This window comes from Mesorhizobium sp. B1-1-5, from assembly GCF_006443065.1.
GTDB lineage: Bacteria > Pseudomonadota > Alphaproteobacteria > Rhizobiales > Rhizobiaceae > Mesorhizobium.
Map to the genome: position 1 here is coordinate 1 of NZ_VFWS01000029.1, position 46,622 is coordinate 46,622.

The window sequence follows — 46,622 nt, forward strand, 5'->3', positions numbered from 1 at the left end:
TCCTCTACCCCGTCGATCGGGGGAGAGGTGGCTCGGCGAAGCCGAGACGGAGTGGGGGTCGACCAGCGCTACATTAGAGCAATTCCAGGAAAAGTGTGAGCGGTTTTCCGCCCGGAATTGCGTAAAAACAAAGAGATAGTGCAATACACGCGCCAAGCTGCCACGCACGATATCGCCCAACCTGCGCTTACTGGTCGCCGTTGTTGCCCTTGGTCAGGATATCGTCGGCGAGCGAGATCGCGGTCCGGCGATCGGCCTCGCCGGCCGCGGCGAAAGCCTCTTCCTGCATGTTGCGAATCCAGGGCTGGTCGGCCGCCGGAGCCCGCGCCAGCGCGGCGGTCATCATCGCCAGGCCGCGCACGACCTTGCCGCTCTGGAACAGTAGATTGCCGAGCGTCGCCTGCGCGCCGGCATGGCCCTTCTCGGCGGCCAGTTGCAGCCAGCGGCCTGCCTGCTTGACGCTGGCCTTCACGCCACCCTCGCCCTTGAGGAACATCTGGCCGATTTCGAACTGGGCGTTCGGATTGCGATAGTTGGCGGCGGCGCGCATGTAATATTCCTGCGCCGCGACGTCGTTTTCCTCGACCGGGGTGCCGGGAATGCCCTTGCGAAGATAGTCGCCGAGCGCCACCAGCGCGTCCGACACATAGCTTTCTTCCGGCGAGCCGGGCTCGACATCCTGATCGACGATTTCCGAGAAGAACTTGAAGGCGGCGTAATCGTCGCGCGTCACGCCGTCGCCTTCGGCATACATGCGCGCAAGCTTCCAGGTGGCGCCGATCTGGCCGTTCTCGGCGGCGTATTTATAGGCCTCGACCGCCTGATCCTTATGGCCGCTCTTATAGGCGGAGAAGCCGAACTGGAACACCGCCCAGGGGCTCGACTGCGGCTTCACGCCGGTCTTGTCGTCGAACACCTTGTCGTCGAAGGCCATGGCCTGCCCGACGGCGCCCAAGGTCGCCAGAGCGACCAGTGCCGAAAAGACAGACGACCTCAACATCTCAGATGTCCGCATAGCAGTGCGTTTCTTTGGCCGCGCCCGGATGGGTCACCGCGCCGTCGCGGGCCGACCCTACGGCCTGCGCATATTTCCAGATCGCGCCGGACTGATAGTCGGTCTCGCGCGCCTTCCAATTCTTTGCCCGGGTCGCCAGTTCGGCGTCCGACAAGGCCACCTCGATCGTGCCTTTCACGGCGTCGATCGAGATCACGTCGCCGTCCTGGATCAGCCCGATCGGCCCGCCGACCGCCGCTTCCGGCCCGACATGGCCGATGCAGAAGCCGCGCGTGGCGCCGGAGAAGCGCCCGTCGGTGATCAGCGCCACCTTGCCGCCCATGCCCTGGCCGTAGAGCGCCGCCGTCGTCGACAGCATCTCGCGCATGCCCGGACCGCCGCGCGGCCCCTCATAGCGAATGACGAGAACCTCGCCTTCCCGGTAGTTGCGCTGCGTGACCGCCTCGAAGCATTCCTCTTCCGAATCGAAGCAGCGCGCCGGACCGGAGAATTTCAGTTCCGACATGCCCGCGACCTTCACGATCGCGCCTTCGGGGGCAAGGTTGCCCTTCAAGCCCACAACGCCGCCTGTCTTGGTGATTGGCCGATTGGCGGGACGCACAACATCCTGGCTTTCATTCCAGGAAACGTGCTCCATATTTTCGACCAAAGTGCGGCCAGTGACGGTCATGCAGTCGCCATGCAGATAGCCGTGGTCGAGCAGCGTCTTCATCAGGAGCGGAATGCCGCCGGCCTCGAACATATCCTTGGCGACATATCTGCCGCCCGGCTTGAGGTCGGCGATATAGGGCGTCTTCTCGAAGATCGCCGCCACGTCGAACAGGTCGAACTTGATGCCGGCCTCATGCGCGATCGCCGGCAGGTGCAGCGCCGCATTGGTCGAGCCGCCGGTGGCCGAAACCACGGTCGCCGCGTTCTCCAGCGCCTTGCGCGTGACGATGTCGCGCGGCCGGATGTTCCTGGCGATCAGCTCCATGACCTTTTCGCCGGAGGCGAAATTGAAGCGGTCGCGCATCTCGTATGGCGCCGGCGCGCCGCAGGAATAGGGCAGCGCCAGGCCAATGGCTTCAGCAACGGTCGCCATGGTGTTGGCGGTGAACTGGGCGCCGCAGGAACCGGCGGAAGGACAGGCCGCCTGCTCGATCTCGAGCAATTCGGCGTCGCTGATCGACCCGACCGAATGCTGGCCGACCGCCTCGAATACATCCTGCACGGTGATCTGCCGGCCGCGATAGCTGCCAGGCAGGATCGAGCCGCCATAGATGAAGATCGACGGCACGTTGAGGCGCACCATCGCCATCATCATGCCGGGCAGCGACTTGTCGCAGCCGGCGAGCCCGACCAGCGCATCGTAGCAATGACCACGCATGGTGAGCTCGACCGAATCGGCGATGACCTCGCGCGACACCAGCGACGACTTCATGCCCTGGTGGCCCATCGCGATGCCGTCGGTGACGGTGATGGTGCAGAACTCGCGCGGCGTGCCGTTGGCGGCCGCGACGCCCTTCTTGACCACCTGCGCCTGGCGCATCAGCGAGATGTTGCAGGGGGCAGCCTCGTTCCAGCAACTGGCGACGCCGACCAAAGGCTGCGCGATCTCGGCCGCCGACAGGCCCATGGCATAGAGATACGAACGATGCGGCGCCCGCGCCGGACCTTCGGTCACGTAGCGGCTGGGCAGCTTGGCCTTGGAAATTGCCTTGGCGTCCATCATCGTCCTTGCCGCACACCCCGCGGCCGGTCCCATCGCCGAGCCAACCTGGCACGCATCCCGGGACCTATCTCGGGTGCTCCGGGTTTATGGCGGGAAATGGGCAGTTTCCTCGGCAAGTCTTTTAGCGCGGGGGTTGTTCATAAACTGTTGCCAAAACGTCACAATCGTATTGGGCGCCGGTTCTGACGCGAATTTGCGACGGCGGGTCAAAGGACCAGGTGGATCGCCTGCCTGACAACGAAAAAGGCCGAGCACTGCCCGGCCTTTTTTCGTTGAACTCTCAGAACCTTAGAACTTGATCTTAAGTCCGCCTGAAACCGCCGTGACCAGATCGTTGCCGAAGTCGTAGCTGGCATCGTTACCGGCCACATAGCCATTCTTGTCAGTCAGGGTGCCGGAATGGCCACTCGTCAACACGCCGATCGCGCCGGCCAGGCGAAATTCGACGTTCGGGCGCGGTGTATAGGCAACGCCGCCGCCGAGCGTCCATGTGTCGCTCTGCGAACCGTAACCGTGCGAGGTGCCACGATCCCAGGTGAGCTGACCGGCGGCACTCCACTGATCGTTGAACTTGTGGCCAACACCGCCGCTGACCGTCCAGCCGTCTTGATACATCAGATCCAGGGAGGTCCATCTGATCGGCCTCGGAGAGGTCGTTGTACAAGCAGCAAGGCCTTTCGTGGCCTGCGAGCAGATTGGAATGCTCTGCAGAATGCTCCAGTTGACCCATTTTACCGAGCCGAACGCAAGCCAGCCGGGAGCTATACCGGACTGGACCTTCAATTCGACAGAATCCGGCATCGAAGCTTCGCCATAAATCGGAATAACCGGACCGCCGACATGGGTTAAATCAAGGGTACCTGAAATGTTGTCCAGCTTCACTTGGGAATTGTAGACGAGGCTGGCGCGTAAAGCGATTTCAGGAATTTCATAGGCCAGCCCAGCGCGCCAGCCCCAGCCACTGCTCGACAAATCTACGCGGCCAGTGCCGGAGAAATTCGGGAGGAGCGGTGACACAAGGTCTTCCTTGAAGCCATAGACTTCCTGATAAAACACGCCGCCAATGAAGCGAACCTGGCCTTTGCCAGCATCCATCTTATAGGAACAAGTGGTTGCGTAGTTGTCGCTGTTGATTTTAGTTTCCATGTTGGATTGCGCGCCGACCCACTGGCCGGGGGCCGTATGCGCCCCCCAAGGCTGAGAGTAGTCGAACACACAGTCGATCCCAGGCACGACTTGGGCCTTAACGCCGATGCGCGGCACCCAGTAATTCTCACTGTCTTTGGCACTAGTCGAGCCTAAGACGGTGCCGTCGAGCGGATCCGTATCCTTCGCGTTCTTGAGTTTGCGATCTGGCATCACATAGGTTGCTTCCGCTTCCGTAGCGAATGGAGCCGGATCGAACAGCAGATCAATATCGTAGCCACCGCGCTCGATACCGCCCGCATGCGCGGGTTGCATCGCGGCGCCGATCAAAGCGATCGAAAAGCAGCCTGCCCCCAGCAGCGCTTTGACTCGCGAGATGTTCATGGAAATCCCTCCCCGAAATACAAGTGGCTCAAGCTAGAGCCAATTCGGGTTAACGACGCAACAACGATTTCAAGAGTTGTACGTGTACATCTTGACAGCACCTATTTTTGCCATGGTCATCGACGCTGCAATCGGCGCCTAAATCACGCGAGCCGGCGTAAAACGATCGAAAAAACCCGGGGAAACTACCAAAAACAGGGCGAAAACAGCCGATTTTGGGGCTGGCGCCCCCCATTGTTACATTACGGCAACAATGCGGCGCAAACTTTCCGTTTACGTCAAAATTAACGTAGCGGCAGCCGCATTTTCGAGGCAGCTAACGCACCGGAAAGCGCCTTTGGAGTGAGGGCGAATCTTGCCGTTCAGCCCGCGTCGCGAACCCTGGTCAAAGCCACAGAAAGCTTCTCCTGCGCCTCGCGATATTCGGCGAGCTTGTCGCGCTCGGCCTCGACCACTTCCTCCGGCGCGTTGGCGACGAATTTTTCGTTCGAGAGCTTCTTGTGCAGGCGCGCGATCTCCTCGGTGACCTTGGCCAGTTCCTTTTGCAGCCGCGCGGCCTCGGCCTGGAGATCGATCAGGCTGCCGAGTGGCAGGCTTACTGTCGCTTCGTTGAGCACGATCTGCGCCGAACCTTTCGGCGGAGCATCGGCGAGCGCGATATCGCCGACGCGCGCCAGCCGCTTGATCGCCTGCGCGTGGCGCTCCAGCCGCTCTTGCGTCAGCGTGTTGGCGCCGATCACCGTCAGCGGCGCGATCGCCGCCGGCGGCACGTTCATTTCCGAACGCACCGAGCGGATGCCCGAGACAAGATCGACCAGCCAGTTGACGTCGGCAGCGGCCTCCTCGTCCTCGAAGTCGGGCGACGGCCATGCGGCATGGCAAAGCAGCGACGAGCGCTCCTTGCCCTCGCCGGCGGTCTGCGCCCAAAGCTCCTCGGTCATGAACGGCATCATCGGATGCAGGAGCTTGTAGATTTCGTCCAGCACGAAGGCGACGCAGGCCCGGCTCTCGGCCTTGGCGGCCTCGTCCGTGCCCATGAACACCGGCTTCAACAGTTCCAGGTACCAGTCGCAGAACAGGTTCCAGACGAAGCGGTAGGCAGCAGTCGCCGCTTCGTTGAAACGATAGCTGGTGATGCCTTCGGTGACGGCGCGCGCCGCCCGCGTCAGCTCGGTCAGGATCCAGCGATTGACCGGCAGCTTGGCGTCGTTCAGCCAGAACTCGTCGTTGCGCGCGACCTCGTTCATCTCGGCGAAGCGCGTCGCGTTCCACAGCTTGGTGCCGAAATTGCGGTAGCCGGCGATGCGCGCCGGATCGAGCTTCACGTCGCGGCCTTGCGCCGCCATGACGGTCAGCGTGAAGCGCAGCGCATCGGCGCCGTATTCGTCGATCAGCTCGAGCGGGTCGATGACGTTGCCTTTCGACTTCGACATCTTCTGCCCGTTCTTGTCGCGCACCAGCGCGTGCACATAGACGGTGTGGAACGGCTCCTCGTCCATGAAGTGCAGGCCCATCATCATCATGCGGGCGACCCAGAAGAAGATGATGTCGAAGCCGGTCACCAGCACGTCGGTCTGGTAATAGGTCTTGAGCTCCGGCGTCTGGTCGGGCCAGCCGAGCGTCGAGAACGGCCACAGCGCCGACGAGAACCAGGTGTCGAGCACATCCTCGTCGCGGGTCAGAATCTCGCCCGGCTGGAAGTTCTCGAGCTTATCCTCGACCCAGGCCTTCCACGGCCCTTCCAGCGCCAGGTAATATTCAATGGCGGCAGCGAGCGCCTCTTCCTCGGTCTTCTCGACGAAGACATGCCCGTCCGGTCCGTACCAGGCCGGGATCTGGTGACCCCACCAGAGCTGGCGCGAGATGCACCAGGGCTGGATGTTCTCCATCCAGTCGAAATAGGTCTTTTCCCAGTTCTTCGGCACGAAGTTGGTACGGCCCTCGCGCACTGAGGCGATCGCCGGCTTGGCGAGCTCGGCGGCGTTCACGTACCACTGGTCGGTCAGGAACGGCTCGATCGGCACGCCGCCGCGGTCGCCATGCGGCACGGCATGCCGGTGCGGCTCGACCTTGTCGAGGAAGCCGCCGGCCTCCATCAGCTCGACGATCTTCTTGCGCGCGGTGAAGCGGTCGAGCCCATCCAGCTCGTCCCACACCGCCTGGCGCTCCGGCGTGACATCGAGACCGGCGAGGAAGTCCTCATTGTCCTTCAGCTTGACGGCCGCTTCGACCGTCAGGATGTTGATCGCCGGCAGTTTGTGACGCTTGCCGACTTCGAAGTCGTTAAAGTCATGCGCCGGCGTGATCTTGACCGCGCCGGAGCCTTTTTCCGGATCGGAATACTCGTCGGCGACAATCGGTATCTTGCGGCCGACGATCGGCAGCACGACGTTGCGGCCGACCAGACCGGAGAAGCGCTCGTCATCGGGATGCACGGCCACGGCCGTGTCGCCGAGCATCGTCTCGGGACGCGTCGTGGCGACCGTGATGAAGGTCTTCGGGTTCTCGGGGTCGAACGTCTCGCCGTCGATCGGATAGCGGAAGTGCCAGAGATTGCCGTTCACCTCGTGCTGCTCGACCTCAAGGTCGGAAATGGCGGTGAGCAGCTTCGGGTCCCAGTTCACAAGGCGCTTGTCCTTGTAGATAAGGCCTTCCTTGTAGAGGGTGACGAAGACCTCCAGCACGGCCTTGGACAGGCCTTCATCCATGGTGAAGCGTTCGCGCGACCAGTCGGCCGAGGCGCCGAGCCGCTTCAGCTGGTTGAAAATCGCGCCGCCGGATTCGGCCTTCCACTCCCAGACTTTCTCGATGAACTCTTCGCGCGTCAGATCGCGGCGGTGGATCTGCTTTTCCATGAGCTGGCGCTCGACCACCATCTGCGTGGCGATGCCGGCGTGATCCATGCCGGGCTGCCAGAGCACGTTCTTGCCGCGCATGCGCTCGAAGCGCACGAGAATGTCCTGCAGCGTGTTGTTGAGCGCATGACCCATATGCAGCGAGCCGGTGACGTTCGGCGGCGGGATGACGATGGTGAAGGCTTCGGCCCCTTCCTCCGCGCCGGCGCCGGCCCGGAAGGCGTCTGCCTCTTCCCAGACTTTGGCGATCTTCGGCTCGACGGCTTTGGCGTCGTAGGTCTTATCAAGCATGGAGGAGGTCCGAACTGTCGGGAACAAGCGTCCGGTGTAAATCGGAAGGTCTTGGCCGAGTCAACCGCGAGCGCTGCGATCGCTTCCACAGATAGGCCCGCCGCGAGCAGCGACAATGCCGGCCGGGCGAGCAGCAGCGCTTCCCTGGAGCAATTCCAGAAAAGTGCGTAGCGGTTTTCCGTCCGGAATTGCGCCGAAACAAAGATTTTGAGCAGTTCGGCGATTCCGAGAAACGCTGAACCGCTCAAAGCAGCCTTAGACAAAAGCGCCGCCCCAGGACGGCGCTTGCCAACCTGCCTGTTGCGCCAGCTTACTGCGCCCCGCGCGCCACGCGCTCGATCTCCTCGCGCACCAGCCTTTCGACAAGCGTCGGCAGGTTGTTGTCGAGCCAATCCTGAAGCATCGGCCGCAGCATCTCCTCGGCCATCTCGTCGAAGCTTTTCTTGCCGCGGCTGGCAAAAGCATCGGAAAGCTCGCCAAAGGCCGCGGCGACCTGCCGGCCCGTATGCTCGGAAAGGATCGCGGGCCGAGCCGGCTGCACCTCCGGTTCGGAGGCCCGGGACGCGCCTGCAGGCACGGAAGCTTCAAACGTCGGCTCTTCCTTCTCGATCTCGGCCTTCGGCGCGGCCTCCGGGGCCCGGATGGCCGGTCTCGCGGTGACCGTGCTGCCGCCGACCGCCGCGATTTCGCGCCGCCAGTCGGCGACAATGGTCTCGGCCGTCTGCGGCGCATTCGCCGCGGCCGGCTTGCTCGCGGCCGCTTGCGCGCTCGGCGCAGCGCTCTCGAGCTCAACTGTCGGCGCAGTCTTCACCGGCTCGGGGCGGGCGGCACGCGGCGGCACCGGGTCGGTCGCCGCAAGCTGCGCCTGGACCTCCGCCAGCGTCGGCGGCTTGCGGACGTCGGCATGCAATTCGGAACGAAAGGCATCAACCTCGACAGCGGGCGCGCCAGCCGCGGCCGGCTCCAGATCCTGGCGCAGCTCGCCGGCCTCGGCCGGTTGCTTGCGCCCGGTGTCGCTGTCTTCGATGATCCTTCGGATGGAAGCCAGTATCTCTTCCATGGAAGGTTCGCGCTGCGCGCTGCTTGCCGTCGCCATCGTCACATCCGCCGCCCTAGTGACCTGCCCAAGAACTTGACCTGCTCAAGAACTTGACCCGTTCAAGAATTCCGTCCTGCCCGGGCCGGAATTCGAATCAATGGAGACAGCGTAACCGACCGATCGTCATCCGAGAATCCCCAATCTGGAGACACGTTCGATTTCAACAGATTAGGCGACGCGCAGCCTGACGAGCCTCCCGGAAAGACAAACGCCGCGCGTCCATCGGACACGCGGCGTTTGCAGGAAGCATGCTGTCGGCAATCAGCGCCCGTCTGGCGTGCGCAGTCCGATCCACTTGTCCTTGACGGCGTTGTAATGCTCTTCCGGCCTGTATTTGGTGACCGCCAGGCCCAGCCGATCCACCGACAACCGGCCCATCGCCTGGAGAATGGCATAGCTCGCCACCACCACGTCGCGCTCGGAACTGGCCTGGTTGATCTTGGCGGTGATGACCGCGTTCTGCGCGTTCAACACATCCAGCGTCGTGCGCTGGCCGACATTGCGCTCTTCGATGACGCCGTTGAGCGCCAGTTGCGCGGCATCGATCACCTGCCTGTTGGCAGCTACCGTTTCGCGCGCCGCGGTGTATTGCGTCCATGCCGTGACCAGAGCCTGGCGCACCTGATCGCGGGTGACGTCGATCTGGATGCGTGCCTCCGAAAGCGATTCCTTGTTCTGCCGCACAACCGCCGAGGTCCGGCCGCCCGAATAGATCGGAATGGTCAGCGTGGCGCCGATATTGGCCGAGGTCGAGGTGCCGTTGGTGCCCCTGATGTCGGGAACGGAGTGGCTGTAATTGTCCGAAACGCCGGCCGAGGCCGTCACTTGCGGCAGCAGCGCGCCTTCCGCCGACTTCACCGAAAAGGCCGCGGCATCGACGAGATGCTGTGTGGCAAGAATGGCGGGATGCTCGGCGGAAGCGATGGCCAAGGCCGAATCGACACTACCCGGCAGCAGCTTGCCCAGCGGCGAGGCTGGCCTGAGCTTGCCCGGTTCGTCGCCGACGATCTGGTGATAGGTGGCGGCGCTCGCCAGCGCCGTCGCGCGGGCAGCGCTCAGCTGCGCCACGGCCGTCGCGCGCGAGGCATCGGCCTGGGCCACGTCGGTGCGGGTGCCCTCGCCGACCTCGAAGCGCGAGCGGGCGGCGCGCGCCTGCTCGCTCAGGAACTGCAGGTTCTGCTCGGTCAGCACCGCGACCTGGCGGTCGCGAATCACGTCCATATAAGCGCTGGCCGCGTTGAACAGGATGTTCTCTTCGGTATTGCGCAGGCTTTCGACCGAGGCCTTCACCTGCGATTCGGCGGCAGCGACATTGTTCCTGGTCTGAAACCCATCGAACAGCGTCTGGTTGATCTGTATGCCGAAATTGCCCGTGGTGATGTTCTGGGTGGAGCCCTGTGCGTGGGTGCTGGTGTAGTCGATGCTGCTCGAACCGGTGACGGTCGGGCGCCAGCCCGACTTGGCGATGGCCACGCCCTCGTCGGTGACGCGAACGCCGGCGCGGGCCGCGTTGAGCTGCGAATTGTACTGGTAGGCTTTGGCGAGCGCGCCCGTAATGGTTTCGGCGGAGGCGGCCAGCGGCGAAAGCGCGGTGGCCGAAACAAGGATAGCTACTAAAATACTCTTGCGTAGAGGCGGCACGTTATATCCCTCATTCGTTTTGCATGGGAACCACGCCACGCCAACCTACCCTTACGGATCGGCTAGCGCCGCGTTGTTTATCGTTCCCCCGCTGACGGCCTCCCGGAAACGCCCGGTCAACAAATCAGCAACGATTGTCAAGCGCAAGCGATCATGACAGCGCCTTCGCTGCAAGGCAAAAACGCTCAGAATTCAAATGCGTGAGCACGTTCGAAGCCCGGTAGTGGCTTAATTGCCGCATTAAAGGCACGCCTTCCGGTTACAACCCCCCCTGCCTTGAAAAACAGCCGGGCCACGCCAGAGTTGCCCCGCCCTTCGACTGCAACCAGGCGTCCATCTTCCGCGAGCTGGTCGAGCAATGCCTGCGGCACTTCCTCGACGCTGCCGCCGATGAAGATGACGTTGTAGGGCCCTTTGGCAACCTGCCCTTGCGGCAGCGGCCCGGTGACCACCGTGACGTTTTGGCAGCCAAGGCTGGAAAGTGTTGATTTCGCGGTCTCCGCCAGCGCGGCATCGCTCTCCAGCGCGACGACGGAACGCGCGAGCCTGGACAGCAGCGCGGCGGAATAACCGGTGCCGCAACCGACATCGAGCACCGAATCGCTCGCGTCGATCTCGGCCAGCTGCAAAAGCTTGGCGAGCGGCGACGGCTCCATCAGGTAGCGTGCGCCGCTGCCATTGGCGCCATCGGAAATGCGGATGTCTTCGTCGATATAGGCCAGATCCTGCTGTCCGGCGCCGACGAAGGCCTCGCGCGGAACGGTCAGCATCGCTTCGATGAGCGGCGCGCTGGTCACGTCTGTGGTGCGGATCTGGCCGTCGACCATCTTCACGCGGCGTTCGGAGAAATCAGCGTTCATGTCCCAACAATCCGCTCCCCGCGCCAGGCGCGCGGCCAAAACTTCGACTGGAACCCCGCTCCGGCGCGATTGCGCTGGAGCCCGCAAGCATCTGGAGGCCTCGCCCGGAATCGAACCGGGGTGCAAGGATTTGCAGTCCTCTGCGTAACCACTCCGCCACGAGGCCTCGCAATGCTCCCGGCGTTCCGAGCGAACTCATTATGTTGGCGCTCAAAGGTCGTCAAGCGCTCGCGCGTCTTTCCCGGCGCTTTCGCAAGGAGCAGCCAAAGTGGTGATTACCAATCGGTTGTTACGGGTTCGGCATCGCCGCGGCGGAGCCGCCCCGTGCTCTCAGTCGGGCCGCCGCCGGCGTTCCCACCAGACGACGAAACGCCTCCGGTGGCGTCGGATCATGGCGAATTCATAGGATAGAACCAGCAGACCGAGCGGTATCATCCAGAAACCGAGAATCGGCAGAAAGCCCAGAAGCCCGCCAAGCGTAAGCAGCATGCCGATCGCGATTCGCCAGCCGCGCGAGCGCGGCATGGTGAACTCGCGGCCGAAGATCGAAATCTTCCGCGCCGGGGTGTTGTCATCATCCGCTGCGGTCATTCAAGCCAGATCCCATCTGCTGTCTGAGCCATGTCAAGACGATAACCGGCCGCTTTGTTCCGTGCCGGTGTGAAGCCCTTCATATGTGGGCGCGCCGAACGATGGCACAAATAGCCGCATCAAAAACTGGAAAAAAATTGCGAAATGCTTCTTTGCAAAGCCGAAAGGTGTTTGCTATAGGCTGCGCCACTCACGTCAGAGCCTCCGTTCCCCGGTAGCTCAGTGGTAGAGCAACCGGCTGTTAACCGGTTGGTCGCTGGTTCGAATCCGGCCCGGGGAGCCAATTCTTTTCAAGCGCTTAGCGTAGTTGCTGCCCAAGCGAAAGTTTTGGGATTTTGCCTTATGGCAACGATCTGGCAACAAAAGCGCGCTCGGGCCGATTCGACATAACCCCCTCCAAAATTCTGGACTTATGTCGTGGTTTGCCGTGATGGGCAGTGCTTAACCTCGCATCCAATTTCAACAGCTTGCGAGGCGCATCATCATGCAACTCATCCCCTATGAGGGCCTGAAGGCCAAAGGCATTAGCTACAGCCCTGCCCACATTTGGCGGCTTGTGAAGGCGCGGAAGTTTCCGGCTCCAATCAAATTGGGCGGCGGCGGTCGCAACATGTGGGTTGAGAGCGAGGTTGACGTTTATATCGCGCGGAAGATCGCCGAGCGCGATGCCCTGGCAGCGGCATAAGAAAAAGAGGCCGGTCCTGTTCAGACCGGCCAGTCGTGTGAGAGATTTCCAAAAAGGCAAATAATAATACCTCTCGCTCGTGCGAAGTCAACCCATCCTATAAGTACCGAGCGAAACATAATGGGCATCGACCAAATACCGGACGAGCTTAAGCAGCTAATTCAATTTTGCGTTTGGCGATATGAACCATTGCAAGGTGAAACAAAGCTTAGCAAAATTCCATATAATCCGAAAACTGGCGCGAAAATTTCCACTACCGACGCTCAGACTTGGTGCTCTTTCCAAGAGGCGGTTCAAGCCGCGAACGATGGCGCGAAATGGGCCGGCATCGGCTTCGTCTTCTCAGAACGGGACCCCTATTGTGGGATCGATCTAGATGACCCTTACGCGGTCAAGGATGACGGAACGCCGAAATTCCCTATCGAGAAACAGGCGGAAATCGCGGCGAGGCACAATTCCATCTTGGAGGCGTTCAATAGCTACGCCGAATGGAGCCCGAGCGGCAAGGGCGTACACATCATTATAAAGGCGGGAATTTCGAGCGGTCGCCGACGCGATGCCGTCGAAATGTATTCTAGCGGTCGCTATTTCACGATGACCGGGAACGTTTTCCGAGCTGCACCTATCGCTGAGCGCCAGGAACTCGCGAATACGCTTTGCCACGAAATGGGCCGCTCAAGATTGACGACCGAGGATGTCAGCCAATTGACAGCTACGGCGACCGAAACCGACGAGGCCACTTACAACATGGCCTCCAAGTCGGATAACGGCGCAAAGTTCCTGGCGCTTTGGAACGGCGACGGTTCGGTGCTCGATAGCGCGGACAAATCCGGTTCGGCCATCGATCAGGCGCTAGTGAATATCCTCCAATTCCACACGAAAGACCCGGCTCAAATCGAACGTCTTTGGCTCGCCAGCCCGCAAGGAAAGCGACAAAAAACGCAATCGCGAAAAGGCTACCGCGATCAGACCATACGGCGCGCATTCGATTACGAGTTGCCGCCAATGAACATTTCCGGCGTCCTGGCTTCCTTTAAACCGCCAATCCAGGCGGGGAGCCCACAAAGAACGGGGCCGATATCGGCGCGCGATCTTGCGAACATGGTATTTGCACCGATCAAATACATTGTTCCCGGAATTGTCGCCGAAGGGCTCTCGCTCCTGGCGGGTAGACCTAAGCTTGGCAAATCTTGGGCTTGCCTCGAAATCGCAATCGCTGTGGCTGGCGGCGGCAACTGTTTCGGCAACTTGCCTTGTGAGCGCGGGGAAGTCCTGTATCTGGCGCTTGAGGACAATCCCCGCCGCTTGAAGTCTCGCCTTCATAAGCTGTCCAATGCCGGCGCGCTGGAAATTCCGGATGGCCTTTATTTTGAGACGGAGTGGCCGCGCGATCCGGACGGCGTAGCGAAAATCCGCGAATGGCTGTCGCTGCATCCCGGCGCGAAACTCGTCATCGTTGACGTGCTTGCCGCATTCAGGGCGCTGAAAAAGTCTCAACAGCAACAGCAATACGACGCGGACTACGGCGCGATAAAAGGGTTGCAATTGCTAGCATCCGAATTCGGCATCGCGATCATTGTTGTTCACCACACCCGCAAGGACAGAGCGGAAATCGATCCTGTTGAAGCAGTGTCGGGCACGCTCGGATTGTCCGGCGCTGCCGATACGGTAATCGTTCTCAACCGCGACACCACGGGTTGCACACTTTACGGTCGCGGACGCGATATTCAAGAATTCGAGTTCGCCGCGCAATTCAACGCTGAAACTTGCCGCTGGCATTTGCTCGGGCATCCAAACGAAGTGCGGCGAAGCGATGAGCGAACCAAAATAATCGAATTCCTTAAATCGTCGGGGGGATCGAAGTCGCCGAAGGAAATAGCCGAGGCAACGAGAATGCCCGACCAGAACGTGCGGAAACTACTCGGGGCGATGGTTGAGGCGGGCGAGGTAATGAGAATTGGCGTCGGCAGCTACGCCTGCCCACCACCTGTGGGAAATGGTCTGTTCTAAAGATAGATCACACTCATCACAGTGATCACAGAGATCACAATGGTCACAGGCATCACAGTGATTGTGATCGGTGTGATGGGTGTTCACAGGTCCGGCCGCCAATGGGGTTCTTGCCAGTGGCTTGCGAAGGCTGAAACCGAAAAGGATGCCGCGAAATGAGAAAATGGCTTTTCGATGATAAAGCGCACGTAATTATTGCGAGCATCTTGGATGATGCCTCCGAGCATTTAATCAATTCCGGAATCTGTAAGCCGCAGGAAGTAGACGAATACATCGCTCTCGACTACATCGCTCAATGCTCAGCGGCGATAACTCACGGAGTTGTTTATTTAGAACACGACGAAATGATTGGCGCTGGAATTTTCCTAGACCGCTATTCCCGCAAAAACAACCGCCAGTTATTCCAGCGAAATTCCGACAGGTGCGTATCACAATTGGTCCGCAGTCCAAACATCTATTTCCCCGATTATCTCGCCCTGTTGCGGTTCGCATATTTGCGCGTCCTGAATTCGGTAAGTGATGCCGATATCCTTCGCGCGAGTGGCGTGTTGATGTTAGCAGCCGCGACATTGCCCGGTGTTCGCACGGATATTCGGCGCGAGTTGCGACGGCGCGGCTTATCGTATGATCCATCACTAATATCGGAGGATACGCTGCAAAAGCGGATCGGCCCCAACGGAAGCGTGACAATCGCCCACCGCCTAGCCGGGCCGAAATCGCAATTGATCCGCTAACCTGTGGGCAGGGAGGAAATTCCTCCGCTTTTTTTTCGCGGACCTGGAGGCCCATAGGCGCGCCTTTCGAGCGCGGATGGCTCCCAACTACCTCGCTGGCCCGAACACCTCTCCAGCGGCCCTGTGTGAGCCGAAAACGGGCGGCATTCGACTAAAATTTGCCCCATGCCTCCCATCCGGTAAGCAACCGGTTGGTCAATTTCGATACTTCATTGAAATTACTATATATTTTGCCAAAATGTACTCGGATTGACAGGATTGGCAACACCATGGCAACATTCGGCATAGAAATGGCCCGATTAGCCGATGAAAAGACCCGCGATTTCCTATTCACGACCGACCGCAAGCACTCGGATAGGCAACGGCTCCGCCTTGCTTGACGGGATCGATGGCCGTTCTGCCGGCGCTCGTCGCTATCGCGAATTGCTGTTCAGATTGAATGGCGAGTTGTCGCTAGAACTTTCCAAGACCGGCCGGCGCGCGACAGCTCAGCAAGACATATTGCTTCGCCGCGCGGCCTTCCTAGCCATGTGGTGCGAGAACACCGAAGCGAAGTTGGTCAACGGCCAAGATATCGACATCGACGCTTTCAACGTCGCGACCAACACATTGCGCCGAATCCTTATGGATGCCGGCCTCCCCCTCAATTGACATACGAAAGGAATTTCCGATGCCTACTCCCGAGAAACAGCGCGCTCCGTATCTCACTCCCGAAACCCGCGAACCACTAATTGACCTTGGCGTTGTCGCGACCGTTGGCGGTGACGCTCTCAGGGGCCGACAATATTTGGCGCCGGAATTTCAGACGGAGGCGGCGAAGGCTGATACCGTTGTGGCGCAAATGGCGGGAATGCATGACGTTCTCCGCACGGGCCTAGAGGGGTTGCAACGAACATTGCGAGTTCAAGACCCCGCGATGACGGAGGAAGCTAATTTCCTCGATTTGAACCGGCGAACCAATGGTTGGATAGAGGCTGTTGCTAATCAGGCCACAGTGGCAAGCACCCAGGCAAAAAGGACAAGCGAAGCTCTCGACAACGATATCCGTTCAAAGCTCGAAATCAGCGAAGGTCCGCGCTCGAACGAAATCCGCTCGCATTTTAAAGCGATGAAAAACGGCGATGGCCTCTCGCTTGCCCTGAAGGCGATTGAAGCCGGCGACAAGGAAACGACGGCCGCTATTCTCAGCGGTCCCGCCTATCTTTCCGGCCTCAGCGACGAACAGCAAAACATGCTGCGCAATCAGATGGCATTGAAGTTTGCGGGCGATCTCGTTAGCCGGAAAAACGTCATTGAGAAGGCTATGGCGGTCAATGACCGGGCCTTCAATGAGTTGCTGTTAGCCGTTGGTCAGATTTTCCCGAAACATCGTGTCGATGAAATCACGAAACGGATGCAGACGGCGAAAAAGGACAAGGACGACTTTTTCAAGCTTTAGATTGTCGGCGTCCAAAGCTCGGTCGATCCGGCTGGCGTTTGGTATCGGTTGCCACGACTGGCAATTGCTGAGAGCGCTGCGGCCCTGGTTCGGGTTGCGCGCGCGATGGGCTCACATAGGGCCTGTCTTCATACGACTTGTCATTCCGTTGCGAAATATCGCTGACAGCCGGACCAATCGAAACACTCTGAGTTACCAAGAAGCCGCTGCCTGCCGGTTGAAAGCCCCTCGCTAGCAGACGATTATAATGCCATCGATTGTAGACGAATATCCAGATGAAGCCCGACAAACCGAATGTCATGAACGCTGAGATTGCCATTGCAGCAAAACCCAGCAAATCACCGCGTATCAATGCCGGAAAGGGTCCAAAGAAAAAGCACGTCCAAGAAAACCCCTCGTAGCCAATCCGGTTTGACAATGTGGTGGGGTTTTGCAACCGCGTTGCAATTGCCATTTCGAATCCTCCGCCAGAAATCTCATTTCCCACAAAGGCCCGAGATATTAGCAGTCTCAAAAGAAGAATATGTTAATATTTGAACGCCCGACAGGATGCGCGGTTCATTCGCCGGAACAGGGCGCGGCTACTTCCTGATGATCCAATCCAGCAAGCCGGATTGAACCCGGTCGCACCCGGTTAATCATCGTCAAACAACGCCGTCTAGCGGCCCGAGTTGGGGACAGCCTTAGCGTCTTTTGGTGGCATCGGAGCGCGCGCCTCTTTGATGATGCGCAAGGCTTCCTCGATGGTGATACCGCACTTGCGGGCATAGTAGGCGGCTTCCGTTTGCACCTCGTCATCCAACGGTAGTGCAATAGTCTGTCTGACTTTGTGCTTCGCCTTCTTGCCCATGAAGCGAATCATAGCATAATCGGCTACCAATGTGTTACCCTACGGGAAGGAGGGCTGCTGATCGCGCACCGGCTAATGCAGTTCCTCTAATGGCTCGTCCTTCGGAAGAGGCGAGCCATTTTTTACGGGCTGGTCTGTCAAGGATGCCGAATTCATCCGCTGGAATACGACGGGACCGGTTCGCTAGTTTCCGGCCCACTTCGCGTCGATCTGGTCGCTATTGAGTTTTATGATCTCCCTAACCTGTCGAAGCTCTTTGTTGTCGAGATCGATGCCGGTTGCACGATGATAGAATTCGCGACTGAAGGCACTAAACGGCCCGTCGGGATTACCGGTAGGCTTCTCAGTTCCGAACGCAAGAAAGAACTCGAAAGCCTTCTCCACTATTCGCCGCTTGCCGGTTTTGCGAGGCGCTCCGTTGGTCGGCCGCGCGATGGATTGTCGAGCGCATTCCTCAATGTGGGCTAGCGTGTCGAGCAAGGCGGATTGCTCTTCCGATGTTCGATTTATCCCCCAGGCCTTTCCCATGAACTTGAAAGCTAGATGAGGATGGCAGTTGCCCGGCTTCGTTAGCGATTCAATCGAGCGAGCTAGAGCGCGGGCTTGGTCCGCCAATTCTAGGAGGAAATTATTGTCTTCGCTTTTCGGGGCTCCGATGAATTGATCCGTTTCAAAGGCGCTGAGAAAGCAATTTTGCAAAGTCAGCTCTAAGCCTTCATTGAACAAGCCGCGACCCTCGCTAGCTATCCAAGCGTGCAGCTTCTGCAATTCGCTGTCGAAAGTCCTTTCAGCCATTCCGCGCGCTCCGCAAGCTGACGACATTGCCGGGCGGCGGATTGACAATTGAGCGCAATTTCCCTGCCCACAGTTCATGAGCTTCGCGCATTTCATCCGCGAATTCATGTTGGTCATAGATACGAGCAATTCCCTTTTTCGCGTGGCCGATGACCATTTCCGCAATCTCTGTGGGAATGCGGAGCGACGAAAGGCGAGTGCGAACCGTACGGCGGATATCGTGCAAAACGAAATCTGGCAGAGTGACCTTTGCAGGATCGTCACCGCGCTTTCGGGCCATCGCCTTCAACGTGCGGAGCATCCGCGCATCAAGCCGCTCTTTGGCCTTGCTGAAGCCGTTGACGGGCAACACGCCGGCTGTTGTCGAAAATAGATGGTCGCCAGTGTGTTTGCCGGTCCAATGCGGAAGCGTTTTGAGGATCGAAAGCGCGTCATCGGTCAGCGGAACCATGTGGGATGCATCCGACTTGAAACGCTCGGGCGGCACCGTCCAAACCTTCGCACTTTTTTCGAGCTTGCTCCAATCTATCGGCCCGGCTCCGGGTTGCCTGGGCGACCGCAGGAGCCGCAGCAAGTCGGGATGGAATTCGGACCAACGGGCCTCGCCTACTTCGCTCTTGCGCTGCCCGGTGACAGCCAGGAGCCGGAACAGCGGGCCGTAGGGGTAGCCTAGGCGCTCTGTCGCGCGCCAGAAGGCTCCAAGCTCGGCGTCGGCTAGAACGCGCTGGCGGGGCTTCTTCTCCCCGATCAGGGCCTTTGGCTTCAGGCGGTCGCACGGCGACACCTTGAGGCCGTATGGCTGATTGATAGCCCAATTGAAGAAAGAGCGGATATCGGTAAGCACGTTGTGCGCGTGAGCTAACTTGCCTTGCTTCGTGAGCCCTCTAATCAGCGCCTTAACGTCATCGTCGCTGATATCGGTAATCGGTTTGTCCTTCCACAAAGGAAGGACTTCCTTCCTCAACTCATACTCGACAACTTTACCGCGCCGTTGCGTTTTAAGTTTCTCGGAAATGAAATCCTCAACGACGATCCCGAAACGCAAATCACGCTTGCGCTCGGCATCTTCTTTGGCTTTCCGCTGAGCTTCGCGCGGATCAATGTTCTGTTTGATGAGCTTGCGCCATTCGTCGGCGCGCTCGCGAGCTTCCTCTAGCGTGAGATCGCCTTTGCTGTTCTCGCGATATTCGCCGAAAGCGTGTCGCGTTGGATGCTTCGATCCGGGAAAGCGAGTGACCATTACGAATGTCCGGCGAAACTCGCCCTTGTCGTTTTTAGGGCCAACGCGAACCATGAGGTTTCGCGTTTTCTCATCCTTGACGTCAAACCAATTGTCGGCGGGCCGCAGCGCCTTTAATTCGCGGTCGGTGCTGTAGGATCGCTTTTCCATGCCTAAAGGCTCCCATGGCAACATCGTGGCAACATTTTTGACGCAATACCATGTTGCCATATGCAACGCAATGAAATGCGATGAAAGCACATGCCCTTGAAATCGCTATAGTTTATGAGAGACGGCGAAACGGTAAGAGCGGCGATACGATCCGGGCCTATACGGCTGTTAACCGGTTGGTCGCTGGTTCGAATCCGGCCCGGGGAGCCAAGTTCCACTCGGAACGCCTTATTTCTCGACGTTTCCAAGGCCAAGCCTTTCCCTGCGGTCCACATTCCGGCACGCTCGAGATTTAACATCAAGGCAATGTCCGTCAAGCGCGTCCTCGACTGTGCCGAAACCGTCTGATTGTTGTCTGTTTTCAGATGCTGGCGATTGCCGAATGAAGGTAGGCGCCCCGCCAAGTTTTCGTTTTGCCACAACGATCGAGCAGCCGCCGATCTGTCTCACATTCGTACCATCACGACGGACGACATGATCCATGCCGACCCGACGATCTGCATGAGCGACTGCTCGCCAAGACGTTGCGCCACACGCTGATTGCCTTAACATGATGCACATGAAGGGGGCGTTCGATATTGTCGATCTGCTGCTGCGCGGGGGTGCGGTCGCGCTGAACCTACTCGTTGCCGTCCAGTTCCTGCGATGGCCTGCGCAGCGGTTCGCGATGACTGCGGGAAGCCTCTTTGCCGTCTCCATCGCCGGCTACGGTCTCGCCTCGAGCGGCCACGTGACGGATGCGCTGGGCTTGCCTTCCGAGGCGCTTGTCATCGCGGCCGTGCTCGCTTCGGCGTTCTTCTGGTGGTTCGCGCTCGCGCTGTTTCGGGACGACTTCGCGTGGCGGCATGTTTATGCCCTGCCGCCCGGTCTACTCCTCGTATTCTACGGCATGCGGCAATGGTCAGAAGGACCGGGTCGCACCGCGGGCGAGCTGCTGCATCAGGTCGTGGTGGTGTTGCTGTTGATCCATGTGGTCAGCCTTGCGGTTCGAGAACTCGGGGACGACCTCGTCGATTCCCGGCGACGTTTCCGCGTCGTCGTCGCGCTCGTGCTGCCCGTGGTAGGATTAACCATCGCCGTGACGGAACTCTACAGGCTTCGTCAGCCGCTGCCGGAATGGACCGTCCTCGCTCAATCGTCGATGCTGGCGACACTGTCGCTTGCCTTCGCGGTCTGGACGACCGTGATCCGCCAGAACCTTTTCGTCTCCTCCCCTTCGGTACCGCAGCCGCGCGCCGATCGGCTCGGTCCTGCCGAAAGACTGGAACTCCAGCGCCTCCAGTCCGTGATCTCAAAGGGTTCCTGCTTTGAACCCGACCTTTCGCTAGGATCGCTCGCGCGCCAGCTCGCCCTGCCGGAGCACCGGCTGCGCAGGCTCATCAACAAGGGGCTCGGCTATCGCAACTTCGCGGCCTTCCTCAACGACCACCGCGTCGCGGAGGCCAAGCGCAGGCTGGCCGATCCGGAGCAAGCGCGCGAGCAGGTCGCCTCCATCGCCTACGGTCTCGGCTATGCTTCGCTTGCGCCGTTCAACCGAGCGTTTCGGGAACTGACCGGCCTCACGCCGAGCGACTACCGCGCGCAGGCGCTGGCGCGGCACGTCGATTCCGGAAATTCCTGATCGAATCTGGAAATCGCTGTGCGTCCGGTGATCGCGCGCAGCCCGATCCGCGCCCTTTGACCAACCATCCTTCCGGTATTCCACCGAAGGGAGCATCCGATGTCCGACACATGCCTGCTGATTTCGCTCATGAGCTACGCAAGCCACGTCTACCCCTATATTCTGCAGGGTGACCTTATCCGCTATGTCGCCGGGGCGGGCGGCACATTCCTGATCGTCAACACGCTGCTCGCCGGCTGGCTTGCCCGTCGAAGGATTCGCGACGAGCGACCGGACTGGCGCCAAATGGCGCGCGAGATCCTCGCGTCGCTACGGACTGTAGTCATCTTCTCGCTCGTCGGCCTTGCCATCGCCCTGTCGGAACGGCTGGGCTGGCTGGCGATCTACGGCGATCCGCTCGATCGCGGGCTGCCATATCTCGTGTTCAACCTCCTCGTGCTTATCGTCGCCCACGACGCCTGGTTCTACTGGTCTCACAAGATCATGCACCGGCCGGGGGTGTTTCGATGGTTCCACCGGCTCCACCACCGTTCGCACAATCCGTCGCCCTGGACATCCTATGCCTTCGACGCGAGCGAAGCGCTGGTCAACGCGATCTACCTGCCGCTGGCGCTGCTCCTGATGCCGACGAGCCTGCTCGCCGCGTTCCTTTTCACCGCCCACATGATGCTGCGTAATGCTGTCGGTCATTGCGGATACGAGATATTTCCTGCGCGCCCGAACGGACGGCCGTTGTTCGACTGGTTGACCACGGTGGCCCATCACGATCTGCATCATGCCAGGCCGCGCTACAATTTCGGACTCTATTTCACCTGGTGGGACAGGTTGATGGGCACTGAGGATCCGACTTACCTCACCGCCTTCGCCCAGGCTGCGGCCAAAGCCGACAAACGCCGACCGCAGGTTACACCGCAGCTACCGGCGCCTGCGGCGAAGGGTTAGCGGGAGCATTTTCATGGGCATTTATAGTGAGCTGATCCTGCCTCGCCTGGTCCACGGGTCGATGCGCAATCCCGAACTTCTCCCCTACCGCCGGCGCGTATTGGCGCCTGCGGAAGGCCGCGTGCTGGAGGTCGGCATAGGTTCCGGCCTCAACCTGCCGCATTACCCCGAGGGCGTGACCGAGGTCATCGGAATCGATCCTTCGGCCCGCCTCGCAGCGATGGCGCGGCGCGCCGCAAGCAGCGTCGCATTCCCGGTCACCGTCACGGAGCATTCCGCCGAGGCAATTCCATTGGCAACCGCCTCGGTCGACACGGTCGTGACCACGTGGACCTTGTGCTCGATCCCACGCGTCGGCCGGGCTCTCTGCGAGATGCGGCGAGCGCTCAAACCCGGCGGACAGCTGCTTTTCGTCGAGCATGGTCTTTCACCGGACAAATCTGTCCGCCGCTGGCAGGACAGACTCACACCGCTCTGGAAGTGCTGCGCTGGCGGCTGCCATCTCAATCGGCCGATCGGGAAGCTCATCGAAGATGCCGGGTTCAGATGCTCAGCACTCGAGACAGGCTATGCAAAAGGGCCGAGGCCAATGGTGTTCATGTATGAGGGCCGCGCATCGAACGATGGCTGATCGGCAAGCAGGGCGCAGTCCGGATATTCTGTTCATGGGAGGGTTAGGATAGGCGCCCGCCGGAAGCCCGCCGCCCTAATGGGAAGGCAGCGGGTTTAAACGGGCGGCAGCATTCCTGCGGAATCGACCGCCTCAACCGTCAGCCGAGCGCATGGGCATTATTCCATGGCGGGATAACGGTATGATGGGCTCATAGAGGAGAGGCTTCAGCCCCCCATCTTCTTGGCCATCGCGCAGAAGTCCGCGTGCGACTTGTTAAGTGTCGTGTCGCCGCAGTCTTTCAAAACCGCTGCACGCTCATCCGGCTTCATGGACATCCAGGCAGTCTTGAAATCCGCCTCGGTTCTCAATGTTTTCATGCCAGCGTCGGTGAAGAACGGCGACATCTTGGCCGGATCATCGAGCGCGGACGTATTACCGGCCATCGCGGCACTACCCATCATTGCGAGCGCAACTGCGCTCATGCAGAGCACCTTCATTTTCATTTGAATATCCTCCGGTTAGGTCCCAATGAAATGTGACCGTGACGTAAGAACGCGCAGTCATTCGAGACGTTCCCACACGTCGCAAACAAGCAAGGCGGTTACGCCCGAATTGCGGTGACGGTGCAGCCTTCACGTTGCTCCAGGAGCGCTGGCTCTGATCATTAGCCGTAATTCCGCCAATCTGAAGCCTGGCATCTGATTGAAGGCAAACAACGCAGAGAACGACGTTAGGCCCAACGGAATGGGCATTCAGTCCAAATTGCTGGTCTTCTCGAGGCCAAATAACCTCGCGAAGGAAAGGCAAGGGCAAATGGACGGGAAACGAGCGATTGCTGTCAAAGACTGGTCTTGCGCCATGAGTGACGAGATTGGCCGCGTGGTCCTGGCCATAAACTCGACCGAAGGTGAAACGACCTACGTTCTGATGACAACCTTCCAGGCGGCGAAAATGGCTCAGGAGCTGCGGTCGCCGAAGATGGTCCCCCGATACGACATGCAGCCAGGCCAGCCGCAAGGTTCCTAACGCATGATTGTTGAATTCGCAGGTCCGGCTGGGTCAGGCAAAACGACATTTGCGCATGCGCTCTATGAGCAGTTGCGGGCTCACGGACACCCTGCAAGGATTGTTCTCACTGACCGGCAGATTGTTCACCGATCCATGCTGGACCCCGGCGGCATTGTCACTGCGATGTGTCGAGTCGCTCGCGCGGCTGCACGCTCGATCGGCATGGCCTGTAGCCCATCCGCAAATGCCGTCGACTTCAGAATTCGCGCAAACCTGGTGCACACACTGCCTCCCACAAACGTGATCTGGCGCATCAGGCTAAGTCAATACGTTCTCCGCCTTGCCCGTGTATGGCGCCAATCTGCCACCAGCGAGGAAATTCTTATTTTCGACGAAGCCTTCGTCCAGGCGGTTTCGATGCTCGCCTGCTTCAGTGGAACAGCAGATGAGACGTGCCTTGCTCACGCGCTGGATTTCATCCCCGAGTCGGACGTGGTGGTTAGAATCGACGCCTGCGAGCAACTTCTCATCGAGCGGCTTGACCGGAGACAGAAGAGCCACACCTTTGCCGAGCGTTTGTTCGAAACCGGATTGGACAAAAGGCTTCAGTCGGCCACCGTCGTGGCGCGCGTATGCGGCTTGTTGACGGCGCGCGGCCGGTCGATCATTGACGTCGACGCCAACAATCAACGTGCACTAACGCTGGCGATCGACGAAATCGAAGAGGAAATCTTGGCGAGGTACAAACGCAGCTTGCACTCAGCAGCCTATCAGCCAATTCCGTTGGATTGATTGGCGGCCTGCAACGGACTTCCAATCACCGTCGGCGAAGACGGCTGCAGCCGCCAAACGTCTACACCCGCATGGGCAGTTCCGTCGCCGTAGTTCCAGGAACAGCCGTCGGGACTTATTGGCAAGGCGGGTCTTGGTTCCCACTGGCCGGCTAGGCATCCCCCATTTGTATGGCAAGAATCTTGGGTCGGCTGATAGGCTCGATCTCAGCCGGAGCGTTGCGAGCCTTGCTGGTCAGGCCCGGCCTGACTGGTTCTACCCCGCTAGCCTTGCCGGGCCGCTTCTCCGAGGTGACGGCCCGCTATCGTCGCCGGCTAGGCCTCGTCCCCTTCGATCCCGATGCTGTCCCCATCGCCATGGACCTTGTTCCGATCCCATTCGTTGGTTTTATCGGGCGGCAGCATCTCGGATTTCGCGTTGCTTGTCCTTGCGCGGCTTGGGACCGGGCAGATCGCGCGATGATCTAGGGTCGATTGAGCTTATCCCCGCGGTCGAACAGAATGCCAACGGTAGGCGGGCCCGAATGTTCTGTGGGATGCGGCCGCCCGACGGTAAGCGTTCGTCGCTGCTTGCCGGGCGTAAGTGCCGACAGCGCCGGCGCGAGGCTAGCAAGCCATGTGGCTTGGGAGCGCGGCGGTTCGCCGTCGATGTCCGTCGTCGCCTTCATTCAACAGTTCCAGCAGCGCGGTACAATCGATCAGATCGTGAAACTGGGCGCTTGGGTCAAGCCGAAGGCAGGAGCCGTAAGATCGCAGGCTTCGCAGCCCCTGCATTTTTTGCAGCCTCGCCCGACGTTCCGCTTCTCCCGGCAATGGCCGAGTTGAGCTCTTGTTCTTTTCCATCGGAGACTGCATGAGCAGCCCCTCCTTGAGGTTTCGGTCGCAGCGACAATCCTATAGCTCGCGCGGCGACGCTGCCATCATCTATTTGCAGGCCAATGCCTCCGGCGGGACTGAGGGGAATTACGGCGACAGTGCACATTTTTTCTATGCAGCGTGCCTCATTTTCCGGGTTCCAGAATCCAGGTGCGATGAGTTTCGACCAGTAGCGGTCATGGCAGCCGGCGCATGAAGATCAGTGCTGCGCCGAAGTCGGAAAAGCCGCACCAAACCGGCGATGACCGCCGATCCCAGCAGGAAAACAATTCCCTCTCCGAATAGGCGGTCGGAAGCAGGCGAACCAAGCTTGGCGTAAGATCGCGCAACTCCGTCCTATCCTTGGGCTCCGCGACGGATGCCATCGGCGAAAACTTGATGCCATGCGAGCACCCGCACGGACTGCCGCAGCCCCGTTGGCCAGAAAGGATCTTCCCTCACCAGACGGTCGACCTGCTCGCGATCTGCCGTCTCGACCAGCCACAAGCCGCCAGCCGGCGCACCGTCGTTATCGCGCAACGGTCCCGCCGCCTTGATCGCGGCCGCGTTGCGCTCCAGAAAATCGAGATGCGCCGGCATATGCTGCTGACGGACCTCGTTCGCCCGATCGAGAGCATCTTCGAGCAGGACCGCGAAGATCATCATTGCGTCTCCTTACAGATGGCAACGATGATACGCCGGCATGTGTGCCACTTCATCCGGGATCAATGCCGGTATAGGCTGCAAGAATGCAGCCTATAGATTGGAACGACCTTCGCTATGTCCTGGCCCTCGCAAGAGACGGCTCTTACGCGGCGGCTGCGCAGCGGCTGGCAGTAGACCCCACCACGATCGCACGCCGGTTGCGCGCCGTGGAGACGGTTCTTGGGGTTCGGCTGTTCGAGCGCGGCGCGGACGGCCGGATGCGCCCGACCCAGGCCGGCGAGATTGCAGCCAGGCGCGCCGAGGCGATGGAAACAGAGGCCGGCAGACTGGTTGAAGCGGTAACGGGGGCCGACGCTTTCGCCAGCGGCACGGTGCGCGTTACCGCCGTCCCCATCCTGGTCAACAGGGTCCTAGTGCCTGCTGCCGGGGAACTCGTCACCCGTCATCCGCTGTTGCGGCTGGAATTGATCGCGGAATCGCGCGGCCTGAACCTGACCCATCGCGAGGCAGATATTGCGCTTCGCCTGGCGCGGCCCGGCGACGATGCCGGCAAACGGGTGCTCGCCCGGCGCATCGGAACGCTCACCTACGCCGCCTATGCCTCAACGGCTATAGCGGCTGATCCCGCAAAGCTACCCTGGCTGACCTATGAGGACGGCATGGCGCGCCTGCCGCAAACAAGCTGGATAGCGGAAAACGCCCAGAAGGGCGGCGGAATCGCAGCCATCGTGATGAACGACGCCGAGGCGATCCTGCAAGCAGTGAAAGCAGGGCTTGGCCGTTCCCTGCTGCCTTGCATCGTCGCGGATCAAATGCCGGACCTTGCCCGCCTCCCCAACGGCGACACACCGCTTCCCGAACGGGAGATGTGGCTGCTGACACACCCCGATTTGCGTCATCTCACGCGCATTTCCGCTGTTCTCGCCTGGATGGAACATGCAATCATGCGGCTGGTGGCTGCTTCCCATCAGGAATTACGGTGACAGTGCACACTTTTTCTATGCGGCCTGCCCTCGTTTTTCCGGGTTCCAGAATCCACGAGCAATGGGCTTCGACCGATAGCCGTCATGGCAGATTTGTGAACTGGCGCCGCAATTCCCTGTCACCGTAGTTCCCCGTAGGCAGAACCCGTCACCGGCATCAACCCGATGGTGGATGGCGGTTGCATGGCGGGCTGAACGGCCGCCGATCGGACCAAGACCCGGCATCCGGCGACAGGAACCTTTGCGGAAACCACCCGTTGACCCTGCTGCGAGAGGGGTCGACGATATCTGGGATCCGTTGCCTTGGACGCAAAAACTGACAGAAAAGAGCGCGAAACCGCTCCCACGGAGGAACCGCGGGCTCAGCCCCGGTCCGATCGGCAGCAACGCCCGCCGGGCGACGACAAGCGCGTCGAAGACACGCCCGTCGAAGACAAGCGCGACGACAAGCGCGACGACGACACGCAAGCGCAAGACGCGCAGGCGAATGACGGTTCGTCCGACGGCAACAAACCCGGCCTCATCAGACGCCATCCCTATATAACGGCGATCGTCGCCATCCTGATCCTGTTGGTCATCGCGGCCGTAGTCATCTGGTGGATCAACGCACGGCACTATGAATGGACCGACGATGCCTTCATCGACGCCCGCACGGTGACGATCGGCGCGGAAATTGCCGGGCGCATCACCGACGTTGCCGTCACCGACAACCAGCCGGTCGAGGCCGGCGCCGTGCTTCTGCGCATCGACGACAGCGACTACCAGGCCTCGCTCAAACAGGCTGAAGCCGGCGTGGCGGCGGCGCAGGCCGAGATCGCCAACGTCCAGGCCCAGACCCAGGCGCAGAACGCCAAGATCGATGTCGCCGGGAAGCAGGTGGCGCAGGCGCAGGCCGCGCTCGAATTCGCCAAATCCGAGGACCAGCGCAACCGCGAGCTTCTGGCCAAGGGCACGGCGACGCAACAACAGGCCCAGCAGGCCGCTTCGACCTTGCGCCAGGATCAGGCAACGCTCGATGCCGCCAACGCCAATGCCGAGGCGGCGAAAAGCCAGGTTGCGGTTCTGCAGGCACAGGGCAAGAGCGCCGAGGCCAAGCTTCGGCAGGCCGAGGCCGCCGAGGATCAGGCCAAGACCACCCTCACCCGCACGACGATCACGGCGCCTGTCGCCGGTCATGCCACCAACATCACGGCGGCGAAAGGCACCTATGCGCAGCCCGGCCAGGTGCTGATGATGTTCGTGCCCAAGGACGTCTGGGTGAAGGCGAACTTCAAGGAGACTCAGCTCGACCTGATGCGGCCGGGCCAGCCCGTCGACATCGCCATCGACGCCTATCCGGAAAAGACCTTCCATGGCCATGTCGACAGCGTCCAGGCCGGCAGCGGCACGGCGTTCAGCCTGCTCCCGGCCGAAAACGCCACCGGCAATTTCGTCAAGGTGGTGCAGCGCGTGCCGGTCAAGATCGTCTTCGACCAGCCGCCCGGCGTCTATCTCGGTCCCGGCATGTCTGTGGTGCCGACGGTCAAGGTCAGATGAGCGATGCCGCAACAGTCCAGGGCGACCAAAGCCGGTCGGCGGCCGGCGGCCGTAATCCCTGGCTTATTGCGATCGTCGTCTCGATCGCGACCTTCATGCTGGTGCTCGACACCTCGATCGCCAATGTCGCGCTGCGCAATATCGCCGGCAGCCTGGCCGCCGGCATGGACGAGAGCACTTGGGTGATCACAACCTATCTCGTCGCCAACTCCGTCATCATCCCGGTCAGCGGCTGGCTCGCCAGCATCATCGGCCGCAAGCGCTATTACATGATCTGCGTGGCCACCTTCACGCTCGCATCGCTGCTGTGCGGGCTAGCCCCCAATCTGCCGACGCTGATCGCCTTCCGCATCCTGCAGGGGCTCGGCGGCGGCGGCATGGCGCCGAGCGAGCAGTCGATCCTCGCCGACACGTTTCCGCCGGAGAAGCGCTCCCAGGCTTTTGCCCTCTATGGCATTGCGGTCATCGTCGCACCGACGGTCGGCCCGACCATCGGCGGCTGGCTGACGGACAATTTCTCGTGGCATTGGATCTTCTTCATCAATGTGCCGTTCGGCATCATGTCGCTGGCGCTCGTGCAATGGCTGGTCATCGAGCCCGACATTCTCGAGCGCGAGCGCCGCGAGCGGCTGAGCAAGGGGTTGAAGGTCGACTGGATCGGCTTCATTCTGGTGGCGATGGCGCTCGGTTGCCTCGAAGTCTTTCTCGACGAGGGCCAGCGCAACGACTGGTTCGCCTCGACCTTCATCACCACCTTCGCCGTGATCTCGGCTGTGTCGTTCCTGCTGCTTGTTCCTTGGGAGTGGACGAGGCGCGACCCGATCGTCGACATCCGCCTGCTTTTCAGCCGTCAGTTCGGCATGTCGTTCCTGGTCATGATGGCGGTGGGCGCGGTGCTCTTCAGCACCACGCAGCTTTTGCCGCAGCTGCAGCAGACGACCTTCGACTACACCGCCACCCTTTCCGGCCTGTCGATGATGCCGGGCGGCATCGCCATGCTGATGCTGATGCCTATTTCGGGCTTTGCCGCCGGAGTTGTTCAGCCGCGCTATCTCATCATGCTGGGCATGTCGGTGGTCGCGGTCGCGCTCTGGCACACGACCTCGCTGACGCCCGATGCCAGCTTCGGCTTCTTCGCCTATGCGCGCGTCTACATGATGATCGGCCTGCCGTTCCTGTTCATCCCGATCTCGACCGCCGCCTATGTCGGCCTGCCGCCGCAGAAGACCGATCAGGCGTCCTCGCTGATCAATGTCGCGCGCAACCTCGGCGGCAGCATCGGCGTGTCGCTGTCCAACACGGTGATTGCCCAGAACGCCCAGCTCCATCAGTCGGTGCTGGTCAGCCACACGGCGCAGTCGAGCGACACCTATCAGCAGACGCTTCGCCAGGTGACGGACCATTTCGTCGCCGAAGGCTCGCCGCTGGCCGAGGCCAGGCAACAGGCCGTGGGTTGGATTGGCCAGGAGATCGGCCGCCAGGCTTCGCTGCTCGCCTATGTCGATGTCTTCTTCTATTGCGCGGTAGCGACGGCGCTGCTCGTGCCGCTCGCCCTGCTGTTGCGGCCGCCGAAATCCGGCAAACGGCAGGACAGTCCCGCCGTGTGACAGGGCCGCTTGCAAAAGGATGCTTGTAGGTCAATGTCGATCGGGCGATGGTGCGGCAAATTGGAGGGGACTATGCGCAACATCACAATACCGGCACTGCTGGCGATAGCCGCCGTCTACGCGACCGCGGCCAACGCCTTGGACAGCGGCAACACGCCGGTCGTGGTGACGCCGCTGGCGGCGAAGACGACGACCGCATCGGGTCAGCCGATCACGCTGCCGCAGAAGAATGTCGAGGTTCAAGTCTCGTCATACCAGATAGCCCCCGGCGCTACCCTGCCGGTGCACAAGCACCCCTTCCCGCGCTATGCCTATGTCGAGCAAGGGACGCTCAGGGTCGCCAATGTCGAGACCGGCGCCGCCAATATCTACAAGACCGGCGACTTCATCGTCGAGATGATCGGTCAGTGGCACCAGGCCACCAATATCGGCACCGATCCGGTGAAGCTGCTGGTGATCGATCAGGTCGAGCAAGGCGCCAAGAACACGATCCTGAAACAGTAGCCGGCGAGAGGCCCGCTTCGGAGCGGGCGCCCTCCTCCCACCTTATCCCCAAGCGCCCACGGGTTGCCGCGTGGTGGCGTTCAGGCGGTTGAACGCATTGATCAGCGCGATCTGGATCACCAGGGCGGCGAGCGCCTTGTCGTCATAATGGCGCGCCGCTTCGTCCCAGACGTCGTCCGGCACCGCATCGGAACGGTCGGCCATGCGCGTCGCTGCCTCTGCAAGCGCGAGCGCCGCGCGTTCGGCTGCGGTGAAATAGGGCGTCTCCCGCCATGCCGACACGGCGAAGATCCGCTCGTCCTTCTCGCCGGCCTTCTTCAATTCACGCGCATGCATGTCGACGCAGACGGCACAGGCGTTGATCTGGCTGGCACGCAGATGAACGAGCTTGCGCGTCACATAAGGCAAGCCGCCGGCTTCGGTCGACTTGTCGAGCGCCAGCAGCGCCTGCAGCGCGCCGGGAATGAGCATCACCGGGTTCTTCAATCTTGCTTCCATATTGGTCTCCTTCAGACGTTTTTTTGCGAGCCCTGGATGCAGACGCATCAGGGGACTTGCACCACATGTCGGCGCAAATGTCGGGATCAGCCCTGCCCGGCGGCAACCTGCTCAAGCCGCTCCAGGATGCGCGGCCAACCGCTTCCCATGCCTTTGTAGCCAGGCTCGTCCTGCGTCCTGAAACCGGATTGCTCCATCCGCACCCGGGTGGCGTCGCCTTCCGGCGTCAACGACCATGTCACCACCGTCTTCAGACCACTTTCGGACTCGCTTCCGTCGCCCCAGCTGTAGGCGAGCAGCCTTGGCGGTTCGACCCTCAGTACCACGCAGTTCGTCACGCCTGACCAGCCGGGCACGGGCTTTGCGCGGAAGGTGAAGCGATGGCCTTCGACCGGCGCGAAGTCGTTTTCCATCAGCCATTCGGCAACGAGATGCGGAAACGTCAGCGCACGCCAAACCTTGTCGGCGCCGTGTGGAATGAGCCGCTCGACAATGATCGATTTGGTTTCATTCTTCGTCGGGTCTTTGGCGATATCGTCCATGGCATCCTCCTTGTCCAATTGTTCCAGCAATTTCTGCAAAGCCGCGAGACAGCGCTTCCAGTGACGGCTGGCGCGTCGATAGCTCTGCGCATCCCGCGGCCTGAAGCCCAATTGTTCCACGCGCAGATGGGTGCCGGTTTCGGTCGGCGTCAGTGTCCAGGTGACGACAGTCCTCAGGCCGGTCTTTGTGCGATCCTCTTCACCGTTTCCAGGTGGCACGTCGTGCTTCCCCTTACATCAATAACTCACCAGCTATGGGTTATCTATAACCTGACAGTTATGAATGTCAACGGCATTCTGCATCAAGCCTCGATAATCACCGCCGGACCCTGGATCGATCGTTGCGGCTTTCGCGGCAATGGCCGCGATGCTAGGGCTGGCGATCTGTTGAAACATGGATGGACAATGGTGACCGACGCCCGACTCCCCCTGATCGAAATCTGCGTCGAAGGCATTGACGGGCTGCTCGCCGCGCAGGCCGCCGGCGCCGACCGAGTCGAACTCTGCGCCAGCCTGATCGAAGGCGGCATCACACCGAGCGTGGGCACGGTGCGCGCCGCGCTCGAGAGCGCGACCATCCCCTTCCATGTCATCGTGCGACCGCGCGGCGGCGATTTCCTTTACAGCGAGGCCGAATACCGCTCGATGCTCGCCGATGTCGAAGCGCTGCGCGAGCTCGGCGTCGCCGGCGTCGTCGTCGGCTGCCTGACCGCCGACGGCGCCATCGACGAGGCGCGCATGCGCGCGCTGGTCGAGGCTGCAGGCCCGCTCAACGTCACCTGCCACCGCGCCTTCGACATGACGCGCGATCCGGCCGAGGCGCTCGAAGCCTTGATCCGCTGCAAGGTCGGCCGCGTGCTGACCAGCGGCCAGCGCGATACGGCAGTCGAGGGCGTCGGGCTTCTGGCAGAGCTCGTTCGCCAGGCCGGCTCGCGCATCATCATACTCGGCTGTGGCGCACTCGCCCCCGACACGATCGGCGAGGTACGCAGGCGTACGGGACTGACCGAGATGCATTTTGCAGCACTTGCGGACGTGCCGAGCGCCATGCGCTACCGCAACCCGAATGTCGGCATGGGCGGCACCGACCTCGACCGCGAATACCGCAACACGGTGACCGATCAAGCCAAGGTGGCGGCGACGATCGCGGCCGCGAAGGCCTGATGGCAAGGACGATGACCAAGCAAGTGCTTTCGATCGAACGCGTCTCGCCCACCGACGAGCCCGCCATCCTCGCGCTCAACAACGAGCATGCGGCGGAGCTGTCCTGGCTCGAGCCGGAAAGGCTTTCATTCCTGCTCGGGCAAGCCTTCTACACCCGCCGTATCGGCGCGCTCGAAGCCTTCATCATGTGCTTCGACCAGGACGCAAGCTACGACAGCCCGAACTTCCTATGGTTCCGCGAGCGCTATCCGCGCTTTGTCTATGTCGACCGTGTGGTGGTCGCGGCCGGGGCGCGCAGCCGTGGCCACGCCCGACGGCTTTACCAGGATCTGTTCGAGCATGCCCGGCGCGCCGGCCACGCGATCGTCACCTGCGAGGTCAACGCCGATCCGCCCAATCCGGCCTCCGACGCCTTCCACGCAGCGCTTGACTTCGCCGAGGTCGGCGATGCGGTGATCCACGGCGGCAAGAAGTCGGTGCGCTATTGGGCGAAGCCCATCGTCGCCTGAAGATGCCTCCGAAGCCACTGGCAAGGAAAACAAGCCGCAGCTAATATGGCCGTTCCGCTGCTTGGGAGCGACGTGATGGCGAGCAATGTCTTCCGCTTCGACGAAAGCTGGGACATCCCTGAAGGCACGCCGCAGGAAGTTTGGGACGTGCTCTCGGACGCCGAGCTTCTGCCGCTATGGTGGGGCGATGCCTACAAGGAGGTCGAGCCGCTCGACAGGAAGGGCAAGGGCGTCGTCGGTGCGCGCGCCAGGGCGAGAGCGCGCGGCGCCCTGCCCTATGAGCTGAACTTCATCATCGAGGCGGCCGAGCTCGAGCCCGGCCGGCTGGTGGTCGTCAAGACCTTCGGCGACTTCGACGGGCTCTGGCGGGCAGAGCTGTCGCCGTCCGGACGAGGCACGCATGTCGACCTTACCTGGCAGGTCACGGTCGAGCGGCCGATCCTCAAGCTGCTGGCGCCGATTCTGAGGCCAGCCTTCGCCTGGAACCATCGTTGGACCACGCCGCGCGGCGAAGCCGGGCTTCGCCGCTATCTCGCGGCGCAGAAGGCGGCCACGCCAGCCTGAGAGCGCTCACCAATTGCGGTTGAGCCAGCCGCGTGCTGGCTTTTCAACGATGTAATAGCTGCAGAGCGCGCAGGCGAACACAGCCGCCAGCATCGGGATCGGCGCGCGACCGTGCTCATCGACGAATTTGTAGAAAGGCTGCTGCCAGAGATAAAGCGAATAGGACCACAGGCCGAGCATCACCATCGGTCGCGACGACAACGGCCCCGTCAGATAGCCGCCCGCGAAGTCGAGCATGTTGACGGCGAGCGCCAGCAGCGGCACGCCGACAAGATAATGGATCGTGGTCGGCACCGGATCGAGGAACAGCAACACGCCGCCAACCGCCGCCGCAAGCGCCACATGCTGGTTTTGCAGGAAAGCCGGCAGGCGCCCGTCGGCCTTGAGCAGGCAGATCGCCGCGGACAGCAGGATCGAGGCGATATGCACGTCGCTCCGCCAGTAACTGGTCTCGTAGCCCATGCCGAGAACGCCGTAGGAAATAGCGCCGTTGGCCATTGCCAGCAGCGCCAGCACCACCAGCAGCCGCACGACATTCGCCCGACCGGTAACCACCACGCTGATCAGCGCCAACAGGATATAGGAATGCTCCTCGACGCAGAGCGACCAGATGTGGTCGAGCGCGCCGGCGCGGGTGATCAGGACGCCGGCGTAATTGTAGGTGAAGGTCAGCGCCGTCAGCGCCGCTTTCCACTTGAAGGCGATGAAGGTTCCGGTCAGGCCGATCATGGCGGCAATCACGAACATTAGCAGCGCTGGATAGATGCGCGAGAAGCGGCGCTTGAAGAATTTCTTCAGCGGAAAGCGCTCGATGAACAGGATTTCGCCCATCAGCCGGCCGCTCAGCACGAAGAAGAACTCGACGCCGAGCACGCCGAGATTGAGCCCTGGGACAGGAAAGAAATGGCCGACCAGCACCATGGCGATCGACAAGCCTCGCCAACCGTCGAGATAGGCCAGTCTTGCCCTGGCTTCCCTGTCGGTCGCGGTCCGCGGCAGGACAACGGACGCTGCGGAGATGTCGGTCATACCGTGCCTTCGCGACTCGAGGTCCGCATGCGAAACATTGCCCGCGCCCCGGACCATCTGGTATTCCCGCCGGATTTATTTTGCAGTGCAGGATAACTTTGTGCAAGTGCGAAGCCGCAATTCGACAGGCGTTTCCGGATAAGCCATTGCCGCAGCAAAAGAAAAAGGGGCCGCGAGGCCCCTTCTTTCATGCATGGCGTCGCCGTTCAGGCGTTGGCAACGGCCACGGCGCGCTTGGCCATCACCGCGATCAGATTGGCGCGGTAATCGGCGGAAGCGTGGATATCGTTCATCAGCCCCTTCGCCGGCACTTTGAGGCCGCCGAGTGCCGCGACGTCGAAATTCTTCGCCAGCGCCGCCTCGATTTCCTTGGAGCGGAAGACGCCGTCCTCGCCGGCGCCTGTCACTGCCGCCCTCACCCCGTCCTTGCTCTTGGTCACGAACACGCCGACGATGGCGTAGCGCGAAGCCGGGTTGCGGAATTTCTGATAGGCAGCCTTGGCCGGAGCGGTAAAGCTCACTGCCGTGACGATCTCGCTGTCCTTCAGCGCTGTCTCGAACAGGCCCTTGAAGAATTTGTCCGCCGCGATCTCGCGCTTGTTGGTGACGATCGTCGCGCCCAGCGCCAGCAATGCCGCCGGATAGTCGGCCGCCGGATCGTTGTTGGCGATCGAGCCGCCGATCGTGCCCTTGTAACGCACCGCCGGGTCGCCGATCAGCGATGCCATATGTGCAAGCGCCGGGCAGGCCTTCTTCAGCTTCTCGTCGGTGGAGACGTCGTAATGCGTCGTCGCCGCACCTATGGTCACGGTCTTGCCGGACACCTTGATGCCCTGCAGGTCCTTCAGCCGCGAGACATCGACGAGGTCCGACGGTGCCGCGAGCCGCGTCTTCATCGCCGGGATTAGCGTCATGCCGCCGGAGAGCAGCTTGGCGTCGCCGTTCTTCAGCAGCTTTGCGGCGTCGGCGACGGAGGAAGCGCGATGGTAGTTGACGGAATACATGTCTCTTTTCTCCCTTCGGGGAAAAAGCGAATAGGGAGTAGCGAATAGCGAGTAGGATTATCTATCCGCCGCATCGCTCTCCTCTTCCCTATTCGCTACTCCCTATTCGCTATTCGCTTTTCAATGCTTCGCCCGAACGGCCGACCACACCGTGGCGGGCGACGCCGGCATGGCGATGTCGACGATGCCGAGAGCATCGGTGATGGCGTTGATGACCGCCGGGGGCGAACCGATGGCGCCGGCCTCGCCGCAGCCCTTGACGCCGAGCGGATTGCCCGGGCATGGCGTGTTCGAGGTCGAGACCTTGAAGGACGGCAGGTCGGCCGCGCGTGGCATGGTGTAGTCCATGTAGCTTGCCGTCAGGAGCTGGCCGCTGGCGTCGTAATGCGCGCCTTCCAGCAACGCCTGGCCGACGCCCTGGGCGATGCCGCCATGCACCTGCCCTTCGACGATCATCGGATTGATGATGTTGCCGAAATCGTCGGCCGCGACGAACTGGATGATCTCCGTCATACCGGTTTCCGGATCGATCTCGACCTCGCAGATGTAGCAGCCGGCCGGGAAGGTGAAGTTGGACGGATCGTAGAAGGCCGTCTCCTTCAGCCCGGGCTCCATACCCGCCGGCAAATTGTGGGCGGTGTAGGAGGCAAGCGCCACCTGGAACCAGGGCAGGCTCTTGTCGGTGCCCGCGACCTTGACCTCGCCATTCTCGATGACGATGTCGCCCTCGTCCGCCTCCAGCAGATGCGCGGCGATCTTCTTGGCCTTGGCCTCGACCTTGTCGAGCGCCTTGACGATGGCCGACATGCCGACGGCGCCGGAACGCGAGCCGTAGGTGCCCATGCCCATCTGCACCTTGTCGGTGTCGCCATGCACGATCGAGACGGAGTCGATCGGCACGCCGAAGCGCTGGGTGACCAGTTGCGCGAAGGTCGTCTCATGGCCCTGGCCATGGCTGTGCGAACCGGTGAGCACCTCGATCGTGCCGACGGCATTGACGCGCACCTCCGCCGATTCCCAGAGGCCGACGCCGGCGCCGAGCGAGCCGACCGCCGATGACGGCGCCAGGCCGCAGGCCTCGATATAGCAGCTCATGCCGATGCCGCGCAGCTTGCCTTGCTTGGCGGCGTCGGCGCGGCGCTTGGTGAAGCCGGCATAGTCGGCGGCCTTCATCGCCGCATCGAGCGAAGCGTTATAATCGCCGGCGTCATAGTTCATGATGACCGGCGTCTGGTGCGGGAAGGACGTGATGAAATTGCGGCGTCGGAGTTCCGCCGGCGACACGCCAAGCTCGCGCGCCGCGGTCTCCATCGTGCGCTCGAGCACATAGGTGGCCTCCGGCCGCCCTGCCCCGCGATAGGCATCGACGGGCGCAGTGTTGGTATAGACGGTGCGCACATTGGCGTGGATCGCCGGGATGTTGTACTGGCCCGACAGCAGCGTCGCGTAGAGATAGGTCGGCACGCAGGACGAGAACAGCGACATGTAGGCGCCGAGATTGGCTATCGTATCGACCTTGAGGCCGGTGATGCGGTTGTCCTTGTCGAAGGCCATCTCCACCGTCGAGACATGGTCGCGGCCATGCGCGTCCGACAGGAAGCTCTCGGTGCGGTCGGCCACCCATTTGACGGGGACACCGGTCTTCTTCGATGCCCACAGGCAGACGATCTCTTCCGGATAGATGTAGATCTTGGAGCCGAAGCCGCCGCCGACATCCGGCGCGATCACGCGCAGCTTGTTTTCCGGCGCGACGTTGTAGAAGGCGCTCATCACCAGCCGCGCGACATGCGGGTTTTGCGACGTCGTCCAGCAGGTATAATGGTCTTCCGCCTTGTCGTAGTGCCCGAGCGCCGCGCGCGGCTCCATCGCATTCGGCACCAGCCGGTTGTTGACGATCTTCATGCGCGTGACATGGGCCGCCGAATTGATCGCCGCGTCGGTCGCCTTGGCGTCGCCGAGCTCCCAGTCGAAGATCAGATTGTTCTCGGCCTCGGCATGGATCTGCGGCGCGCCGGATTGAATGGCCTTCGTGGCATCGACCACGGCCTTCAGTTCCTTATAGGTGATCTCGACCGCTTCGGCCGCGTCGCGCGCCTGGCCCTTGGTCTCGGCGACGACGACGACCACGGCGTCGCCGACATAGCGCACCTTGTCGACAGCGAGCGGCGACCACGCGCCCATCTTCATCGGCGTGCCGTCCTTGGAATGGATCATCCAGCCGCAGATCAGATTGCCGATGCCGTCGGCCTTGAGCTCCTTGCCCGTCAGGACGCCGACGACGCCCGGCATGGCCTGCGCCTTCTTCACGTCGATCTTCTTGATCTGCGCATGCGCGTGCGGGCTGCGCACGAACACCGCGTGCTTCATGCCGGGGACCACCATGTCGTCGACATAGCGGCCGCCGCCGGTGATGAACCTCTTGTCTTCCTTGCGCGCCACGCGGGCGCCCACGCCTTCGATACCCATTGCGGAAATTCCTCCGGAATTTAGGGGAGTAGTGAGTAGCGAATAGTGAGTAGGAAAAGATTGGAGTAGAGGTCGGTCACAGAGACGCCGACCATTCGCTACTTACTATTCGCTACTCACTACTCACTCATCTCACGCTGCCTGCTTCGCCTTGCCCTTGGCGCCCTTCGACATCGTCTTCGATGCGGCGAGGATCGCCTTCACGATGTTGTGGTAGCCCGTGCAGCGGCAGATATTGCCATCGAGCTCGGCGCGTACCGTCGCCTCGTCGAGGCCTTGCGGGTGGCGCGCGATCATATCGGTCGCCGCCATGATCATGCCCGGCGTGCAGAAACCGCATTGCAGCCCGTGATGCTCCTTGAACGCGGCCTGAACCGGATGCAGCTCGGCGCCGTCGGCCAACCCTTCGATGGTGACGATGGTCGAGCCCGAAGCCTGAACGGCGAGCATGGTGCAGGACTTCACCGCCCGGCCGTCGACATGCACGACGCAGGCGCCGCATTGCGAGGTATCGCAGCCGACATGCGTTCCGGTGAGGCCGAGATGTTCTCGCAGGAAATGCACCAGCAACGTTCGGTCTTCGGCACTACCGCTGACCCGTTTCCCATTCACAGTCAACGACACGTCCGACATGCAGCCTCCCTGGGTATTAACTTGGTCCTCGCCTTGCCGATGCCGCGCCTGTGCTTCGGCAGCGCGCTATTTGCGTACCGTACAACGGGCAAAACAGTGCTGCCAGCGCTGCGTCCCTTGTACTTTCGGTCATGGCCGACAAGCTGTTGAGCGTGCCGCCCGGCCCATTGCCAAATCAGGGATTGAGGGCAAAGATGCCCTCGACGCGAAGCGTGCCTGACACGCATAAGAAAAGACACGCATAAAACAGCGTTGGAGGAAATTGCGGAGAAGGCGGCTGGCCAGTTCTAGCACACGCTATGCATCGGGCCTTTCGGCGCTCACCACGGATGAGCCCGACCCGAATGTTTTTGCCCGGGCCATCGCGGCCGAAGCCGCAATCGTCGACGCCGGCTTCGCGCTTTTGTTCTTCTCCCAAAGCCTGGTCGAAGCGCCGGCGCTCGCGCAGGCGTTGAAGGTACACGCTCCGTCGCTTGCCTATGCCGGCTGCTCGACCGCCGGCGAGATCACGCCGCAGGGGCTGGAGGAAGGGCATGTCCTTGCCCTGCTTTTGCCGTCGGCATCGTTTTCGACCGTCTCCACCATGGTCGAGAACCTCTCCTCGTCGGGCATGGACCGGATCACCGGCGAGGTCGCCTCACTGCGGCGCCTGCTGCGCGGGCGCGTCGGCCAGGATCGGGCCAAGAACATATTCGCGCTCTGCTTCATCGACGGATTGTCCTATGCCGAGGAAGCGGTGACCTCGGCCATCCACTGGGGGTTGGACGACATTCCGCTGATCGGCGGCTCGGCCGGCGACGACCTGAAATTCGAGACGACCAGGCTAATCGCCAACGGCACGGTCGCGTCCGACAGCGCCATCGTGGTGCTGGTCGCGACCGAGATCCCCTTCCACGTCTTCAAGACCGACAATTTTATTCCGACCGACGAGAAGCTGGTGGTGACGGCGTCCGACCCGGACCATCGTGTCGTGCGCGAGTTCAACGCCACCAACGCGGCGGAAGAATATGCCGCCTCCGTCGGCATCATGCCGCAGACGCTGACGCCGCTGAGCTTTGCCTCGCACCCCGTGGTGGTGAAGGTCGGCGGCGAATATTACTGCCGCTCGATCCAGCGCATGCATCCCGACGGCTCGCTGTCCTTCTTCTGCGCCATTGACGACGGCGTGGTGCTTTCCATCGCCCAGCCCAAGAACATGGTCGAAGCGACGCGTACCGCTCTCCAGGACGTCGAGCATCGGCTCGGCGGCATCGACATGATCCTCGGCTTCGACTGCGTGCTGCGCCGGCTCGACGCGCGCAACCGCCAGGTTTTTCGCGATATCTCCGAGCTCTATCGGACCAATAAGGTCATCGGCTTCGGCACTTATGGCGAGCAGTATCGTTCGATGCACCTCAACCAGACCTTTACCGGCATCGCCTTCGGCGAGCGCCAGGCAGCCGAGTGAGCGCCGATGCCGCTTCGCGACATCGACGACCTCGAAAGGCTGAAGAAGATCAATGCCGCGCTGGTCAGCCGCGTCGAGCGCTCGATGGACCAGCAGGGCAATGCCTTCTCGCTGTTCCAGACCGCGATCTCGCTGGAAAACCGGGTGCGCAACCGTACCGAGGAACTGCATGCGACGCTGCGCCGGCTCGAACAGTCGAACATCGACCTCAGCGCGGCGAAGGAGAGCGCCGAGCTGGCGAACCTCTCCAAGACCAGGTTCCTCGCCGCCGCCAGCCACGATGTGCTGCAGCCGCTGAATGCCGCGCATCTGTCGGTCTCGGCGCTGGCAGAAGTCCAAGCCAGCGATGAAGGCAGGAAGCTGGTGCGCCATGTCGAGCGCTCGCTGGAGACGATGGAAGACCTGCTGCGCACGCTGCTCGACATCTCCAAGCTCGACGCCGGCGTGGTGCAGCCCGAGATCGGCGACGTCAGCCTGGAAGCGCTGTTTTCCTCGCTGCGCTCGGATTTCCTTCCGGAAGCGGCAAAGAAAGGCCTGTCGCTTAAATTCCGTCCCGTCAATGTCGCGGTGCGTTCCGACCGCACGCTGCTCAGGCGTATCCTGCAGAACATCCTCTCCAACGCGCTGCGCTACACCCGCTCCGGCGGCGTGCTGGTCGGCACAAGGCATCGCGGCGACACCATCCGCATCGACGTCGCCGACACCGGCTGCGGCATCCCCGAGGACCAGCGCGAGGCGGTGTTCGAGGAATTTCACCGCGGCACGTCCACGCTTGCCGACGCCGGGCTCGCCGGCGGGCTTGGCCTCGGCCTCGCGATCGTGCGCCGCATGGCGGCGGCCCTCGGCCACCCGGTGACCTTTTCCTCCAAGGTCGGGCGCGGCACCATCTTCCATATCGACGTGCCGGTCGGCATGGCCGCGGCCGAACCGGCGATGGCCGCCGCCGACATGGAGCGGCCGCGCGGCTACGGCCTGTTCGGCACCAAGGTGCTCCTGGTCGAAAACGACATGGACGTGCTCTCGGCAATGACCTCGCTGCTCGAGCGCTGGCAATGCCTGGTGCGCGCCGCCACTTCGACCGACGATGCGCTCGACCTGCTCGGCGACACCGCCTGGGTCCCCGACATCATCATCGCCGACCAGCATCTCGACGGCGGCGACCTCGGCACGTCAACGATAGCCGAAGTGCGCGACTATCTCGGCCGGACCGTGCCGGCGCTGATCGTCACCGCCGACGGCTCCGAGCCCGTCGCCAAGGCCGCCCGCGCCGCCGGCATAGAGCTGATGCGCAAGCCGCTGAAGCCAGCGCAACTACGCGCGCTGCTGGCGCATTTGCTGGCTTAGAGCTATCTAGGACAACCAAGCGCGAGGCTGGGTCTGGGACCGCCTTGACCCGGATGTATCCCCTTCGAAGATGGATCGCAATTAAGGCGATTTTCACCCATATTAGTTGATTCTTCCCCGCCTGCCGGAATCATGCTCTTATCAGGCGCCGGCATGAGGGGGATCACATGGATGCCGACGACGTGAGCAAAGCAAGCTTTACCATTGCTTATGATGGTGCGTCCATTAAGGACGGATCGATGGACGTGCGCGATTTGGCGCCGGCCCTACTGGCGGTCGGTCAGCTCTTCGACGCCGCAAATCGCGCCCTCAATGGTTCCGACGCGCCGTCAATTTCCGTCAATGTGCAAGCCACCAAAGAGGGATCGTTCGAAATCGATCTCACGGTGGTGCAGACATTCCTCGATGGTATGAAGACGTTCCTGACCGGCGACTTCGTTACTGCGGCAATCAATCTCAAAGAATTGGTCTTTGGTGGTGGAGTGGCAGTCGGCGGGCTCATCTTCCTAATCAAGCGTCTTCGGGGGCACAAGCCTAGCCGGATCGAGAAGATTAGTGATGACACCGTCCGGATCACGATCGATGGCCAAACGATAGACGTCCCGCTGAAACTGCTTCGCCTGTACCAGGATGTAGCGGTTCGCAAAGCGTATGAGGAATTGGTCGTGATCCCGCTTCAGAAGGACGGGATTGACGAGTTCAAGGTGCTCGAAGCCCGTCAAGAAATCGCGTCCGTTAAGAAGGGCGATTCAACCTACTTCATTGCGCCAGAGCCCCCTTCAACGGTGGTAGTCGAGGATGTTCGGCGGTCGGCCTTTTCCATCGTCTCGCTAGCATTCAAAGAGGATAACAAGTGGCGCTTGCACGACGGCAATAATCAGATCAGCGCGACAATTGAAGACGCCGATTTCATGCACCGCGTCGATTCCAATGTGATTAGATTCGCCAAGGGAGATGTTCTTGTTTGCGAGGTCAAAATACGACAGGTGCAAACGGGCCAAGGCCTAAAAACTGACTATACCGTGGTTCGTGTGCTAGAACATCGCCCAGCGCCTCGCCAAATCGACCTTTTCGTTGAGGAACAGGCGGCCCCGGTGCCTGAGCCCGAACAAACGCAAGACCCGCCGCTTTCTGCATAGAGCAACCCGCCGCGACGTCGACTCAATTTAACGAGAAAGAAAGCGCCTGAATGAACGAACCAGTCAATCAGCGCTTCGACCGCCTTCTTAAAAGCGATGGCTAAACGTCCACCCTTGACAAGGGAAAGAAAGCAAAAGCGCGTCTAGCATCAGGTGAGGAGTCTTCCTGAATTACGGTGACAGTGCACTTTTCCCAGTGCCGTTGTCTGCAGACTGAGCGCAAAGCTCAAAAGCCCGCCTGGTCGCGAAACAACTCCGCATTGTCGAGCTTCGACACCTCGATCACCGCCTGCGTGCGGCTGTAGACGTTGAGCTTGCGCAGGATCTCCGAGACATGTGCTTTCACAGTAGTCTCACCCACCTGCAGCTCATAGGCGATCTGCTTGTTGAGCATGCCCTGGCGCAGCATCTGCAGGACCCTCAGCTGCTGCGGCGTCAGCCTGGCTAGGCGCTGCACCATGTCGGCGCGATCGGTGCTTTCGGGGTCCGGCGGCTGGCCCTCGTAATTTTCCGGCACATAGACCGCGCCGTCCATCACCGAGCGGATGGCGGCGGCGAGATCGCTCTTGCGGGCCGATTTCGGGATGAAGCCGGCGGCCCCGTAGGACAGCGCCTCGGAGATGATCTTCGGTTCCTCGTAGCCCGACACGATCACCACCGGCAGTCGCGGGTAACGGGTCCTGAGCTGCAACAGCCCCTCGAAGCCATGCACGTCGGGCATGCTCAAATCGAGCAGCGCGAGGTCGAACGGCTTGGCGTCGGCAAGCAGCTCGATCGCTTCCCCGATCGAGCGCGCCTCGACCGTGTCGACGTCCGGATAGGCCATCTGCACGGCGCTGTGCAGCGCCTCGCGAAACAGCGGGTGGTCGTCGATGATCAGGAAGCGGGCGCGATCGTTGATTGCGGTCATTGCTCAGGATCAGGCATCGGTTCGGTTTCAGCCGCGCACAGGATAGTCTCGTGACCATGGCCAGATTATTGGCAAATAGTATATCGCCCAATGGTACACGGCATTGTCCGTGAAGCGACAGGGCCAACATGTTCGCGGCCATAGTGCCTTGCTCGCCCGTCGAAATCGGCTGAAGGTGCGAACGATTCATGCCAGCACGGAGACTGCCCATGCCCGAATTCGTCCTTCCGCCGCCGGCCATTGCCTCGGTTGCCGTCGCAGGCTCAGCGGAGCGGTTTGCCGTGCGCCGCATCTTCTGCGTCGGCCGCAACTACGCTGCGCATGCGCGCGAGCTCGGCAATGACGAGCGCGACCCGCCCTTCTTCTTCACCAAGCCGGCCGACGCGGTGGTCGACAGCGGTGCCGAGATCCCCTACCCGCCTTTGACCTCGAACCTGCACCACGAGATCGAGCTTGTCGTGGCCGTCGGCAAAGCCGGCTTCCGCGTTCCGCGCGAAGACGCGCTCGCCCATGTCTGGGGCTATGGCGTCGGCGTCGACCTGACCCGCCGCGACCTGCAGGATCAGGCCAAGAAGGCGGCGCGGCCATGGGATTGGTCGAAGGCGTTCGACCAATCCGCGCCTTGCGGGCCGCTGGTTCAGGCCGCGAAATCGGGGCATCCGGAAAAAGGCCGCATCTGGCTTGCCGTTAATGGCGTGGTGAAGCAGGACGGCGACCTGGCCGAGCTGATCTGGCCGATCGCCGACATCGTCGCTATCTGCAGCGAGGCGGTCGAGCTTCGGCCCGGCGACCTGATCTTCACCGGCACGCCGGCCGGCGTCGGCGCGGTCCAGGCCGGCGACAGGATCACCGGCGGCGTTGACGGCATCGGCGAGATCGCAGTGACCATCGGGCAGCCGAGGCCATGAGCGACCTCGTCCTTCACAACTACTACCGCTCCTCCACCTCCTACCGGGTGCGGATCGCGCTGGAGATGAAGGGCCTGAGCTACATCTATGTGCCGCACCACTTGCGCCATGGCGAGCATCTCGAGCCCGCCTATCGCGGCGTCAACCCGCAAGGGCTGGTGCCGGCGCTGGTTCTGGACGGCGGCACGCTTTTGACCCAGTCGCTGGCGATCATAGAATATCTCGACGAGATCCGGCCGGAGCCGCCGCTGCTGCCGAAAGATGCGCTGGGTCGGGCCCGCGTCAGGATGCTGGCGCAGATGATCGCCTGCGACATCCATCCTGTGAACAATCTGCGCGTGCTGACCTCGCTGCGCAGTTTGTTCGGCGCCGGCGACGAGGATGTCGTCAACTGGTTCCGGCACTGGGTGAACGAAGGCTTCCAGCCGCTTGAGAAGATTCTGGCTTCGTCGCCTGAGACCGGAACCTTCTGCCACGGTGATGCGCCGGGCCTTGCCGACATCTGCCTCGCCGCCCAGGTCGCCAACAATGCCCGCTTCGGCGTCGACATGGCCCCCTACCCGGTGATTGCGCGCATCAACGCCGCCTGCACGGCGCTGCCGGCATTCCAGAAGGCTGCGCCGCAGAACCAGATCGATGCCGAATAACGAATTGAAGGACTCCCCATGAAAGCTGTCGTCTTTGAAAAGTTCGGCGAGGCGCCGACGATCCGGACCGTGCCCGATCCGAAGCCGGCCGCCGACGGCGTGGTCATCAAGGTCGAGGCTACGGGTCTTTGCCGCAGCGACTGGCATGGCTGGATGGGCCATGATGACGGCATCACGCTGCCACACGTCCCCGGACATGAGTTGGCTGGCGTCGTAGTCGCCGCCGGCAAGCAGGTCGGCCGCTGGAAGGCCGGCGATCGGGTCACGGTCCCCTTCGCCGTCGGTTGCGGCCGCTGCTTCGAATGCACGTCGGGCAACCATCAGGTCTGCGAGCACCAGACGCAGCCGGGCTTCACCGGCTGGGGCTCATTCGCCGAATATGTCGGCATCGAGCATGCCGATACCAACCTCGTGCGCCTGCCGGAAGAGATGGAATTCGCCACCGCCGCCAGCCTCGGCTGCCGCTTCGTCACCTCGTTCCGGGCCATCGTCGACCAGGGCCGGGTGACGCCCGGCGAATGGATCGCGGTGCATGGCTGCGGCGGTGTCGGCCTCTCGGCGATCATGATCGCCAGCGCCATGGGCGCCAATGTGATCGCCATCGACCTCACCGACGAGAAGCTGGAATTCGCCAAAAAGATCGGCGCGGTGGCGACGATCAACGCCTCGACGACGCCGAATGTGGTTAAGGCCGTCAAGCAGATCACCAATGGCGGCGCGCATATGTCGATGGATGCGCTTGGACACCCGACCACCTCGTTCAACTCGATCGCCAATCTGCGCCGGCGCGGCCGCCACGTTCAGGTCGGGCTGATGCTGGGCGAGCATGCCCGCCCGCAAGTACCGATGGACAAGATAATCGCCTTCGAGCTCGAAGTCCTCGGCAGCCACGGCATGCAGGCCTACCGCTATTCCGCGATGATGGACATGATCCGCACCGGTAAACTGAAGCCCGAATTGCTCGTGGGCAAGAAGATCAGTCTCGAAGAGGCGCCCGCCGCGCTGATGGCGATGGGCGGCTTCGAGGGGATCGGCATCGGCGTGGTGACGAAGTTTTAGTTCCCCGACATAGGGATTTTGAAAGGTTGCCGTTTGTCTTGGTGTAAGATTCAGTTCCGTGAAATCAGCGCAAACGCCGGGGATTGGTTGAAGCCGCCTCAACTTCGTCATTCTATGGCGGAGCAAGGAGCGAAG

General features: G+C 61.5%; 44 protein-coding genes, 2 tRNA genes and 1 pseudogene. 24 read left to right on the forward strand and 23 right to left on the reverse strand.

Annotated features, from left to right (window positions below):
* Positions 1-187: 187 nt before the first annotated feature.
* The 9 genes from FJ980_RS12410 to FJ980_RS12450 form a co-directional block, all read right to left on the reverse strand.
* Positions 188-1,015: a tetratricopeptide repeat protein gene (locus FJ980_RS12410; protein WP_140543171.1), complete on the reverse strand. Its 828-nt coding sequence runs from the start codon at positions 1,013-1,015 to the stop codon at positions 188-190.
* Positions 1,002-2,726, reverse strand: a complete 1,725-nt coding sequence (gene ilvD / locus FJ980_RS12415) for a dihydroxy-acid dehydratase (RefSeq protein ID WP_140543211.1) — start codon at positions 2,724-2,726, stop codon at positions 1,002-1,004. The genes FJ980_RS12410 and ilvD overlap by 14 nt, the downstream gene beginning before the upstream one ends.
* 291 nt (positions 2,727-3,017) lie before the next feature.
* Positions 3,018-4,259 carry an OmpP1/FadL family transporter gene (locus tag FJ980_RS12420; protein WP_140543172.1) on the reverse strand — a complete coding sequence of 414 codons (1,242 nt, stop codon included), beginning with the start codon at positions 4,257-4,259 and terminating at the stop codon, positions 3,018-3,020.
* A 362-nt stretch (positions 4,260-4,621) separates the two neighbouring features.
* The gene (locus tag FJ980_RS12425) at positions 4,622-7,405 is read right to left on the reverse strand and encodes a valine--tRNA ligase (RefSeq protein ID WP_140543173.1); all 2,784 of its coding nucleotides are present in this window, start codon (positions 7,403-7,405) and stop codon (positions 4,622-4,624) included.
* 310 nt (positions 7,406-7,715) lie between these two features.
* Entirely contained in the window at positions 7,716-8,501 is a 786-nt protein-coding gene (locus FJ980_RS12430) for a PopZ family protein (protein WP_140543174.1), read from the reverse strand.
* A gap of 264 nt (positions 8,502-8,765) precedes the next feature.
* Positions 8,766-10,145, reverse strand: coding sequence for a TolC family outer membrane protein (locus FJ980_RS12435; protein ID WP_140543175.1), 1,380 nt, complete (start codon positions 10,143-10,145; stop codon positions 8,766-8,768).
* Positions 10,146-10,330: 185 nt separating this feature from the next.
* Entirely contained in the window at positions 10,331-11,005 is a 675-nt protein-coding gene (locus FJ980_RS12440) for a protein-L-isoaspartate O-methyltransferase (protein ID WP_140543176.1), read from the reverse strand.
* Between the two features lie 92 nt (positions 11,006-11,097).
* Positions 11,098-11,171 (reverse strand) — tRNA-Cys (locus FJ980_RS12445).
* Positions 11,172-11,335: 164 nt separating this feature from the next.
* Positions 11,336-11,596 carry a hypothetical protein gene (locus tag FJ980_RS12450; RefSeq protein ID WP_140543177.1) on the reverse strand — a complete coding sequence of 87 codons (261 nt, stop codon included), beginning with the start codon at positions 11,594-11,596 and terminating at the stop codon, positions 11,336-11,338.
* Positions 11,597-11,804: 208 nt separating this feature from the next.
* Here FJ980_RS12450 and FJ980_RS12455 point away from each other — a divergent pair.
* The 6 genes from FJ980_RS12455 (at position 11,805) to FJ980_RS12480 (ending at position 16,463) form a co-directional block, all read left to right on the forward strand.
* Positions 11,805-11,879: transfer RNA gene (locus FJ980_RS12455), tRNA-Asn, on the forward strand.
* Between the two features lie 201 nt (positions 11,880-12,080).
* Positions 12,081-12,281 (forward strand): AlpA family phage regulatory protein, encoded by a 201-nt coding sequence (locus FJ980_RS12460; protein WP_140543178.1) that lies wholly within the window; start codon positions 12,081-12,083, stop codon positions 12,279-12,281.
* Positions 12,282-12,401: 120 nt separating this feature from the next.
* Entirely contained in the window at positions 12,402-14,291 is a 1,890-nt protein-coding gene (locus FJ980_RS12465; protein WP_140543179.1) for an AAA family ATPase, read from the forward strand.
* A gap of 155 nt (positions 14,292-14,446) precedes the next feature.
* The gene (locus FJ980_RS12470) at positions 14,447-15,025 is read left to right on the forward strand and encodes a hypothetical protein (RefSeq protein WP_140543180.1); all 579 of its coding nucleotides are present in this window, start codon (positions 14,447-14,449) and stop codon (positions 15,023-15,025) included.
* A 306-nt stretch (positions 15,026-15,331) separates the two neighbouring features.
* The gene (locus FJ980_RS12475) at positions 15,332-15,676 is read left to right on the forward strand and encodes a hypothetical protein (protein ID WP_140543181.1); all 345 of its coding nucleotides are present in this window, start codon (positions 15,332-15,334) and stop codon (positions 15,674-15,676) included.
* A gap of 19 nt (positions 15,677-15,695) precedes the next feature.
* The gene (locus FJ980_RS12480) at positions 15,696-16,463 is read left to right on the forward strand and encodes a hypothetical protein (RefSeq protein WP_140543182.1); all 768 of its coding nucleotides are present in this window, start codon (positions 15,696-15,698) and stop codon (positions 16,461-16,463) included.
* Here FJ980_RS12480 and FJ980_RS12485 read toward each other — a convergent pair.
* From FJ980_RS12485 to FJ980_RS12500, 4 genes are all read right to left on the reverse strand, one after another.
* Positions 16,453-16,917, reverse strand: a complete 465-nt coding sequence (locus FJ980_RS12485) for a hypothetical protein (RefSeq protein ID WP_140543183.1) — start codon at positions 16,915-16,917, stop codon at positions 16,453-16,455. The genes FJ980_RS12480 and FJ980_RS12485 overlap by 11 nt on opposite strands.
* A gap of 204 nt (positions 16,918-17,121) precedes the next feature.
* Complete coding sequence (locus FJ980_RS12490; protein WP_246676403.1) at positions 17,122-17,313, reverse strand: hypothetical protein; 192 nt, start codon at positions 17,311-17,313, stop codon at positions 17,122-17,124.
* 183 nt (positions 17,314-17,496) lie between these two features.
* Complete coding sequence (locus FJ980_RS12495; RefSeq protein ID WP_140543185.1) at positions 17,497-18,108, reverse strand: hypothetical protein; 612 nt, start codon at positions 18,106-18,108, stop codon at positions 17,497-17,499.
* The gene (locus FJ980_RS12500) at positions 18,101-19,498 is read right to left on the reverse strand and encodes a site-specific integrase (protein WP_181181178.1); all 1,398 of its coding nucleotides are present in this window, start codon (positions 19,496-19,498) and stop codon (positions 18,101-18,103) included. Before FJ980_RS12500 ends, FJ980_RS12495 begins: the two co-directional genes overlap by 8 nt.
* Before the next feature lie 550 nt (positions 19,499-20,048).
* Between FJ980_RS12500 and FJ980_RS12505 the strand changes: the two genes are divergently transcribed.
* From FJ980_RS12505 to FJ980_RS12515, 3 genes are all read left to right on the forward strand, one after another.
* The gene (locus FJ980_RS12505) at positions 20,049-21,119 is read left to right on the forward strand and encodes an AraC family transcriptional regulator (protein WP_140543187.1); all 1,071 of its coding nucleotides are present in this window, start codon (positions 20,049-20,051) and stop codon (positions 21,117-21,119) included.
* Positions 21,120-21,218: 99 nt separating this feature from the next.
* Positions 21,219-22,061, forward strand: coding sequence for a sterol desaturase family protein (locus FJ980_RS12510; protein ID WP_140543188.1), 843 nt, complete (start codon positions 21,219-21,221; stop codon positions 22,059-22,061).
* Between the two features lie 13 nt (positions 22,062-22,074).
* Positions 22,075-22,692, forward strand: a complete 618-nt coding sequence (locus FJ980_RS12515; RefSeq protein WP_140543189.1) for a class I SAM-dependent methyltransferase — start codon at positions 22,075-22,077, stop codon at positions 22,690-22,692.
* Between the two features lie 206 nt (positions 22,693-22,898).
* Here the strand turns inward: FJ980_RS12515 and FJ980_RS12520 are convergent, their stop codons facing one another.
* Entirely contained in the window at positions 22,899-23,177 is a 279-nt protein-coding gene (locus FJ980_RS12520) for a hypothetical protein (RefSeq protein ID WP_140543190.1), read from the reverse strand.
* 241 nt (positions 23,178-23,418) lie between these two features.
* Here FJ980_RS12520 and FJ980_RS12525 point away from each other — a divergent pair, with 241 nt between their 5' ends.
* Complete coding sequence (locus tag FJ980_RS12525) at positions 23,419-23,700, forward strand: hypothetical protein (RefSeq protein ID WP_181181179.1); 282 nt, start codon at positions 23,419-23,421, stop codon at positions 23,698-23,700.
* A 3-nt stretch (positions 23,701-23,703) separates the two neighbouring features.
* Positions 23,704-24,474 carry an AAA family ATPase gene (locus FJ980_RS12530; protein WP_140543191.1) on the forward strand — a complete coding sequence of 257 codons (771 nt, stop codon included), beginning with the start codon at positions 23,704-23,706 and terminating at the stop codon, positions 24,472-24,474.
* Positions 24,475-25,685: 1,211 nt separating this feature from the next.
* On the opposite strand, the gene FJ980_RS12540 is transcribed toward FJ980_RS12530, so the two are convergent.
* Positions 25,686-25,994, reverse strand: coding sequence for a YciI family protein (locus FJ980_RS12540; protein WP_140543192.1), 309 nt, complete (start codon positions 25,992-25,994; stop codon positions 25,686-25,688).
* A gap of 83 nt (positions 25,995-26,077) precedes the next feature.
* On the opposite strand from FJ980_RS12540, the gene FJ980_RS12545 reads away from it, so the two are divergent.
* The 4 genes from FJ980_RS12545 (at position 26,078) to FJ980_RS12560 (ending at position 30,624) form a co-directional block, all read left to right on the forward strand.
* On the forward strand, positions 26,078-26,977 hold the full coding sequence (locus tag FJ980_RS12545; protein WP_140543193.1) for a LysR family transcriptional regulator: 900 nt from the start codon (positions 26,078-26,080) through the stop codon (positions 26,975-26,977).
* A 303-nt stretch (positions 26,978-27,280) separates the two neighbouring features.
* Positions 27,281-28,513 carry an HlyD family secretion protein gene (locus tag FJ980_RS12550; RefSeq protein WP_140543194.1) on the forward strand — a complete coding sequence of 411 codons (1,233 nt, stop codon included), beginning with the start codon at positions 27,281-27,283 and terminating at the stop codon, positions 28,511-28,513.
* Entirely contained in the window at positions 28,510-30,120 is a 1,611-nt protein-coding gene (locus FJ980_RS12555) for a DHA2 family efflux MFS transporter permease subunit (RefSeq protein ID WP_140543195.1), read from the forward strand. Before FJ980_RS12550 ends, FJ980_RS12555 begins: the two co-directional genes overlap by 4 nt.
* A gap of 72 nt (positions 30,121-30,192) precedes the next feature.
* Positions 30,193-30,624 (forward strand): cupin domain-containing protein, encoded by a 432-nt coding sequence (locus FJ980_RS12560; RefSeq protein ID WP_140543196.1) that lies wholly within the window; start codon positions 30,193-30,195, stop codon positions 30,622-30,624.
* A 42-nt stretch (positions 30,625-30,666) separates the two neighbouring features.
* Here the strand turns inward: FJ980_RS12560 and FJ980_RS12565 are convergent, their stop codons facing one another.
* From FJ980_RS12565 to FJ980_RS35835, 3 genes and pseudogenes are all read right to left on the reverse strand, one after another.
* Positions 30,667-31,122, reverse strand: a complete 456-nt coding sequence (locus tag FJ980_RS12565) for a carboxymuconolactone decarboxylase family protein (protein WP_095764997.1) — start codon at positions 31,120-31,122, stop codon at positions 30,667-30,669.
* A gap of 86 nt (positions 31,123-31,208) precedes the next feature.
* Positions 31,209-31,664 carry an SRPBCC domain-containing protein gene (locus FJ980_RS12570; RefSeq protein WP_140543213.1) on the reverse strand — a complete coding sequence of 152 codons (456 nt, stop codon included), beginning with the start codon at positions 31,662-31,664 and terminating at the stop codon, positions 31,209-31,211.
* 33 nt (positions 31,665-31,697) lie between these two features.
* Positions 31,698-31,883: pseudogene (locus FJ980_RS35835) on the reverse strand (SRPBCC domain-containing protein); the annotation flags it as partial.
* 186 nt (positions 31,884-32,069) lie between these two features.
* On the opposite strand from FJ980_RS35835, the gene FJ980_RS12580 reads away from it, so the two are divergent.
* From FJ980_RS12580 to FJ980_RS12590, 3 genes are all read left to right on the forward strand, one after another.
* Entirely contained in the window at positions 32,070-32,828 is a 759-nt protein-coding gene (locus FJ980_RS12580; protein ID WP_140543197.1) for a copper homeostasis protein CutC, read from the forward strand.
* 11 nt (positions 32,829-32,839) lie between these two features.
* The gene (locus FJ980_RS12585; RefSeq protein WP_140543198.1) at positions 32,840-33,337 is read left to right on the forward strand and encodes a GNAT family N-acetyltransferase; all 498 of its coding nucleotides are present in this window, start codon (positions 32,840-32,842) and stop codon (positions 33,335-33,337) included.
* A 75-nt stretch (positions 33,338-33,412) separates the two neighbouring features.
* Positions 33,413-33,901 (forward strand): SRPBCC family protein, encoded by a 489-nt coding sequence (locus FJ980_RS12590; protein ID WP_140543199.1) that lies wholly within the window; start codon positions 33,413-33,415, stop codon positions 33,899-33,901.
* Between the two features lie 6 nt (positions 33,902-33,907).
* Here the strand turns inward: FJ980_RS12590 and FJ980_RS12595 are convergent, their stop codons facing one another.
* The 4 genes from FJ980_RS12595 to FJ980_RS12610 all read right to left on the reverse strand — a co-directional run bounded on the left by FJ980_RS12595 (position 33,908) and on the right by FJ980_RS12610 (position 39,033).
* The gene (locus FJ980_RS12595; RefSeq protein ID WP_140543200.1) at positions 33,908-34,930 is read right to left on the reverse strand and encodes an acyltransferase; all 1,023 of its coding nucleotides are present in this window, start codon (positions 34,928-34,930) and stop codon (positions 33,908-33,910) included.
* 206 nt (positions 34,931-35,136) lie between these two features.
* Positions 35,137-35,934 (reverse strand): xanthine dehydrogenase family protein subunit M, encoded by a 798-nt coding sequence (locus FJ980_RS12600; RefSeq protein WP_140543201.1) that lies wholly within the window; start codon positions 35,932-35,934, stop codon positions 35,137-35,139.
* Between the two features lie 120 nt (positions 35,935-36,054).
* The gene (locus FJ980_RS12605) at positions 36,055-38,400 is read right to left on the reverse strand and encodes a xanthine dehydrogenase family protein molybdopterin-binding subunit (protein WP_140543202.1); all 2,346 of its coding nucleotides are present in this window, start codon (positions 38,398-38,400) and stop codon (positions 36,055-36,057) included.
* A 132-nt stretch (positions 38,401-38,532) separates the two neighbouring features.
* Positions 38,533-39,033, reverse strand: coding sequence for a (2Fe-2S)-binding protein (locus FJ980_RS12610; protein ID WP_140543203.1), 501 nt, complete (start codon positions 39,031-39,033; stop codon positions 38,533-38,535).
* Between the two features lie 262 nt (positions 39,034-39,295).
* On the opposite strand from FJ980_RS12610, the gene FJ980_RS12615 reads away from it, so the two are divergent.
* The 3 genes from FJ980_RS12615 to FJ980_RS12625 all read left to right on the forward strand — a co-directional run bounded on the left by FJ980_RS12615 (position 39,296) and on the right by FJ980_RS12625 (position 42,963).
* A complete protein-coding gene (locus FJ980_RS12615; protein WP_181164819.1) occupies positions 39,296-40,480 on the forward strand; it encodes an FIST signal transduction protein in 1,185 nt (394 codons plus the stop codon).
* Between the two features lie 6 nt (positions 40,481-40,486).
* The gene (locus FJ980_RS12620) at positions 40,487-41,824 is read left to right on the forward strand and encodes a hybrid sensor histidine kinase/response regulator (RefSeq protein WP_140543205.1); all 1,338 of its coding nucleotides are present in this window, start codon (positions 40,487-40,489) and stop codon (positions 41,822-41,824) included.
* 167 nt (positions 41,825-41,991) lie between these two features.
* The gene (locus tag FJ980_RS12625) at positions 41,992-42,963 is read left to right on the forward strand and encodes a hypothetical protein (RefSeq protein ID WP_140543206.1); all 972 of its coding nucleotides are present in this window, start codon (positions 41,992-41,994) and stop codon (positions 42,961-42,963) included.
* A gap of 226 nt (positions 42,964-43,189) precedes the next feature.
* Here the strand turns inward: FJ980_RS12625 and FJ980_RS12630 are convergent, their stop codons facing one another.
* Positions 43,190-43,873 carry a response regulator transcription factor gene (locus FJ980_RS12630; protein ID WP_140543207.1) on the reverse strand — a complete coding sequence of 228 codons (684 nt, stop codon included), beginning with the start codon at positions 43,871-43,873 and terminating at the stop codon, positions 43,190-43,192.
* 209 nt (positions 43,874-44,082) lie between these two features.
* Here FJ980_RS12630 and FJ980_RS12635 point away from each other — a divergent pair, with 209 nt between their 5' ends.
* The 3 genes from FJ980_RS12635 to FJ980_RS12645 are packed head-to-tail and all read left to right on the forward strand — an operon-like array spanning position 44,083 to position 46,487.
* On the forward strand, positions 44,083-44,781 hold the full coding sequence (locus FJ980_RS12635; RefSeq protein ID WP_140543208.1) for a fumarylacetoacetate hydrolase family protein: 699 nt from the start codon (positions 44,083-44,085) through the stop codon (positions 44,779-44,781).
* A complete protein-coding gene (gene maiA, locus FJ980_RS12640) occupies positions 44,778-45,428 on the forward strand; it encodes a maleylacetoacetate isomerase (protein WP_140543209.1) in 651 nt (216 codons plus the stop codon). Before FJ980_RS12635 ends, maiA begins: the two co-directional genes overlap by 4 nt.
* Positions 45,429-45,446: 18 nt before the next feature.
* Positions 45,447-46,487, forward strand: coding sequence for a zinc-dependent alcohol dehydrogenase family protein (locus FJ980_RS12645; protein ID WP_140543210.1), 1,041 nt, complete (start codon positions 45,447-45,449; stop codon positions 46,485-46,487).
* Positions 46,488-46,622: the final 135 nt, after the last annotated feature.

Coding starts and splice junctions, on each gene's coding strand:
- FJ980_RS12635 (WP_140543208.1), top strand. CDS start 44,083: ATGCCCGAATTCGTCCTTCCGCCGCCGGCCATTGCCTCGGTTGCCGTC.
- FJ980_RS12585 (WP_140543198.1), top strand. CDS start 32,840: ATGACCAAGCAAGTGCTTTCGATCGAACGCGTCTCGCCCACCGACGAG.
- FJ980_RS12460 (WP_140543178.1), top strand. CDS start 12,081: ATGCAACTCATCCCCTATGAGGGCCTGAAGGCCAAAGGCATTAGCTAC.
- FJ980_RS12555 (WP_140543195.1), top strand. CDS start 28,510: ATGAGCGATGCCGCAACAGTCCAGGGCGACCAAAGCCGGTCGGCGGCC.
- FJ980_RS12480 (WP_140543182.1), top strand. CDS start 15,696: ATGCCTACTCCCGAGAAACAGCGCGCTCCGTATCTCACTCCCGAAACC.
- FJ980_RS12530 (WP_140543191.1), top strand. CDS start 23,704: ATGATTGTTGAATTCGCAGGTCCGGCTGGGTCAGGCAAAACGACATTT.
- FJ980_RS12520 (WP_140543190.1), bottom strand. CDS start 23,177: ATGAAAATGAAGGTGCTCTGCATGAGCGCAGTTGCGCTCGCAATGATG.
- FJ980_RS12505 (WP_140543187.1), top strand. CDS start 20,049: ATGATGCACATGAAGGGGGCGTTCGATATTGTCGATCTGCTGCTGCGC.
- FJ980_RS12425 (WP_140543173.1), bottom strand. CDS start 7,405: ATGCTTGATAAGACCTACGACGCCAAAGCCGTCGAGCCGAAGATCGCC.
- FJ980_RS12565 (WP_095764997.1), bottom strand. CDS start 31,122: ATGGAAGCAAGATTGAAGAACCCGGTGATGCTCATTCCCGGCGCGCTG.
- FJ980_RS12625 (WP_140543206.1), top strand. CDS start 41,992: ATGGATGCCGACGACGTGAGCAAAGCAAGCTTTACCATTGCTTATGAT.
- FJ980_RS12525 (WP_181181179.1), top strand. CDS start 23,419: ATGGGCATTCAGTCCAAATTGCTGGTCTTCTCGAGGCCAAATAACCTC.
- FJ980_RS12620 (WP_140543205.1), top strand. CDS start 40,487: ATGCCGCTTCGCGACATCGACGACCTCGAAAGGCTGAAGAAGATCAAT.
- FJ980_RS12645 (WP_140543210.1), top strand. CDS start 45,447: ATGAAAGCTGTCGTCTTTGAAAAGTTCGGCGAGGCGCCGACGATCCGG.
- FJ980_RS12605 (WP_140543202.1), bottom strand. CDS start 38,400: ATGGGTATCGAAGGCGTGGGCGCCCGCGTGGCGCGCAAGGAAGACAAG.
- FJ980_RS12470 (WP_140543180.1), top strand. CDS start 14,447: ATGAGAAAATGGCTTTTCGATGATAAAGCGCACGTAATTATTGCGAGC.
- maiA (WP_140543209.1), top strand. CDS start 44,778: ATGAGCGACCTCGTCCTTCACAACTACTACCGCTCCTCCACCTCCTAC.
- FJ980_RS12430 (WP_140543174.1), bottom strand. CDS start 8,501: ATGGCGACGGCAAGCAGCGCGCAGCGCGAACCTTCCATGGAAGAGATA.
- FJ980_RS12515 (WP_140543189.1), top strand. CDS start 22,075: ATGGGCATTTATAGTGAGCTGATCCTGCCTCGCCTGGTCCACGGGTCG.
- FJ980_RS12540 (WP_140543192.1), bottom strand. CDS start 25,994: ATGATGATCTTCGCGGTCCTGCTCGAAGATGCTCTCGATCGGGCGAAC.
- FJ980_RS12495 (WP_140543185.1), bottom strand. CDS start 18,108: ATGGCTGAAAGGACTTTCGACAGCGAATTGCAGAAGCTGCACGCTTGG.
- FJ980_RS12580 (WP_140543197.1), top strand. CDS start 32,070: ATGGTGACCGACGCCCGACTCCCCCTGATCGAAATCTGCGTCGAAGGC.
- FJ980_RS12570 (WP_140543213.1), bottom strand. CDS start 31,664: ATGGACGATATCGCCAAAGACCCGACGAAGAATGAAACCAAATCGATC.
- FJ980_RS12475 (WP_140543181.1), top strand. CDS start 15,332: ATGAAAAGACCCGCGATTTCCTATTCACGACCGACCGCAAGCACTCGG.
- FJ980_RS12420 (WP_140543172.1), bottom strand. CDS start 4,259: ATGAACATCTCGCGAGTCAAAGCGCTGCTGGGGGCAGGCTGCTTTTCG.
- FJ980_RS12450 (WP_140543177.1), bottom strand. CDS start 11,596: ATGACCGCAGCGGATGATGACAACACCCCGGCGCGGAAGATTTCGATC.
- FJ980_RS12500 (WP_181181178.1), bottom strand. CDS start 19,498: ATGGAAAAGCGATCCTACAGCACCGACCGCGAATTAAAGGCGCTGCGG.
- FJ980_RS12595 (WP_140543200.1), bottom strand. CDS start 34,930: ATGACCGACATCTCCGCAGCGTCCGTTGTCCTGCCGCGGACCGCGACC.
- FJ980_RS12560 (WP_140543196.1), top strand. CDS start 30,193: ATGCGCAACATCACAATACCGGCACTGCTGGCGATAGCCGCCGTCTAC.
- FJ980_RS12490 (WP_246676403.1), bottom strand. CDS start 17,313: ATGGGCAAGAAGGCGAAGCACAAAGTCAGACAGACTATTGCACTACCG.
- FJ980_RS12410 (WP_140543171.1), bottom strand. CDS start 1,015: ATGCGGACATCTGAGATGTTGAGGTCGTCTGTCTTTTCGGCACTGGTC.
- FJ980_RS12590 (WP_140543199.1), top strand. CDS start 33,413: ATGGCGAGCAATGTCTTCCGCTTCGACGAAAGCTGGGACATCCCTGAA.
- ilvD (WP_140543211.1), bottom strand. CDS start 2,726: ATGGACGCCAAGGCAATTTCCAAGGCCAAGCTGCCCAGCCGCTACGTG.
- FJ980_RS12440 (WP_140543176.1), bottom strand. CDS start 11,005: ATGAACGCTGATTTCTCCGAACGCCGCGTGAAGATGGTCGACGGCCAG.
- FJ980_RS12545 (WP_140543193.1), top strand. CDS start 26,078: ATGCAGCCTATAGATTGGAACGACCTTCGCTATGTCCTGGCCCTCGCA.
- FJ980_RS12600 (WP_140543201.1), bottom strand. CDS start 35,934: ATGTATTCCGTCAACTACCATCGCGCTTCCTCCGTCGCCGACGCCGCA.
- FJ980_RS12610 (WP_140543203.1), bottom strand. CDS start 39,033: ATGTCGGACGTGTCGTTGACTGTGAATGGGAAACGGGTCAGCGGTAGT.
- FJ980_RS12510 (WP_140543188.1), top strand. CDS start 21,219: ATGTCCGACACATGCCTGCTGATTTCGCTCATGAGCTACGCAAGCCAC.
- FJ980_RS12485 (WP_140543183.1), bottom strand. CDS start 16,917: ATGGCAATTGCAACGCGGTTGCAAAACCCCACCACATTGTCAAACCGG.
- FJ980_RS12465 (WP_140543179.1), top strand. CDS start 12,402: ATGGGCATCGACCAAATACCGGACGAGCTTAAGCAGCTAATTCAATTT.
- FJ980_RS12630 (WP_140543207.1), bottom strand. CDS start 43,873: ATGACCGCAATCAACGATCGCGCCCGCTTCCTGATCATCGACGACCAC.